A 57,671-nucleotide genomic window follows, 5' to 3' on the forward strand; every position below is an offset into this window, starting at 1 on the left:
CCGACACAGCAGTGCTATGCAGCTGTCTCCAATAGAGTATGAGAAACGCTATTTCCTGAGCTTGGAGAGTGTCTAGGAAACCAGGGGCGATTCAGTCTGACTCCACTGGGAATGTTCATCGACTTCGCGGTGATTGGATGCGAGCCAGATGAAATGGGCATCGGCCCCGTTTTTGCTGTTCCACGACTATTGGCAAGGCATGGACTGACAGTCGCTGACGTGGACCTGTGGGAGCTCAATGAAGCCTTTGCAGTGCAGGTGCTGTATTGCAGAGATCGCCTGGGTATCGATGACTCGAAACTGAATGTCAATGGTGGCTCAATTGCATTGGGTCATCCCTACGGGGCAAGTGGAGCGCGAATGATTGGGCACTTGCTCATCGAAGGGAAGCGTCGCGGTGCTCGCTATGCCGTCGCAACTATGTGTATCGGCGGAGGTCAGGGAGCAGCCGCATTGTTCGAGATTACTTAGGCTGTCATCTGACAATCGCCCTGTTAAGGAAAGCCTAGGATGATGGCACTATGATTGATTTAGAGGTGCGACTACCACGGAGGGGCTACTCGCCAATCTCCATCGGTGTACGTGCGGGCTGCAGTATGGCGCTCTACGAAATGGCTTTCGCACACGACCAGGTCAATAAATGACACGTGCTTTGGCCTGGGACGTAAGGCGCGTTGTCGTCGAAGTCTCATCGAGAACGAAGCAGTTGGCTCACTGGGTCGAACCAGCTCGTTGAGCCGCGACGCGATCACTATGTGCGCGCCCGTTGAAAGCTTGGCAAAATGAGTCCAGAATTAAGGCTATCCCTGTTTCGGGGATGGCTGAAAACGCTGATTTTTCAACGGCTCGCAGGCCCGATGCGAGTCTCGTTTCCCGCTCCAAATTCGATCCTCAGTGCGTCGCTGGGATCACGGAAGAAGAGGCCTTAATGGCCTCTTTTTTTGTGCCTGAAATTTAGCTCTCGCCCTTATTGTCCCGGCTCAGGCTGGCGTTGACCCGCGCCTTCAAAAAATATCTTCAACCATCCTGTATCAGGTTCCAAACCCGATGGGTGCGCGTGTTCCATGCAGTGTTTGCGACATCTTTGTTCGTGCAAAGCCTAAGGACGCTGATCAGGCCCACAACCCAAACACCACCAACACCGCCACGCCAAGCCCGACCGCAACCGAACAACCGCCCAGCGACAACGCCGCCCGACCTTGCCGATACCAGCCATCATGGCCAAGCTGCCGAGCCGGTGCGAGCAACCTGCGCCAACGCAATTCCGTCTCGTGAAACGCCTGCAAGTTCGCCTGGTCCGCATCCAGCCAGCGGCGGAAGTCGATACGCTCGCACGCGGTCACCTGTGGGCTTTGCAAACGCACGTACCATTGCCCGGCAACACTCGCCAGCACATCCCGGCGCGAGCGGCCGACCTGCAGGGCTTGGTCCATGTTCCGCTCGACAATGGCCAAGGGTAGGTCAAGGCGGGCAGCGATGGCGGCGAAGTCCAATTGGTCGAGGCGGTTGAGCAGGAACACTTGCTGTACGCGCCGTGGCAGCCGCTTCAGGGCATGCAGCAGGGCGTCGTCGGCATGGTGTTCGGCAACAGCGGTTGGGTGCTCAAGGGGCAGCAGCAGACGGGCCATGGACAGCTCCTTGCTCTAAATGGGGAGGGATGGGGGCATCTTCCTTGATGCGTGATCAGCGTAGGATAAACGAGAATGATTCGCAAGTGCTGATTCCGCAAAGTTTTGTAACGAGCGTTCACGCCCTGAAACACCTTTGCTATCATGCGCGCCATCACGATCTTCATTAGCCTGAAGAGCCAAAAAAAAGACCCGGCAAAAAGCCGGGTCAAAAACCGTGATTAGCCTGATGAGGAGATAATCTGAGAGCGACCTAAGCTTTCAGGTTATCCAGCAGATCTCGCGATCAGCTGAGTGCAATAATAATCGTTATCATTTGCCAGTCAAATGAATTTTTATCAATCCGGTAAAAAAGTTTTACCGTCGCGCTTCCTTGTCCCGGCAATCGGGGCCTTTGCCGTTACCCGGCCATCACGTTTTCTCCCTTCTTTTTCCTACAAACCCCGCTCCCCGGTGTGTTTGTGCTCCAGCAGTGCGCGGGCCATATCCATCATGTGCATCAGGGCGAAGGTCAGTTCGCGTTGGCTGCCGTGCTGGTGGCTGGCGGTTTCCTGTGCGGTGGCGGCGGCGCAGCGCAGCAGGGCGATGGCGTGTTCCTGCGCCTGGTCGCCGGTTACGCCTTCGTGCAGTGTCCAGATCTTGTTGTCCAGGCTGGGGCGTGGCGGGTTGGGGTTGAGGTAGTAATCGAGGGCGCGGCGGGCGGCTTCGCTGTCGAGATCTGTTTCGTCGTTTTTCGATGGTTTCATCCTGATACCTGCTAGAGCCAGTAAGGAAAGGGGTCAGACCGATACTAATACCTATAGTATTTTTGTGCTTTGATATAAATAATACTGAATGTTTATTGAGCGCTAGAGGGCAGTCCGTATCGTGCCAGCGATGAATATGGATAAATGGATTGCCCTCGTCCGTGACCGGATGGAGGAGCTAGGGCTCACCCAAGAGCAGCTTGCCGAGCGCGTTGGCGTGTCTCAGGGCAGCGTCGGGCATTGGGTGAACAAGCGGCGTCAGCCGAAAATCGAGTCGATGAACCGTACGTTCGTCGAGATCGGCATGCCTCACTACAACGTCAGTTTGCAGCTGCGCATCCAGGGGCAGGTTGGCGAGGAGCGCGGCGTTTATGAGATGGATGACGATGATGATGAGCTGGACCTCATGCAATACATCGTGTGTTTCCGCTATCCGGTGCTGGGGTGGAGCGAGTTAGGGGCAGCAGAGACTGAAGAGCCTGGGGTATTCGAGCAGACCGACTACCTGGCGCAGGGCAAGGCGTTCTGGCTGACCGTGGAAAACGATGCCATGAGCGCCGTGAGTGGTCGCAGTGTGCCGCAGGGTATGCGGATGTTGGTAGACCCTGGAATAGAGGCGGAGCCGGGGCGTCTGGTGATCGCTCGTCAACCGGGCAAACCGGCGATTTTCCGTGAGCTGGCCGAGGAAGGTGGTGAGCGGTACCTTAAAGCATTGAACAGCAACTACCCGGCACTGCTTTGCGAAGAGGGTTGCGAGGTTTTGGGAGTAGTCGTGCGAGTGCATGGCGTCTTCTAGCACGTCGGGGCTGCTGCGCAGCCCTATCCGACCGGTCCGACGCCTCGGCAAGGCCGCTCCCACAGGGATGGCGCAAATTATGGAACTGCGGTACCCCGCTCATGGAAGACTGGAACGCATTTCTCAAGCGCTACAAGCGCGAACATAACCTCAGCCAACTCAAGCTGGCCGAACGCCTGGGCATGACTCAAGGCGGTGTGGGGCATTGGCTGCGTGGTACGCGGCGGCCGACGCTGGAGACCATCAACGAAAAGCTTGAGATGTTAGGGCTGGTGTTTCTGCAGGCCCGGGTCATGGTGGTTGAGCGTGACGTCGTGACTGATGCGCCAGGGCGCAATGCCAGCTTTCGTTTCCCGGTGCTGGCTTGGGCTGACTTGCAGGGGCCATTGCCTGAAACGAGCAAGTCTTTTGAGCAGACGGACTACATGCCTGCCGGCAATGCGTTCTGGCTGGCCGTAGAAAACGACGCGATGAATGCGGCCAGTGGAAAGAGCGTGCCCGAGGGCATGCGGGTGCTGGTGGATGCCGGCCTGCTGGCAGAGCCAGGTAGGCTTGTAATTGCACGGCAACCGGGGCGGTCGGCAGTGTTGCGGCAGTTGGTCGAGGAGGGCGGCGACAAGATGCTCAAGCCGCTGAATACGCGCTACCCGACGGTTTTGTGTGAGGATGGCTGTGAGTTTCTGGGCGTGGTCGTGCGGATGCATGCGGCCTTATAAATTGCCGGGGCTGCTGCGCAGCCCAATCGCGACACAAGGCCGTTCCCACAGGGAACGCGTGAGTCCGAGGACTGCGCGGTACCTGTGGGAGCGGCCGTGGCCGCGAACACCGGCGTAGCCGCTGCCATGCACCGCGTCGCTTGCTTCGCGGGCATGCCCGCTCCCACAGAGATTGCGCAAGCTTTCAGATTTTCAATTGGGCACAGGGCCGCAAAGCGGCCCTAATGGCCTTACTCCACCAGTTCGACCAGCACCGTCCCTTCGCTGACCATGTCCCCTTCCAGGCAGAACAACGCCTTCACCGTCCCGGCATGCGGCGCGCGAATGCTGTGTTCCATCTTCATCGCCTCAAGCACCACCAGCGCCGTGCCTGTTTCAACCACCTGCCCAGGTTCGACCAGCACCCGCACGATGCTGCCGTTCATGGGCGCGCCCAGGCCGCCTTGATGGCTGTGGCTGGCCTCCGCCTTGGCAATCGGGTCGAAGGCTTCGATCGCATGCATCTCGCCGTCCCACTGCAGGTACAGCGTGCCACCCCGGCGAATGGCCAAGTGCTGGGTGCGCACCCCATCCTGGTCATGCACCAACTGCTCGCCAAGCAACTGCCAGGTAGAAGCAGCGCTGCGCTCCAAGGCAACCGCCTGATCCTGACTACCACTCACCAAATGCAGGCTTGCGCGTGCGGGCAAGCCCAGGCGCAGGCCGTTGCGCTCCCCCCATGGCGAATCACGGTCATCTTCCCGCTGCTGCCCGGCCTGGCCTTGCAGCCACGCCTCGGCTGCCGCCTCCCAGAAGGCTGCAGGCAACGCCTGTGGCGCTGGCAGCAAAACGTCCTGGTGGCGTGGAATAAAGCCAGTATCCAGCTCCGCCGCCGCAAACGCCGGGTGCGCCAGAATGCGCCGCAGGAAGGCAATGTTGGTCTTCAACCCGCCAATGGCAAACTCATCAAGCATGGCCAGCAAACGCAGGCGCGCCTGCTCGCGGTCTTCGCCCCAGGCAATCAGCTTGCCCAGCATCGGGTCGTAGAAGGGCGACACCACATCGCCTTCGCTGACACCGCTGTCCACTCGACGGCCTTCGCCGGCAGCGGACTCACGGTACAACGTCAGCCTGCCGGTCGCCGGCAGGAATTCGTTGGCCGGGTCTTCGGCATACAAACGCACCTCAATGGCATGGCCGACCAGCGGCACCTGCTCTTGGGTGATCGGCAGCGCTTCACCACAGGCCACGCGAATCTGCCAGGCCACCAGGTCAAGGCCGGTAATGGCTTCGGTGACCGGGTGCTCCACTTGCAAGCGGGTGTTCATCTCCATGAAGAAGAACTCGCCGCGCGCATCGAGCAGGAATTCCACGGTGCCGGCGCCCACATAACCGATGGCCTGGGCCGCGCGTACCGCCGCCTCACCCATGGCCCGGCGCAGTTCTGGTGACAGGCCAGGGGCAGGCGCCTCTTCGACCACTTTTTGATGGCGACGCTGGATCGAGCAGTCGCGCTCGTTGAGGTATAGGCAATTGCCGTGCTGGTCGGCGAATACCTGGATCTCCACGTGCCGCGGCTTGAGCACGTATTTTTCCACCAGCATGCGCGCATCGCCGAACGACGACTGTGCCTCACGCTGGGCCGAGGCCAGGGCGTCGGCCAGTTGGCTTTCTTCCTCGACCACTTTCATGCCCTTGCCGCCGCCGCCGGCGCTGGCCTTGAGCAGCACCGGGTAGCCGATGCGTTCGGCGGCGGCGCGGAAGGTGTCCAGGTCCTGGGCTTCGCCGTGGTAGCCCGGCACCAGTGGCACCCCGGCAGCTTCCATCAGTGCCTTGGCCGCCGACTTGCTGCCCATGGCGTCGATAGCGCTGGCCGGCGGGCCAAGGAAGATCAGCCCGGCCTGTTCGATGGCGCGGGCAAAGCCGGCGTTCTCGGACAGGAAGCCATAGCCTGGGTGGATGGCCTGGGCGCCGCTGGCCTTGGCGGCGGCCAGCAACTTGTCGACCAGCAGGTAGCTGTCGGCAGCCTTGGTGCCGCCGAGGTCAACGCGGATATCGGCCTCGCGGCTGTGCCGGGCGTCACGGTCGGTGGCGCTGTGCACGGCAACGGTGGTCAGGCCCATGGCCTTGGCGGTGCGCATCACCCGGCAGGCGATTTCGCCACGGTTGGCGACCAGCAGGGTGGTCAAAGTGGGGCGGCTCATGGGCGCGGCTCCTTCTTGTCATCGGTTTGCCAGGCAGGGCGGCGTTTTTCCAGAAAGGCGCGCAGGCCTTCTTGGCCTTCGGCGCTGACGCGGATACGGGCGATGGTGTTTTCGCAGTAGCGGCGCAGGGCCGGGCTGAGTTCGCCATCGTCCACTTCGCGCAGCAGGTCCTTGGTGGCCCGCAGCGCCTGCGGGCTGTTGTGCAGCAGGTTGCTTATCCAGGCTTCGACCTGGGCGTCCAGTTCGCTGGCCGGGTACACCTCGGCCAGCAGGCCCAGCTCTCGCGCCCGCTCGCCGCTGAAGCGTTCGGCGGTGAGGGCATAGCGGCGCGCTGCACGCTCGCCAATGGCCTTGACCACGAACGGACTGATGACGGCCGGGGCCAGGCCGATGCGCACTTCCGACAGGCACAGCTGGGCGTCTTCGGCGCCTATGGCCATATCGCAGCAACTGATCAGGCCCAGCGCACCGCCAAAGGCCGCACCTTGCACCACGGCCAGGGTGGGCGTCTTGAGGCGGTGCAGGGCGTACATCAGCTCGCCCAGCTCGTGGGCGTCATCCAAATTGGTGTTGAAGTCCAGCTGCGCCGACTGCTGCATCCAGGCCAGGTCGGCGCCGGCGCTGAAGTGCCGGCCACGGCCACGCAGCAGCACAAAACGCAGGCCTGAATCTTCGGCCAACTGGTCGATGGCGACGATCAGCTCGCGGATCATCAGTGCGTTGAAAGCGTTGTTCTTATCCTCGCGGCTTAGCCACAGGGTGGCGAAGCCGCGTGGGTCGCGGATCACTTCGAGGGTGCTGAAATCGCTCATGGGTCACATCCGGAAAATGCCGAAGCGGCTCTGTTCGATCGGGGCGTTCAGCGCGGCGGACAACGCCAGGCCGAGCACGTCGCGGGTCTGCGCCGGGTCGATGACACCGTCGTCCCACAGGCGGGCGCTGGAGTAGTAGGGGTGGCCTTGGTGCTCGTACTGGTCAAGAATCGGCTGCTTGAGCTTGGCTTCGTCCTCGGCACTGAAGGCCTGGCCGCTGCGTTCGCTCTGCTCGCGCTTGACCTGGGCCAGCACGCCAGCCGCTTGTTCAGCCCCCATCACGCCAATGCGTGCGTTGGGCCACATCCACAGGAAGCGAGGGTCGTAGGCGCGGCCACACATCCCATAGTTGCCGGCACCAAAGCTGCCGCCGATGATCACCGTGAACTTCGGCACCTGGGCACAGGCCACGGCGGTCACCAGTTTGGCGCCGTGCTTGGCGATGCCGCCTTCTTCGTACTTTTTACCGACCATGAAGCCGGTAATATTCTGTAGGAACAGCAGCGGGATGCCACGCTGGCAGGCCAGCTCGATAAAGTGCGCGCCTTTTTGCGCCGCTTCGGCGAACAGGATGCCGTTGTTGGCCAAAATCGCCACCGGGTAGCCGTGCAGGTGGGCGAAGCCACACACCAGGGTGGTGCCGAACAGCGCCTTGAACTCATCGAACACCGAGCCGTCGACCAGGCGCGCGATCACCTCGCGCACATCGAACGGTTGCTTGGCATCGGCTGGCACCACGCCGTACAGCTCGTCGGCGGCATACAGCGGCGCCACTGGGGCCAGGCGCTGCAGCTTGCCCAGCTTGTGCCAGTTGAGGTTGGCCACGCTGCGCCGGGCGATGGCCAGGGCGTGTTCGTCGTTGTCGGCATAGTGGTCGGCCACGCCGCTGGTGCGGCAGTGCACGTCGGCGCCGCCGAGGTCCTCGGCGCTCACCACTTCACCGGTGGCGGCTTTTACCAAGGGCGGGCCGGCGAGGAAGATGGTCGCCTGCTGGCGCACCATGATCGCTTCGTCTGCCATCGCCGGCACGTAGGCGCCGCCAGCGGTGCACGACCCCATCACCACGGCAATCTGTGGAATGCCTTGCGCGCTCATGTTGGCCTGGTTGAAGAAGATCCGCCCGAAGTGCTCGCGGTCGGGGAACACTTCGTCCTGGCGCGGCAGGTTGGCGCCGCCCGAGTCTACCAGGTAGATGCACGGCAAGCGGTTCTGCAGGGCGATGGTTTGCGCACGCAGGTGCTTCTTCACCGTCAGCGGGTAGTACGAACCGCCCTTTACCGTGGCGTCGTTGGCCACGATCATGCATTCCACGCCTTCGACGCGGCCGATGCCGGCGATCACGCCCGCAGCCGGTACGTCTTCGCCGTATACCTCATGGGCGGCCAGCTGGCCGATCTCAAGGAATGGCGAGCCCGGGTCCAGCAGGCGGTCGATGCGCTCGCGCGGCAACAGCTTGCCCCGCGAGGTGTGCCGCTCCTGGGCCTTGGGCCCGCCGCCCTGGGCGACCTGGGCGAGCAGGCCACGCAGGGCCTGGACCTGTTCGAGCATGGCCGCGCTGTTGCCGGCGAACTCCGCCGAACGCGGGTTGATCTGGGTGTGCAAGGTAGCCATGTGCGCCCGTCCCCTTATGCTCAGCGGGTTTCGTTGAACAGTTCGCGGCCAATCAGCATCCGGCGGATTTCGCTGGTGCCGGCACCGATTTCGTACAGCTTGGCGTCGCGCAGCAAGCGGCCAGCCGGGAATTCGTTGATATAGCCGTTGCCACCGAGAATCTGGATCGCCTCCAGGGCCATTTGCGTGGCGCGTTCGGCTGTGTACAGGATCACACCGGCGGCGTCCTTGCGGGTGGTTTCTGCACGGTCGCAGGCCTGGGCCACGGCATACAGGTAGGCACGGCTGGCGTTGAGCTGGGTGTACATGTCGGCGATCTTGCCCTGAATCAGCTGGAACTCACCGATACTCTGGCCGAACTGCTTGCGGTAGTGGATGTACGGCACCACCAGGTCCATGCAGCTTTGCATGATGCCGGTCGGGCCGCCGGACAGCACCACCCGTTCGTAGTCCAGGCCGCTCATCAGTACGCGCACGCCGCCATTGAGCTGGCCGAGGATGTTTTCCTCCGGCACCTCGACGTCATCGAAGAACAGCTCGCAGGTGTTGGAGCCGCGCATGCCCAGCTTGTCGAACTTGTTGCTGCGGCTGAAGCCTTTCCAGTCACGCTCGACGATGAACGCGGTAATGCCGTGGGCGCCCTTGTCCAGGTCGGTCTTGGCGTAGATTACGTAGGTGTTGGCGTCGGGGCCGTTGGTGATCCAGGTCTTGCTGCCGTTGAGCACGTAGCGGTCGCCGCGCTTTTCGGCGCGCAGTTTCATCGACACCACGTCGGAGCCGGCGTTGGGTTCGCTCATGGCCAGGGCGCCAATGTGTTCGCCACTGATCAGCTTGGGCAGGTACTTGAGCTTCTGCTCGTGGGTACCGTTGCGGTTGATCTGGTTGACGCAGAGGTTGGAGTGGGCGCCGTAGGAGAGGGCCACCGAGGCCGAGCCACGGCTGATTTCTTCCATCGACACCACGTGGGCCAGGTAGCCCAGGCCGGCGCCGCCGTATTCTTCCGACACGGTGATGCCCAGCAGGCCCATGTCACCGAACTTGCGCCACATGTCGGCGGGGAACAGGTTGTCATGGTCGATTTGCGCGGCGCGCGGGGCCAGTTCGGCGGCAACGAAGGTGCGGACCTGGTCGCGGAGCATGTCGATGGTTTCGCCCAGGGCGAAGTTCAGGGTGGGGTAATGCATGCTGGGGCACCTTGTTGTTCTTGAAATTGGGTTACACCGTAGCTCAGGGGTTTCTCTGGGGAGTGGCCGGGCTTTTGTGGGAGCGGGCTTGTCCCGCGAATGCGTAAGCAGGGTCACCGTCATTGCCTGACAAATCGCATTCGCGGGACAAGCCCGCTCCCACAAAAAACCGCCCCTCACACCAGCTTCCACAAATAGCATGGGTGTCGTTCATCACCTTTACGTTAACGTAAACCTGCCCGCGAGCACTGTCAATAAACTCGTCACCTTTACGTAAACGTAAATCTGCGCCAGAGTATTCCCGCTTGCTTCAGTCGTGCCCAGAACAACCACAAGAAGGGACACCCATGAGTCAACCGAGCTATACCCGCGGTCGCCAGGACCAACCCCTATTGACCCAGACCATCGGCCAGGCTTTCGACGCCACCGTGGCCCGCTGCGCCGAGGGCGAGGCCCTCGTATCGCGCCACCAAGGCTTGCGCTACAGTTGGCGGCAGCTGGCCGTACAGGTTGAAGTGCATGCCCGCGCGCTGATGGCGCTGGGTGTGATTACTGGCGACCGGGTCGGCATCTGGTCACCCAACTGCGCCCAGTGGTGCATCCTGCAGCTGGCCAGCGCCAAGGTCGGCGCGATCCTGGTCAACATCAACCCGGCCTACCGCGTGGGCGAGCTGGAGTACGTGCTGCGCCAGTCCGGCTGCCGTTGGCTGGTGTGTGCCGATGCCTTCAAAACGTCCGATTACCACGCCATGGTCCAGGAGCTGGTACCGGAGCTGGCCGGTGCCACTGCGGGTGAACTGGCCAGCCAAAGCCTGCCGGACCTGCGCGGTGTGATCAGCCTGTCTGCCAACCCGCCGGCCGGCTTCCTGCCCTGGCAAGTGCTGGCTGAGCGGGCAGGGCAGACCACCACCGAGGCCTACCTTGTCCGCCAGCGTAGCCTGCAGTTCGACCAGCCGGTGAACATCCAGTACACCTCCGGCACCACCGGCGCGCCCAAGGGCGCCACGCTCAGCCACTACAACATCCTCAATAACGGCTTCATGGTCGGCGAAAGCTTGGGCCTTAGCGAGCGCGACCGCATGGTGATCCCGGTGCCGCTGTACCATTGCTTCGGCATGGTCATGGCCAACCTCGGCTGCATCACTCACGGCAGCACCATGGTCTACCCCAACGACGCCTTCGACGCAGAACTCACCCTGCGCGCCGTGGCCGAAGAGCGCGCCAGCATCCTTTATGGCGTACCGACCATGTTCATCGCCATGCTCGACCACCCGTCGCGTGCGCACATGGACCTGTCGACCCTGCGCAGCGGCATTATGGCTGGCGCCACCTGCCCGATCGAGGTGATGCGCCGGGTCATTGGCCAGATGCACATGGCCGAAGTGCAGATTGCCTACGGCATGACCGAAACCAGCCCTGTTTCGCTACAGACCGGCCCCGACGACGACCTGGAGCTGCGCGTGACCACCGTCGGCCGTACCCAGCCGCAGCTGGAGAACAAGCTGGTGGACGCCGACGGCTGCATCGTCCCGCGCGGCGAGATAGGCGAGCTGTGCACCCGCGGCTACAGCGTGATGCTCGGCTACTGGGACAACCCGCAGGCTACCGCGCAAGCCATCGATCCGGCCGGCTGGATGCATTCAGGCGACCTGGCGGTGATGGACGAGCACGGCCATGTGCGCATTGTCGGGCGCAACAAGGACATGATCATTCGCGGCGGCGAGAACATTTACCCGCGTGAACTGGAAGAGTTCTTCTACACCCACCCGGCAGTGGCGGATGCGCAGGTGATCGGCATTCCGTGCAGCCGCTACGGTGAAGAGATTGTCGCTTGGATCAAGTTGCATCCTGGGCACAGTGCCACGGTCGAGGAGTTGCAGGGCTGGTGCAAGGCACGCATTGCGCACTTCAAGGTGCCGCGGCATATCCGCTTTGTCGACGAATACCCAATGACCGTGACTGGCAAGGTGCAGAAGTTTCGCATGCGTGAAATCAGTGTGGCGGAGATTTCGGCTGTTTCTGCGGGTTGATGTGCTGGGTCATCCGGCCCTTTCGCGGGTAAACCCGCTCCTACAAAGATCGCGCTGCAATCAAGGCCAGCGCGGTCCTTGTAGGAGCGGGTTTACCCGCGAAGCGGCCAAAGGCACGGCCTTAATTCCTTGACTTGAAATTATTTATATATCTGGCTATGCGTTGGTGGCGCGAGATCAGTTTTCCGGAGGTTTCGGCTTTTTCTGCTAGACGATGTGGTGGAGCATCTGGCCCTTTCGAGGCGTCAAACCGCCGCTAAGAGGCCAGTGTGGCCAGCTGTACTCTAAGCTTGAGCAGTATTACCCCGCCGATTCCAAGTAACGCGAGTAACGCTGCACCAGTTCCCGCAGTGTATTGCTGCCCCTCATTGCATCGCCCGGGGTCTCTCCGTGTTCCGCATACTCGCTGTTGATAGCATCCAGCGCCCAGTTGACCTTTTCCGGCCCCATTTCTGCCACTGAGCTATTCAGTTTCTCATCTTTCAAATAGTCCTCGTTGACGCCGGCTTCTTTCAGCTTTTCAAACACGTACTTCTTGCGTCGATTTGTACGAAGTCATCAGTCATGGTGGGAGCCTCCCAGAAGTTAAGAGGTCTCAGTTTCGGAGTGGGTGGGCAGAGGCACAACTGGCATTTTTGCCAGGTCAATGCGCGGGCAGGGTGGTGTTCCGAGGCAATTTCAATAGCACTGCATAGTCCGCCAGCCAGCTCGCCAACGGTCCGGTAGTCGCGTCTCAAACGGATGCGGTGATCTAACTCCAGCACCATCAGCGCGTACTCGCATTTGTCTTTGTCCAGATGTGCCAACGGCATGCCCATGGACGGATCGACAATTCCCGCATGTTGTAGGGCATCGAACACATACCGCAAATATTTCTCTTTCTCCCGCCAAATTGCGATATCCACCATAAATGAGTGCTCCGGTATGTTCGGGAGCGCTCAGCATCGTTTTAGTCCGGCACATGCGCTACTGGCAAAAATATCAGGTACCGGGCATGCGCTAGGGCATTCGGCGTCTTCGCGGCGGTTCGACGCCTCGATAAACCCGCGCCTACAAAGACCGCGCAGCATTCAAAGTCGGCGCGGTCCTTGTGGGACCGGGCTAACCCGCGAAGAGGCCAGCCCTGCCAGCACACAATCCTGGTCTACCCTTAACCCTTCACCGGTGGCTCCTGACTCGGCGGGTCGCCCACCGTGGGCGGCATGGTCGGCTTGATTGGCAGCTCGTCCGGCTCTTCTTCCGGGACCGGCGGCGGCAAGCTCGGGTCGTCGATGTTCGGATCGGGGGTTTCCGGTGGGATAGGAATGTTCATGGCCAGACCTCGCGTGGGTAAATGAAGAGGTGCTGCAGGCTTCGACCGCCGGTACCTGCTATTCGCTCAAATTTTTTGAACCCCCACGCGCGCGCGCGGCTCTGAACCCTTACCGCCACCAGCCCAAGGGAGCAAGGCCTGATGTCTCTTAACGAGCCCTTCGAAAGCGTGCCCATGGCCAATGACCACCCGGATCAGGCCATCAGCCTGGCGCAAGCCTTGCTGGCCCCGCGTATCGCAATCGAGGCCACCCAGCCGGTGCTCGACGGTGGGGCCTTTGCCGCCAAGGCCATCAGCAACCAGCCGGTGGCGGTCAGCAGCAAAGTGTTCACCGACGGCCATGATCGCATGGCGGTGGTGCTGAACTGGCGTCAGGCCGGCAGCCGGCGCGTCCACTGCGTGCCCATGACCTCGCCCGGTAACGACCTCTGGCTTGGCGAATTCACGCCGACCGAAATCGGCCCCCACCTGTTCAGTATCGAGGCCTGGGTCGACCCGTATGCCACCTACTGCTATGACTTGGAAAAGAAATTCCAGGCTGGGGTGGAGATCAAGCTGGAGCTTGAGGAGGGCCGTTTGCTGTTGGGCAAAGGCATCCAGCTCAGCGATGGCCCATTGCGCGAACAGCTGCAGGCGCTCGCGGATCGCTTGCTCTCGCTGTCGGTAGCGGATCAGGTTGCCTTGCTGCTCGGCGCCGAGGCCACGCGCCTGATGAGCGAGGCCGAGCACCGCAGCTATCTGACCCGCAGTATCGAATACCCGTTGGATGTAGACCGCCCCGCGGCGCAGTTCGCCAGCTGGTACGAGCTCTTTCCGCGCTCCATCACCGACGACCCCGAACGCCATGGCACTTTCAACGACGTACACCAACGGCTGCCGATGATCCGTGACATGGGCTTCGATGTGCTGTATTTCCCGCCCATCCACCCGATCGGCAAACAGCACCGCAAAGGCCGCAATAACGCCCTGCAGGCCCAGCCCGGTGACCCAGGCAGCCCCTACGCGATCGGTAGCGCAGAAGGGGGCCACGACGCCATTCACCCGCAACTGGGCAGCCGCGAAGATTTTCGCCGGCTGGTCTCTGCCGCCGCCCAGCACGGCCTCGAAATCGCCCTGGATTTCGCCATCCAGTGTTCGCAAGACCACCCCTGGTTGACCGAGCACCCGGGCTGGTTCAGCTGGCGCCCCGACGGCACCATCCGTTATGCCGAGAACCCGCCGAAAAAATATCAGGACATCGTCAACGTCGACTTCTACGCCCCCGATGCCGTGCCCAGCCTGTGGCTGGCCCTGCGCGACGTGGTGGTCGGCTGGGTGGAGGAGGGCGTGAAAACCTTCCGCGTCGACAACCCACACACCAAGCCGCTGCCGTTCTGGCAATGGCTGATTGCCAATGTACGTAGCCAATACCCTGACGTGCTGTTCCTTGCCGAAGCCTTCACCAAACCGGCAATGATGGCGCGGCTGGGCAAGGTCGGTTATGCGCAGAGCTACACCTACTTCACCTGGCGCAACACCAAGCAGGAGCTGCGCGAGTATTTCGAACAGCTCAACCAGCCGCCATGGAGCCAATGCTACCGGCCGAATTTCTTTGTCAACACCCCCGACATCAATCCCTTCTTCCTGCAACATTCCGGCCGCGCCGGCTTCCTGATCCGTGCCGCGCTGGCCACCATGGGGTCGGGCCTGTGGGGCATGTATTCCGGTTTCGAGCTGTGCGAGGCAGCGGGCTTGCCGGGCAAGGAAGAGTACCTGGACTCAGAAAAGTACGAGATTCGCCCGCGAGACTTCACCCAGCCGGGCAACATCATTGCCGAGATCGCGCAACTCAACCGCATCCGCCGGCAGAATCCGGCGCTACAGACGCACCTGGGCGTGGCGTTCTTCAACTGCTGGAACGACAACATCCTGTACTTCGCCAAGCGCACACCCGAGCGCGACAACTACATCCTCATCGCCGTCAGCCTTGACCCACACAATGCGCAGGAAGCGCATTTCGAGTTGCCGCTGTGGGAATTAGGCCTGGATGACGACGCCGAGACCCATGGTGAGGACCTGATGAACGGCCACCGCTGGTCGTGGTACGGCAAGACCCAGTTCATGCGCATCGAGCCCTGGCACCAGCCGTTCGGTATCTGGCGTATCGAGAAGGCCGGGTAACAACAGTGCCCAGCCCTTCTCCTGTGGGAGCGGACATGCCCGCGAACACCGGCAAAGCCGGTGCCATACGCCGCGGTGCCTGCTTCGCGGGCATGCCCGCTCCCACAGGGATTGTGTCAAGTCAGTTGCTTCTGCATCGGCCCACAGCAACCTGGAAATGAAAGGAGTCACCCATGGCCAAGCGTTCCCGCCCGGCAGCCTTCATCGACGACCCGCTGTGGTACAAGGACGCCGTCATCTACCAGCTGCACATCAAGTCGTTCTTCGATTCGAACAACGACGGCATCGGCGACTTTGCCGGCCTGATCAGCAAGCTCGACTACATCGCCGAGCTGGGCGTCAACACCTTGTGGCTGCTGCCGTTCTACCCTTCGCCACGCCGCGACGATGGCTACGACATCGCCGAATACAAGGCCGTGCACCCCGACTACGGCAGCATGGCCGATGCCCGCCGTTTCATCACCGAGGCGCACAAGCGCGGCCTGCGGGTAATCACCGAGCTGGTCATCAACCATACCAGCGACCAGCACCCGTGGTTCCAGCGTGCCCGCCACGCCAAACGCGGCAGCAAGGCCCGCGACTTTTACGTGTGGTCGGATGATGACCAGAAATACGACGGCACACGCATCATCTTCCTCGACACCGAAAAGTCCAACTGGACCTGGGACCCCGTCGCCGGCCAGTACTTCTGGCACCGTTTCTACTCGCACCAGCCCGACCTCAACTTCGACAACCCGCAGGTACTCAAGGCGGTGATCGGGGTGATGCGCTTCTGGCTCGACCTGGGTGTCGACGGCCTGCGCCTGGACGCCATTCCTTACCTGATAGAGCGCGACGGCACCAACAACGAAAACCTCGCCGAAACCCACGAAGTGCTCAAGGCGATACGTGCCGAAATCGACGCCAACTACCCCGACCGCATGCTGCTCGCCGAAGCCAACCAGTGGCCGGAGGACACCCGCCCGTACTTCGGCGAAGGTGATGGCGACGAATGCCACATGGCCTTCCACTTCCCGCTGATGCCGCGCATGTACATGGCCCTGGCCATGGAGGACCGTTTCCCGATCACCGATATCCTGCGCCAGACCCCGGAAATCCCCGCCAATTGCCAGTGGGCGATCTTCCTGCGTAACCACGATGAGCTGACCCTGGAAATGGTCACCGACCGCGAGCGCGACTACCTGTGGAACTACTACGCCGAAGACCGCCGCGCGCGCATCAACCTTGGGATTCGCCGGCGCCTGGCACCCCTGTTGCAGCGTGACCGCAGGCGTATCGAACTGCTCACCAGCCTGCTGCTGTCGATGCCCGGCACACCCACCCTGTACTACGGCGACGAGCTGGGCATGGGCGACAACATCTACCTTGGCGACCGCGATGGCGTGCGCACACCCATGCAGTGGTCGCCGGACCGCAACGGCGGTTTCTCCCGCGCCGACCCGCAGCGCCTGGTGCTGCCGCCGATCATGGACCCGCTGTACGGCTACCAGACGGTCAACGTCGAAGCACAAAGCCACGACCCGCACTCATTGCTGAACTGGACCCGGCGCATGCTGGCGGTGCGCAAGCAGCAGAAGGCCTTTGGCCGCGGCACTTTGCGCACCCTCACACCCAGCAACCGGCGCATCCTCGCCTACATCCGCGAGTACACCGATGCCGACGGCAATACCGAGGTCATCCTGTGCGTGGCCAACGTCTCCCGCGCCGCCCAGGCTGCCGAACTGGAATTGTCACAATTCGCCGACAAAGTACCGGTGGAGATGCTCGGCGGCAGCGCCTTTCCGCCCATCGGCCAGCTGCCGTTCCTGCTGACCTTGCCACCCTATGCTTTCTACTGGTTCCTGCTGGCCAGTCGCGACCGCATGCCCAGCTGGCACATCCAGGCCACCGAGGGGTTACCCGAATTGACTACGCTAGTACTGCGCAAGCGCATGGAAGAACTGTTGCAAGCCCCGGCAAGCGATACCCTGCAAGGCACCATCCTGCCGCAGTACCTGCCCAAGCGCCGCTGGTTTGCCGGCAAGGAAGCGCCGATCGACGCCGTGCGGCTTTGCTACGGTGTGCGTTTCGGCACCGCTACCACGCCGGTATTGCTGGGCGAAATCGAAGTACTCAGCGACGGCACGGCCAGCCGTTACCAGTTGCCGTTCGGCCTGCTGCCCGAAGAGCAGATCAACACCGCGCTGCCACAGCAACTGGCCCTGTCGCGGGTGCGCCGTGCCCATCAGGTCGGCCTGATAACCGACGCTTTCGTGCTGGAGCCCTTCATCCGCGCCGTGCTGCGCGCCTGCCAGGATGGCCTGCGCCTGCCGTGTGGCAATGGCGAGGGTGAACTGCACTTCGAAAGCACGCAGGCGCTGGCCAGCCTGGGGCTGAACGAAGAAAGCGAAGTGCGCTACCTCAGCGCCGAGCAGTCCAACAGCTCGGTGGTGATTGGCGACCGCGTAGTGCTCAAGCTGATCCGCCGGGTCAACCCAGGTATTCACCCGGAACTGGAAATGAGCGCCTACCTGACAGCTGCGGGGTTTGCCAATATTTCGCCACTGCTGGCCTGGGTCAGCCGGGTGGACGAGCAGGCGGCACCGCATTTGTTGATGATCGCCCAGGGTTACCTGAGCAACCAGGGCGATGCCTGGGCCTGGACCCAGAACACGCTGGAACGGGCCATTCGCGACCAGATGGAGCCGTCCAGCCAGGAGGGCGAGCCACACACCGACGCCCTGGCCGAACTCACCGGCTTTGCTGCCTTGCTCGGCCAGCGCCTGGGCGAGATGCACCTGCTGCTGGCTGCGCCAACCGATGACGAGGCTTTCCAGCCACGCCCAAGCGACGCACAGGACAGCCAGCGCTGGCATGCACAGATCAGCGCCGAGCTGACCCATGCCCTCCACCTGCTGGCCCAGCACCGCGACAGCCTCGACCGTGACAGCCAGGCGCTGGTCGACGACCTGCAACAACAGCGTGACGGCCTGGCCCAGCACATCAGCCAGCTGACCGAGCAGGCCCAGGGCGGCTTGTTGATGCGCGTGCATGGCGACCTGCACCTGGGCCAGGTGCTGGTGGTGCAGGGCGATGCCTACCTGATCGATTTCGAAGGCGAACCGTCCCGGCCGCTGCAAGAGCGCCGGGCAAAACACAGCCCGTACAAGGATGTCAGCGGCGTGCTGCGATCCTTCGACTATGCTGCTGCGATGATCTTGCGCAGCGCGTCTGCGGTGGACCTTTCCGACCCGGCGCGGCAAGCCCGGCAACGGGTCGCCCGGCAGTACCTGCACCAGTCGCGGCATGCCTTTGTCGAAGCCTATGGCCTGGCCACCGCCGCCATGCCCCACGCCTGGCAGCAGGCCGAAGGCGAGCGTGCCGCACTGGAGTTGTTCTGCCTGGAAAAGGCCGCCTACGAAATTACATACGAAGCCGAAAACCGTCCGAGTTGGCTGGCCGTGCCTTTGCATGGCCTGCATGGACTGATCAGTACTTGGGGAGAGTCAGAATGAACGTTACAACGCGTGAAAACGGCGGCCTTCGGCAACGGGACCTTGACGCCCTGGCCCGCGCCGAGCACGCCGACCCATTTGCGGTGCTGGGCCCCCATGGCGATGGCGCAGGCGGCCAGATCGTCCGCGCCTTCCTGCCCAATGCCCTGAATGTGCGCATTCTGGCGCGGCATGACGGGCGCGTCCTCGCCGAAATGGAGCAGGGCAGCCTGCCCGGTTTGTTCAGCGCGCACCTTGATGAGGCACACCCCTACCAGTTGCAGATCGGCTGGGCCGGTGGTGAGCAGATCACTGAAGACCCCTACAGCTTTGGCCCGCAACTGGGCGACATGGACCTGTACCTGTTCGCCGAGGGCAACCACCGTGACCTGTCCGGGCGCTTTGGTGCGCAGCCGATGCAGGTCGATGGCGTTGACGGCGTGTGTTTCTCGGTGTGGGCACCGAACGCCAAGCGGGTCTCGGTGGTGGGCGACTTCAACAATTGGGACGGCCGCCGCCACCCGATGCGCTTGCGCCACAGCGCCGGGGTATGGGAGCTGTTCATTCCGCGGCTGGGCGTGGGTGAAACCTACAAGTACGAAGTGCTCGGCAAGGACGGCATTCTGCCCCTGAAGGCCGACCCGCTGGCCCGTGCCACCGAACTGCCACCAAGCACCGCGTCCAAGGTGGCCGGTGAGCTCAGCCATGCCTGGCAAGACCACGACTGGATGGCGCAACGCGCGCAGCGCCATGCCTACAGCGCGCCACTGTCGATCTACGAGCTGCACCCCGGTTCGTGGCGTTGCGAGCTGGATGAAGCGGGCGAAGTCGGGCGCTACTACAACTGGCGCGAGCTGGCCGAACGCCTGGTGCCCTATGTGCAGGAGCTGGGCTTTACGCATATCGAGCTGCTGCCGATCATGGAGCACCCGTTCGGTGGCTCCTGGGGCTACCAGCCGCTATCGATGTTCGCCCCCACCTCGCGCTACGGCAGTGCCGAGGACTTCGCCGCTTTCATCGATGCCTGCCACCAGGGCGGCATTGGCGTGCTGCTGGACTGGGTACCGGCGCATTTCCCCACTGACGAACATGGCCTGGCTCGCTTCGACGGCACGGCACTGTACGAATACGACAACCCCTTGGAAGGCTACCACCAGGACTGGAACACGCTGATCTACAACCTCGGCCGCAACGAGGTGCGCGGCTTCATGATGGCCTCGGCATTGCACTGGCTCAAGCATTTCCACATCGACGGCCTGCGTGTCGATGCGGTGGCTTCAATGTTGTACCGCGACTATTCGCGCAAGGCCGGCGAATGGGTGCCCAACCGCCACGGCGGGCGCGAGAACCTCGAAGCCATCGACTTCATCCGCCACCTCAATGGCGTAGCTGCCGTCGAGGCTCCCGGGGCGCTGATCATCGCCGAAGAATCCACCGCCTGGCCCGGCGTCAGCCAGCCAACCCAGCAGGGCGGGCTGGGCTTTGCCTACAAGTGGAACATGGGCTGGATGCACGACACCCTGCACTACATCCAGAACGACCCGGTGCACCGCACCTTCCACCATAACGAGATGAGCTTCGGGTTGATCTATGCCTACTCCGAGCATTTCATCCTGCCCATCTCCCACGACGAAGTGGTGCACGGCAAGCACTCGCTGATCGACAAGATGCCCGGTGACCGCTGGCAGAAGTTCGCCAACCTGCGCGCCTACCTCACGTTCATGTGGGCGCACCCAGGCAAGAAGCTGCTGTTCATGGGCTGTGAGTTCGGCCAATGGCGTGAGTGGAACCACGACAGCGAGCTGGACTGGTACCTGTTGCAGTACCCCGAGCACCAGGGCGTGCAGCGCCTGGTCGGCGACCTCAACCGCCTGTACCGCGAAGTGCCGGCGCTGCACGAGCAGGACTGCCAGCCCCAAGGCTTCCAGTGGCTGATCGGGGACGATGCGCAAAACAGCGTGTATGCCTGGCTGCGCTGGAGCAGCGGTGGCGAGCCGGTGCTGGTGGTGGCCAACTTCACCCCGGTACCGCGCGAGGGCTATCGCATTGGTGTGCCGTTTGGTGAGCGCTGGCAGGAGCTGTTGAACAGCGATGCCGAACTGTATGCCGGGTCGAATGTCGGCAACCTTGGGGTGGTGGAGAGTGACGAGCAGGCCAGCCATGGCCAGCCATTGTCACTGGCGCTGAACCTGCCGCCGCTTGGGGTGTTGATCATGAAACCAGCCTGATCTTTTGCCTGTACCGGCCTATTCGCGGGTAAACCCGCTCCTACAGGGACCGCACAAGGTCTGAATCCTGTGCGGTCGTTGTAGGAGCGGGTTCACCCGCGAATAGGCCGACCCTGCCTACCAGCGCATCCGCACCCCAAGGCTACCAATCAGCCCATTCAAATCATTGTCATCCACATCACTGCTGTAATCGGCACTCACAAACAAGGCCACCGAAGGTGTCACCCGCGCCACCAGCCCCAGGCCCAGTTCCACCGTGGTCGAATACCGCGAGCTGGAGATCTTGTCGACCTGGTCGAGCTTCACCTCATCGGCGTTGCTGAAGTCATACCACACGTTGGTTCGCACATACGGTTCGATCGGCATGCCGCGCACCTCATAACGCCCGGACAACTTGGCGCCGACCCGGCCACTCCAGCTCGGCTGGCTGTCAAACGCCTGCAAGGTTTCTTCCTGGACCCGGCTGCCAGGGAAGAACTGCTGGTTGATCAATTGCGCCTGTGGCTCGATCACCCAGCTGCCACCCAGCTTGATGGGAATGCCACCTTCGAGGGAGAAGGTCATTGCGTGACCGCTGTCGTCCAGCCGCTGGCCGCTCTCGCCGCGGCCATCGACGTCGATGCGCGAGCCCATGGCCACGGCATCCAGGTGCCAACCCTGTTCATGGGTCATGCTCCAGTACACCCCCAGGCTTTCACCACTCAGGTTCACCGCATTGCGCTGCTTGTCGCCCAGCAGCGGGCGCATGCCGTTGAAGCTGCTTTGCAGGTTGTTGTGCCCGACGAAAATCCCCGCACGGTGCACATTGCCCGCAGCGGTTTCACGCACGAACAGGTCCGGGCCGATCATCAACTGCTGGCTGGGTGCTTCAAGCTGGTCTGGCGGCTGTGCACCGTTGCGTGTGCCGGCAGGAAAGAACTGCGCCCACTGGCTGGCAGTCAGGTCGGGTACTGCCTGCCCGTGGCGCTCGCTCATCCTTTGCGAAAAGGCATCCAGGGTGGCGATGTTCAAAGCACTGGCACTGACCGGGTCCAGCGATAGCTGGGGCACTACCGTCTGCTGCAGAAAGCCCGGCGAAGCGGGGTCGCCCTGCAGTTCGAACGCGAAAGTTTCCACCGGGGTTGCCAGAAGCAGCGACGTGGAAACCGCGTGGAAAAGACGGTCGAAGCGCAGCGGGCCCGAGGTGTTTTTCATGGCGGATCTCCTTTGTTTTTGTGGGGTACAGCCCATGGACTGGCCTGTTGTCACGAGCTGTACGGCAAAAACAGAGGGCGACGCAAACCAGCACGCCGGCTTTCGCAAACGCGCACAAAGGCGCGAGCTAGAGGCCCGGCACGAGATCTTTACGACTAGGTAATGTTCAGCTAAGGAGAGGTAGCCGCTTGCGTCAAGAAAGCGTGAAGGAACTGTTCATGTTCCGTGGTCCGGCTCAATCCGTTGATTTTCCTAGTAAACAAGTAGGGTATATCGGGGTTCGCTATTTGCCGCGCTGCGGCTATGAAGAATGATTGCTAGAGCCGCACTTCAACCGCCAGTGGCAGGTGATCTGAAAGGTGCGACCAAGGTTTGTGCCCCAGAATCCGCGGCCCCTGGCTTTCGGCATTGCGCAGGTAGATACGGTCCAGGCGCAGCAGCGGCAGGCGGGCAGGGTAGGTGCGGGCGAGGTGGCCGTGGTGCCGCTCGAAGGCCTCGTGCAAGTCACTCTGCAAACCGAGGGTACGGTTGCCGTGAGCCTTCCAGTCGTTGAAGTCACCGGCAATGATCACCGGGGCATCGGGGGGGAGGGAATCGAGCAGTTTGCGCAGCAGTTGCAGCTGTTGCTGGCGGTGGCTTTCCAGCAGTGACAGGTGCACACACACCGCATGCACCGGACCTTGCCCGGGTACATCGAGAATGCAGTGCAGCAGGCCGCGGCGCTCCGGCCCGGTGATCGACACATCGAGGTTGCGGTGTTCAATGATCGGGTACTTGGACAGCAGCGCGTTGCCGTGATGGCCGTCGGGGTAGACCGCGTTGCGCCCGTAGGCGAAATCGCTCCACATGCTGTCGGCAAGAAATTCGTACTGCGAGGTCTGCGGCCAGCCGGGGTAGCGTGCGGCGTGGCGGTCGTGGCTGCCGAGCACCTCCTGGAGGAAGACGATGTCGGCCTGGGTACTGCGCACCGCCTCGCGCAGCTCCGGCAGGATGAAGCGCCGGTTGAAGGCGGTGAAGCCCTTGTGGGTATTCACCGTCAGTACCCGCAGCCGCTTCACGGCCGGGGCCTGGTTGACGCTGGCGAAACCTTTACTACCGGCTTCGGGGTTCACGGTTACTCCTCGATCATACAGTTGGCGCAGATCTGTGTAGGAGCGGCCTTGTGTCGCGATCGGGCCGCATAGCGGCCCCAGCTATTTCTGCTGTGGCTGAAAACCCGGAGCCGCTGCGCGGCCCGATCGCGACACAAGGCCGCTCCTACAAAGGACTCGCGTCAGGCATTCAGGTTCACTCTTCGTCCCGCTGCAACACCATCAGCAACATCGACCGCCCCTTCACCTCGAAGGTACTGTCGAACTGCAGGTGCTGCCCCTTGCGCAGCTCCGGCCGGTCGGTATCCACCAGGCAACTCCAGTAATCGCCTTCAGGCACGCTTGGCAACTTGAACGGCACGATGTCGTGGTGCGCGTTGACGATCAGCAGTACCGTGGCCTCGGCGCCCGGACGGGCGATACCGCTTTCCTGCGCGCGGCCGTCGATCAGCATGCCCAGGCAGCGCCCATGGGGGTCTTCCCATTGCTCTACGCTCATCTCGTTACCGTCGGGCGCCAGCCAGGTCACGTCCTTGACCCCGATCGCCTCATTGTAGTCGCCCACCAAAAAGCGCGAACGGCGCAGCACCGGGTAGGTCAGGCGCAGGCGGGTCAGGCGCTTGACGAACTTCAGCAGCTCCTGGCCTTCGTCGTCGAGCTCCCAGTTCACCCAGCCAATTTCGCTGTCCTGGCAATAGGCATTGTTGTTGCCATGCTGGGTGCGGCTGAACTCGTCACCGGCAACGATCATCGGGGTACCCTGGGCAAACAACAGCGTAGCGAAGTAGTTGCGCATCTGCCGCATGCGCAGGGCATTGATCCCGGGGTCCTCGGTCGGGCCTTCAACGCCGCAGTTCCACGACAGGTTGTTATCGGTACCGTCCTGGTTGTTCTCTTCATTGTCCTCGTTGTGCTTGTCGTTGTACGAAACCAGGTCGCGCAAGGTAAAGCCGTCGTGGGCCGTAATGAAGTTCACCGACGAGTAGGGCCGCCGGCCGCGGTTGTTGAACATATCGCCCGAGGCCGTCATGCGCGCAGCAAAGTCGGCCAGCTGGCCTTCGTCGCCTTTCCAGAATGCCCGCATCGTGTCTCGGAAACGGTCGTTCCACTCCGCCCAGCCTGGCGCGAAATTGCCGACCTGATAGCCGCCGGGGCCACAGTCCCAAGGCTCGGCGATCAGCTTGACCTGACGCAGCAGCGGGTCTTGCCGGCAGGCAACCAGGAAGCTGTGCCGCTCGCTGTAGCCTTCGTGGTAGCGGCCGAGAATGGTCGCCAGGTCGAAGCGGAAACCGTCCACATGCATCTCCCCGGCCCAATAGCGCAGCGAGTCGGTGACCAGTTGCAGGACGCAGGGGTGGCTGAGGTCGAGCGTGTTGCCAGTGCCTGAATCGTTGATGTAGTAGCGTTTTTCATCGGGCATCAGGCGGTAGTACGAGGCGTTGTCGATGCCGCGCATGGACAGCGTCGGGCCGCGCTCGTTGCCCTCGGCGGTGTGGTTGTACACCACGTCAAGGATCACCTCCAGGCCCGCATCGTGCAGGTGCGCGACCATTTCCTTGAACTCGGCGATCTTGCCACTGGCCAGGTAGCGCGGGTGCGGGGCAAAGAACGCAATGCTGTTGTAGCCCCAATAGTTATTCAAACCTTTGTCCAGCAGGTGCTGGTCGTTGACGAAGGCGTGGATCGGCAACAGCTCGATGCTGGACACGCCAAGGTCCTTGATGTGTTTGAGCAACTCGTCATTGGCCAGGCCGGCGAAGGTACCGCGCAGGTTCTCCGGCACGGCCGGGTGGCGCATGCTGATGCCCCGGGCATGGGCTTCGTAGATGATGGTCTGCTCCCACGGTATCTGTACCCGCTCATCGCGGCCCCAAGTGAACGCCGGGTCGATTACTTTGCACTTGGGCACAAACGGCGCGCTGTCGCGCTCGTCGAACGACAGGTCGCCGTCGGGGTGGCCGATGGTGTAGCCAAACAAGGCTTCGGACCACTTCAGCTCGCCCACCAGTTGTTTGGCATAGGGGTCGATCAGCAATTTGTTGGGGTTGAAGCGGTGGCCGTTTTCCGGCTCGTACGGGCCGTATACGCGGTAGCCGTAAATCAGCCCGGGGTGCGCGTCCGGCAAGTAGCCGTGGTAGATCTCATCGGTGTATTCCGGCAGCTCGATGCGTTCCAGTTCCTTTTCACCGCTTGGGTCGAACAGGCACAGCTCGACCTTGGTGGCATTGGCCGAAAACAGGGCGAAGTTCACGCCCAGGCCGTCCCAGGTGGCGCCGAGGGGAAAGGGCAGGCCTTCGCGAATGCGCGATGGTGCTACAGAACGGGTTTTCTTTGGGGTGCGCGGGCTCATGACGATCCTCGAATGGCCGGGTGCAGGGAATGGAAGTGGCGCTTGCATGTGCCGGCCTCTTCGCGGGTGAACCCGCTCCTACAAGCACGCACAGGCGCTAGGCTGACGCTTGGCCTGTAGGAGCGGGTTCACCCGCGAAAGGGCCCGGGCAGGCTCATCCAGCAGTAGGCTTCTTAACCGCCCGTGGCTTTTTCGCAGCAGCTGGCTTAACGCCCGGCAATGCAGCCACCTTGGGCTCGGCTGGCGCCTTCGGCGCGGCTGCGGTTTTCGGCGCAGGCGCGGCTTTAGGCTTAGCCGCTGCCTTGGCCTTGCCTGCGGGCTTGGACTTGGCCTCTGGCGCCAGAGCCTCAGCCTCGGCTAGCTTGCGCGCCATGTCCCAATGGCGCTCTTCTTCACCCTCCGGCTTACCCTCCGACTCCCAGATCTGGTAGGCAAATTCGCGTACTCGTTTTTCATCGACACTCATCACGACGCTCCTGAATGCTAGGCATGTTCGATCAACAGGTTGACTGGGAACTCCGACAACACGGTGCTCAACATCAACTCTCTAACAGGGCTGACAACGGCCCCGCCAAAAAGTCCAGTCGAAGTGGCAGGCGACAAGGCAAACGGCAGGCTTACGCGGGTATCGTCCCAGTTCTGCGCCGGGATCAGGGGTGTCGCTGCGGTACCCAGCAGGGTACTGGCCAGGCGTGGCGCAATAATGACGGCACGCTCGCTGTCGCCCAGGCGGGCAAACGCCACAACCTTGTCGGCATGGCGACCCTGTACGCTCAGCGGCAGGTAAGCGCCGCGGCGGAACAGCTCGGCATGCGCCTGGCGGCAATCCAGCACGCGGGCGATCAAGGCTTGCTTGATGCGGCCGTCCGGCCAGTGAGCCAACAGCTCGGCCAGTGGCGTGGCGTCATCCAGCGTCCTGCGCCTGCAAGCGTAGTCGACAGCGCGGCGGTTGTCCGGGTCGACCAAGCTGAAGTCCCAGTATTCGTTACCTTGATACAAATCGGGCACACCGGGCACGGTCATCCGCAGCAAGGCCTGCACCAGCCCGTTCAGTGCGCCAGGGCAGGCCAGCAGGTGCGCTGCCTCGCCTACCGACTTGCGCAGTTGCAGGTTTTCAGGGGCCAGCAGCAAGCCGCTCAGGTAGCCGGCACAGGACCTTTCATAAGCCTCGTTGGGCGCATTCCAGCTGCTGCGCAGCTTGGCTTCGCGCAGGGCCTTCTGTTGCCATTGTCCCAGCCGATCGGCGTACTGGCGCAAGCCCTGCTCATCGTGCACGTCCAACCCCAGTGGCCAGCTGCCCAGCAGCGTCTGTAACAGCATCAGTTCGTCGCCCGGGCTGGGCGCCTGGCCATCATCCAGATGCTCGCGCAGCGGTTCGGCCAGTTCGCGCCAGTGCTCCATGCGGCTGGCCAGCCACGGGCCGCGCTCACTGAGCACGGCCAGGCGCGCGCGCGTGTCTTCGCCACGCTTGTGGTCATGGGTAGCGGTGGCCAGCAAGTTGTCCGGGAAGTCACGCGCGCGCCGCTGCGCTTCGTTGTGGAAGGCTTCCAGCGGGGCGCTGAAGCGCTCGGCCTCGAAGCCGACGTCATTGCGTGACAGCAAGCGGGCGCTGCGGTAGAAGGCGGTGTCCTCCACGGCCTTGGCCGCGCTGGGGGCGGTTAATTGCTGGAAGCGCACGCAGGCATGGCGCAATTGTTTGCGCGCCCGACCCGGCGGCAGGTGGCGCCAGGCGTGGCCACCCAGCCACTGTTCCATTTGTGCCAACAGCGGCCAGTCGGCCTCGGCGAGGTCTTGCCGTGCGTTGGTCAACGCCTGCTGGAAGAAGCGTTCGTCCTGCGCCGGGCGGCCGCAGGCGTTGAAGTAGGTGCGGTACACCGGGTAATGCGCGACCAGCGCCTGCAACGCCCGGCGGATCGCGCCGAGCGTCAGGTCGCGGGTCATCAGGTCGTTGCGCGCCACCTGCAGCAGCGCCTGGGCTACCGACTCGCAGTCACCGGCCAGGCTGGCGTTGAGCACCAGATGCCGAGCCAGGCGCACTTCCTCGGGGAAGTCCGGGCGTTCGCTGATAGCGCCCCACAGCTCGGTGAGTGGCGCTTCACCGGCCGGGTCGTGCTGCAGCAGCGATACCTGGTTCATGAACTCGTAGCCGGTGGTGCCATCGGTCAGCCAGTCACGGTGCAGGTGCTCGTTGGCGCCGAGGATCTTTTCCACGTAGATCGGGAAGTGCTCCAGCGCGGTATTCAGCGGGCGCCGTGCCAACAGGCTGTCGACCCGACGACGCAGTTTGCGGCAGTAGCCGCGCGGGTCGGCCAGGCCATCGATATGGTCGATACGCAGGCCATCCACCAAGCCACGTTCGATCAGCTCGAACAGCTTGGCATGGGTGGCTTCGAACACCACCGAACGTTCCACCCGCAGGCCACCCAGTTCATTGATGTCGAAGAAGCGCCGCCAGTTGATATCGTCGGCGGCGGTACGCCAACTTGCCAAGCGGTAGGTTTGACGCTCCAGCAGCAAGTGCAGGCGCTTGAAGCCGCTCTCGCTGCGGCTGTCGAAGGCCAGCAGGGCCGATTCGAGGTCGCCGCCTTCGCGCACCAGGCGGGCCAGTTCGGCGTGCAGTGGCGACGCGTCGGCCAGCGGCGAGGCTGAAGTGTTCAACGCGGTGAAATGTTCGGCCAAGGCCTGCAGGGCAGGTTCGGGGCTCAGGGCGAGTACCCAGCCGTAGTCGCCCGGGCAGATCGGGAAGCGGTGCTCGTAATGCGCCACCTGCAGCACGCCGTGTTGCGGGTCGAACTGCAGCGGCAGCTCGCCGTTTTTCAGGGCCACGCCGTAATCGCTACCGAGGAACGGCAGCAGCAACTGGCCCGCGAGCAGCGGGTCGCTGGAATGCCACTGAATATCGAAAAACTCCGCATAGGGGCTGCGCCGGCCCCAAGCCAGCAGGCTCTGCCACCACGGGTTGTCGGCGCCGCCCACGGCCATGTGGTTGGAGACAGTATCGAGGATCAGCCCCATGCCGTGCTGGCGCAAGGCGGCAACCAGCCGTTCCAGCGCAGCCTCGCCGCCGAGTTCCGGGTTGACCTGGGTCGGGTCGACCACGTCGTAGCCATGCCGTGAACCGGCGCGGGCCTTGAGGATCGGCGAGGCATACAGGTGGCTGATGCCCAGCTGGGCAAAGTAAGGTACCAGCGGCACAGCCTGATCAAGGGTGAAGTCGCTGTGAAATTGCAGGCGCAGGGTGGAGGTCAGCGGTTTCATCGGTCACGCTCCCACGCTTGCTCGCGGGCCTGGGCCAGCACTTCCAGCCGGCGCGCGGCATCCTGGTCATCCAGCAGCTCGCGCACCGGCTGGGCAAAGCGCCGGCGCCAGTTGGGGTGGCCTTCAGTGGTGCCTGGCAGGTTAGGTTGTTCGTCCAGGCCAAGCAGGTCTTCCAGCGGGACCAGCACCAGCGGAGCGCGGGTGTGGCCGACATAGCGAATGGCGGCGTCGATCACGTCGTCGTTGTCCTTGAGAGCGCCATAGTTGGCGGCAAGTGTGCGGCGCAGGCCGGCATGTTCTTTTTGCCGGTCATGGCGCCAATGCAGTTCGGTGGCCGCATCGATCAGTTGCAGGCGGTGGCTCCAGTCAATGTCGCGGTTTTCAAGCCAGCCGGCCAACGGCGCCAGGTCGTGGGTGCCGGTGGTGGCGAGGGCGTCGTCCGGCCAGTCCAGGATTGGCGTGAAATTGCCGGGTGAGGCCTGCTCGAAGGGCAATACCCGCATGCCCAGCACATGTTTTTTGCCCAGGGCCTCACGCAAGCCTTCTGGTACGGTGCCCAGGTCCTCGCCGAGGATGATCGCGCCGTGGCGTACCGACTCCAGCGCCAGCAGGCGCAGCAAGTCCTCCAGCGGGTAATACAGGTAGGCGCCTTCGCTGGGCTTGGCGCCCTGCGGGATCAGCCACAAGCGGCGCAGGCCCATCACATGGTCGATGCGCAGGCCGCCGGCGTGCGCCAGGTTGGCTCGCAGCATTTCGATGAAGGCGCGGTAACCATTGCGCTTGAGGCCTTCCGGCGAAAAACCGCAAATACCCCAGTCCTGGCCCGAGCGGTTGAGTATGTCGGGAGGAGCGCCTACGGTGAGGTTGGCCAGCAATTCATCCTGGCGGCTCCAGGCTTGGCTCCCGGCACCGTCGGCGCCGACTGCCAGGTCGGCGATCAGGCCTACCGCCATGCCGCTGCCGCGCGCCGCCTCCTGGGCGCGTTGCAGGCTGCGTTCGGTCAGCCACTGGCAGAAGGCATGAAACTCCACACGCGCCGGGTAGCTGGCGGCGATGCTCTGCACTTCACCATGGTAGGGGTCGCGCCATGCCTCAGGCCAGCTGCGCCAGTCGGCGCCCAAGCCCCGATCGACCGCTTCAGCTTGCAAAACCTCAAAGCGGCAATGGTGCTCCAGTGCCTCGCCGGCGGCCTCGCAGAAACTCTCGAAGTCGCTGCGCAGCGGGTGCTCGCCCTGGCTGAAATCCTTGTACAGCGCCTGCAACAGTCGCTGACGGGCTTCGGCGGCGCGCGGCCAGTCCACCAGCGGCTCCTGCTCTAGCGCTTCCAATGCCTGTTCCAGGCCGCAAGCCTCAACCGCCATGCGCACTGCGCGCTCACCGAGGATGGCAGCGGGGCTGGCGTACAGGGCATTGAGCAACAGCCTGCTCGAGGGTGAATACGGGCTGTAGTGCTGCTGGTCGTAGGCCGAGAGCGCGTGGATCGGACTGATGGCCAGCGCATCGGCCCCACGTTCGGCGGCAGCACGGGCCAGCCCTTCAAGGGCCAGGCAGTCGCCATAGCCGCCATCGCCCGGTCGCCTCAGGCTGTAAAGCTGCGCTGAAATCCCCCAGCAACGTGCCGGTGCCTCGCTGACCAGGTCGTGCAGCGCCACGCAGCCAGCCGGTGCCACGGCAAGGGTGAATTCATGGTCTTGCACCAGCAGTCGGTGATAGCCGACCGGCAACTGGCCTGGCAATCGTCCTTGTGCGTCCAGTTGCAGCTGCAGCTGCGCGCCGTCTTCCAGCTGGCAGTCCACCCGGGCATGGCCTGCGAAATAGTGACCGAGGGCAAGCGGCTGGCCTGCGTCCGCCGTCAGCAAAGGTGGAACATGCAGGGCGTCATCACTGTGCGCGAGGCTGGTCAGGCTATCGCGGACCTGGGCATCGTCCTCGGCTGCATGGCCGAGCGCCTGCAGCACCTGACGCAGCACCTCATCGCTGACCTGCTGTGGCCGATTGTTGGCGTCGATCCAGTCGCGCGCCAACCCGGCCCGCTCGGCAAGCTGGTGTAGCAGGGCTTCGCTCATGGCGCCTCCTGGCGGGTGGGCAGCAAGCTGACCACGCAGCTATAGGGGGAAAGGGTCGAGTCGGGGTGGGCGTTGTCGCTGCTGTCGAACAGCCGCAGCGCCGTTTCAGGCAAGGCAACGGGCTGCGCCTGGTGGGCCAGGTTGAGGTCGATGCGCAGGGTGCTGCCATCGCCGAGGCGCCAGCGAGCGCTTAGCGCCTTGTCGCCGAGTACCTCGGCCCCCAGTGCGCGACTGCCGGGCAAGCGTGGGACCAACTGCTTGTGCCTGATTGCCAGCAGTTGTTGATACAGCCCGTGCCAGCCGGCCAGCACATCGTGCCCGTCCGGCCGGGAGGTGTCGAAAGTTTGCCGGGCGTTGGGGTCGGGTATGCGTTCGCGCTGGTCGGGGTCGGCAAACGCCGCGAAATGGGCGAACTCCCCTCGGCGGCCTTCGCGAACCGCATCGGCCAGTTCGTCATGGAAATCGGTGAAGAACAGGAACGGCGCGCGGCTGCCGTCGTCATCGCCCATGAACAGCAGTGGAATCATCGGGCTGAGTAACAGCAACCCGGTGGCTGCTCGCAATGCTGCGGGTGGGCACAGCCGAGACAGGCGTTCGCCGAGCGCCCGGTTACCGATCTGGTCATGGTTCTGCAGAAACAGTACGAACGCGCTGGGCGCAAGGTGCCCGCTGGGCTCGCCGCGGGGTTGGCCGTGTCGGTTGGCTTCGCCCTGGAACACGAAGCCTTCACCCAGGCAGCGGGCCAATTTGTCGATCGGCTTGTGCTTGTAGTCTTCGTAGTAGCCCTCGGTTTCGCCGGTCAGCAGCACGTGCAAGGCATTGTGGCCGTCATCGTTCCATTGGGCATTGAAGCCCTGTTCCAGCAAGAACGCCTGGTTGTGTTCGTTTTCCAGCACCAGCCACACCTGCCGGCCAGGTTCGACTGCGGCACGCACGCGTTGCGCCAGCTCGACCAGGAAGTCGGGCTGGTCGATGGCGTGCACCGCGTCCAGGCGCAGGCCATCGAAGCGGTAGTCGCACACCCACATCAAGGCGTTCTGGATGAAGTATTCGCGAACCTCCGGGCGTCGGAAATCAATGGCCGCGCCCCAGGGCGTCTGGCGGTCTTCGCGGAAAAACGGGCTGGCGTACTGATGAAGGAAATTGCCGTCCGGGCCGAAATGGTTGTATACCACGTCGAGCATCACCATCAGGCCATGGCCGTGGGCCTGATCAATCAGGCTGCACAGTTGGTGTGGGCTGCCATAGGTATGCTGTGCAGCGAACGGCAGCACCCCGTCATAGCCCCAGTTGCGTTCGCCGGGGAACTGGCCGACCGGCATCAGCTCGATAGCGGTCACCCCGGTGCCGGATAGCCGCGACAACTGGCCGGCCACACCTTGGTAGCCACCCAGCACGCCAACGTGCATTTCCTGTATCACCGCCTCGTGCCAAGGTCGCCCCTGCCAGGGGTGTTGCCAGTGGTAGCCGGCAACATCCACGATTTGGCTCGGCCCGTGCACCCCTTCAGGTTGATAGCGCGACGCGGGGTCTGCCACCTGAAGCTGTCCGTCGATGCGGTAGTGGTAGTTGTCACCTGCCTGCGCCGGGGCGATCCCGGTGAACCAGCCGTCTTTCTCCGGCAGCAACTCGATGGCCGGCTGCTGCTCCAGTACCACGCTCACGCTGCGCGCATCCGGTGCCCAGAGGGCGAAGCGCGCCGACGTGGCGTCTATCAAATGTGCGCCATGCCTGTGCATCTTCGACCTCGCGTTCAGTAATGGGCCAGATGAGCCTGCTTCACCAGGTCCTCGTACAGGCGTGCATAGGGTTCCACTGCCTGGCACCAGTTGAATGGCTGGGTCATCGACAGGCAACGCATGGCGTTGAGCAGGTCCTTTTTCTGGTAGATGTAGAAGGCACGGCTCAGGGCTTCGCGGTAACTTTCGACGGTCGATTCATCGAACAGGAAGCCGGTAACACCGTTTTCGATGGTGTCGGCAAGCCCGCCGGTGTTACGCGCCACCGGCAGTGAGCCGAAGCGCTGGGCGTACATCTGGCTCAGCCCGCACGGCTCGTAGCGCGATGGCATCAGCAGGAAATCGCTGCCGGCGAACATGCGCCGAGCGTCAGTTTCGTTGAAGCCGATGCGCACGCCAATGCGGCCAGGGTGGCGCAGCGCCAGGTCGCGCATGGCCTGTTCTTCTTCCGGTTCGCCACGGCCAATGATGGCGATCTGGCCGCCTTGCTCGACAATGTAGTCGGCTACGCCAAGCGTCAGGTCCAGGCCCTTCTGGTAGACCAGGCGCGACACCACGGCAAACAGCGGCCCTTCGCTTGGCTCGAGCTTGAACAGCTCGCGGACTTCGCTGGCGTTACGCGCCTTGCCTTCCCAGTCATTGATGCTGAAGTTGTGCTGCAGGTGTTTGTCGGTGGCCGAGTCCCAGCTTTCGTCGATGCCGTTGGGAATGCCGCCGAGCAGGCCTTGCTGAGCTTTGCTGGCCAGGAAACCGTCAAGGCCACAACCGAATTCGGGGGTGGTGATTTCCTGGGCATAGGTGGCGCTGACGGTGGTGATGTGGCTGGAATAGGCAAGGCCGGCCTTGAGGAACGACAGCTTGCCGTAGAACTCCATGCCTTCCTGCTGCATGGCATGGTCCGGGATCGCCAGCTCTGGGCTGCAGCCGCGGCTGTACACCCCCTGGTAGGCCAGGTTGTGGATGGTGAACAGGGTCGGCGTACTCAGTCCGCGCCAGTGCATGTAGGCAGGCGCCAACCCGGCAGGCCAGTCATGGGCGTGCACCAGTTCAGGCTTCCAGTGAATCATGCCCTCACCGGCGGCGATTTCCGCAGCAGCGAGGCCCAGGCGGGCGAAGCGAATGTGGTTGTCGGGCCAGTCGCGGCCGTTGTCGGCGGCATAGGGAGTGCCAGCGCGCTGATACAACTCGGGACAGATCAGCACATAGATGACCAGGCCATCGGGCAAGTCCATGCGGCCGATCTTGCACGGTGGCAACGCAGCGTGCCCACCCAGCTCGCCAACAATGTGAATCGGGTTGTCGCTTTCTACCACCTGCGGGTAGCCCGGTATCAGCACGCGAACATCGTGCAAGTGCGCCAAGGCGCGGGGCAGGGCGGCAGACACGTCGCCCAGGCCGCCGGTTTTGACCAGGTCGGCGATTTCCGAGGTGACGAACAGGATCTTGCGCTTGTTGGGGTTGTGCTGGCGCTGCGCGCCGGGTGCCTTGCCTGCCGGGGCGAAATCCGGGGTGACCGGCTCGCGGGTGTCCGAGGTGAAGGTGTTAACGTGAGGCTCGACAGCGGCACTGATCATACTTCTCTCCGTCCCTATGCTTGCTTGGCCGGGTGCTGGCACCCGTGGCTCTATCTCGTGTGAGTTCTCTCGACTGCTGAATGTTGCGTAGTGCATTCCATGCCCCTGAGTCGTGCGCACAGGCACAGCGCGTTCGGCATTCCGGCCAAAGGCGATTGGACTGGTTGGGGTGGGTGGGCCTGGCAAAGGTCTGTCCCCTGCGTTTGGCCTACTTAGTTCCTGACCTGCCCGCTTTCCTGAAAGTTCGACTTATTTTCGTCACTCTTCCGATGAGCAAATGGCGGGCCGAAAACCGAGTGTAGGAGAGAAAGAGATAAAAAGGTGACCCACTGGTCACAATTGTTATGGCGCGGAATAGACGCAAACGTTGTCGTCTGTGACCGGATGTAAACAGGCTTGGCGAGGGTGTTATGCGGGTGCGCCAAATTGTGGCCGAGGTGGGCTTTTGCACCAAATTGATGCCTGAGGGCGGTGTTTGCTTCTTCGCGGGTAAACCCGCTCCTACAGGAAGGGTGTAGGCCTCAGGTGCGACACGGACGTCGTAGGAGCGGGTTCACCCGCGAATAGGCCGGACCTGAAAAAGCAGAACCAGAAAATGAGCAAGGTGGGAGCCTTACAACTCCCACCGCGGGAGGTAGAGATCAGAGACTGACAGCTTTCTCGCCATCACGCTGTTGCGCCAGCAACAGGTTCAACTGCGCAACCTGCTGGCGCAGCTGGTCACGTTCGTCCTTCAGTTTACGCAGCTCATCACGGCGCACGGAGACATAGAGGGTCTGGGTTGGAGTTGCAGGCATCAAGGTACCCATAAGCACACCTCGCGGTTTTGGCTGGTGACAAGTCAAAGCGTAGACGCTTCACGCGGGGCGCATTTTGAATTCTTTCACAGGCCTTGGGAACTTTTTTGTTTATCGTGGTCTTGCCGTTCGTCGCTGAACCCTCGGCCGGCATGCTGGACTAATCTGAAAAGCTGCACTGTGTTGTCATCCATTTCGAAAGGGGAGCATTGGCTCATGCAACTGGGAATCGTCGGGCTGGGCCGCATGGGCGGCAATATCGCAAGGCGCCTGATGCGCGCCGGCCATCGCACCGTGGTGCACGACCGCAACCGCGAGGCCATTACCGGCCTGGAAGGCGAGGGCGCCCAAGGCGCGCACGACCTCGGTGCATTGATTCAAAAGCTCAAAGCACCCCGCGCGGTGTGGGTGATGCTGCCGGCCGGTGAGGCCACCGAACAGACCATCGCCCAGTTGGCCGAACTGCTGGAGCCGGGCGATGCGATCATCGACGGGGGCAACACCTTCTACAAGGACGACATGCGCCGCGCCGCCGACCTGGCCAAGCGCGGCCTGCACTACCTGGACGTTGGCACCTCCGGCGGCGTGTGGGGCCTGGACCGTGGCTACTGCATGATGATTGGTGGCGAAAAAGACGTGTTCGAACGCCTGGAGCCGCTGTTCAAGGCGCTGGCCCCCGGCGTGGGCGACATTCCGCGTACCCACGGGCTTAGCGGCGAGCACCAACGCGCCGAACATGGCTACATTCATGCCGGCCCACCCGGTGCCGGGCACTACGTGAAAATGGTCCACAACGGCATCGAATACGGCCTGATGCAGGCCTACGCCGAAGGCTTCGACCTGCTGCGCAGCAAGGGCGGCAACGAGCTGCCGGAAGACCAGCGCTTCGACCTCAACGTGGCTGAAATTGCCGAAGTGTGGCGGCGTGGCAGCGTGGTTACCTCGTGGCTGCTCGACCTTACTGCCGACGCGCTGGTGGCCGACCCGCAGCTGACGCAGTTCAGCGGCTCGGTGTCCGACAGTGGCGAAGGCCGCTGGACCATCGACGCCGCCGTCGAGCAGGCCGTGCCGGTGCCGGTACTGTCCAGCGCACTGTTCGCGCGCTTCCGCTCGCGCCAGCAGCAAGGCACCTATGGTGACAAGATTCTCTCGGCCATGCGCCTGGGCTTCGGTGGCCATGTCGAGAAGAAAGCCGAATGACTAAACAGACCATTCCTGCTGCACCGCCGTGTACCCTGTTCCTGTTCGGCGCCAATGGCGACCTGGTCAAGCGCCTGCTGATGCCGGCGCTGTACAACCTCAGCCGTGACGGGTTGCTCGACCGTAACCTGCGGATCGTCGGCGTCGATCACAACCCGGCCAGTGCCGAGGATTTTGCCGAGCGCCTGCACGCGTTCATGGCCGAACGCGACAAGGGCGGCGAGGGCGCTGCCAAGTGCCTGGATGAAAAGCTATGGGCGCGCCTGGCCAAGCGCCTGGATTACCAGACCGGCGACTTCCTTGACCCGGCTACCTATGCAGCCATCGCCAAGCGCATCGACAAGACCAGCCATGGCAATGCCATCTTCTATCTGGCCACCTCACCGCGCTTCTTCCCGGAAGTGGCGCAGCGCCTGGGTGAAGCCGGCTTGCTGGACGAGTCCGCCGGCGGCTTTCGCCGGGTAGTGGTCGAGAAACCGTTCGGCACCGACCTGGCCAGCGCCGAGGCGCTCAACGCCTGCCTGCTGAAGGTGATGGGCGAGCGGCAGATCTACCGCATCGACCATTACCTGGGCAAGGAAACGGTGCAGAACATTCTGGTCAGCCGCTTCTCCAACGGGCTGTTCGAATCGTTCTGGAACAACCACTACATCGATCACGTGCAGATCACCGCTGCGGAAACCGTGGGCGTCGAGACCCGTGGCGGGTTCTACGACGGTACCGGCGCCCTGCGCGACATGGTGCCTAACCACCTGTTCCAGTTGCTGGCGATGGTGGCCATGGAGCCACCGGCGGCATTTGGTGCCGATGCCGTGCGGGGCGAAAAGGCCAAGGTAGTCGGCGCCATCCGCCCCTGGTCGGCCAAGATGGCCCTGAAAAACTCGGTGCGTGGCCAGTACAGCGCCGGCAAGCAGGGGCGCAAGCAGCTGCCGGGCTACCGCCAGGAGGCCAACGTCGCGCCAGACAGCCAGACTGAGACCTACGTGGCGCTGAAGGTGATGATCGATAACTGGCGCTGGGCCGGCGTGCCGTTCTACCTGCGTACCGGCAAGCGCATGAGCGTGCGCGACACCGAAATTGCCATCTGCTTCAAGCCCGCGCCGTATGCGCAGTTTCGCGAGTCGGAGCTGGAGCGGCCCAAGCCCAATTACCTGAAAATCCAGATCCAGCCCAACGAAGGCATGTGGTTCGACCTGCAGGCCAAACGGCCCGGGCCGGAGCTGGTGATGGAGAATGTCGAGTTGGGCTTTGCCTACAAGGACTTCTTCAAGATGACCCCGGCGACTGGCTACGAGACGCTGATCTACGACTGCCTGACCGGTGACCAGACCCTGTTCCAGCGGGCCGACAACATCGAGAACGGCTGGCGTGCGGTGCAGCCGTTCCTTGATGCCTGGGCCCAGGGTGGAGAAGTGCATGAGTACCCGGCCGGTGAAGACGGGCCCGAGGCTGGCAACGAACTGCTGACCCGGGACAAGCGCGAGTGGCACCGGTTGGGGTGACAGGTTTGTAAGCCTGTACCGGCCCTTTCGCGGCTAAAGCCGCTCCTACAGGTGTTGGAGATCCCTGTAGGAGCGGCTTTAGCCGCGAAAGGGCCCGCCCAGGCAACCACACAAAGGAGACCCAATGCCCGCCCACATAGAAGACTACGCCCTGCTCGGCAACTGCCGCAGCGCCGCCTTGGTCGGCCGCGACGGCTCCCTCGACTGGCTGTGCCTGCCACGCTTCGACGCCCCCGCAGTTTTCGCTGCCCTGCTGGGTAACGAAGAAAACGGCCGCTGGCGCCTGGCCCCCTGCGACCCGGTCGAGCACTGCAGCCGCCAGTACCTAAGCGATACCCTGGTACTGGAAACCACCTGGGTTACCGCCACTGGCCGCGCCAGGGTGCTCGACTTCATGCCACTGGGCGAAGTTAACTCAGTGGTCCGCATCATCGAGGGTCTCACTGGCGAAACCAATTTCGAAATGGACCTGGTCATGCGCTTCGATTACGGCCGCAGCGTGCCGTGGGTTGAACGCCTGGAGCCGCTGACTCTCAGCGCCGTGGCCGGCCCCGACCGGCTGATCCTCAGCAGCACGGTGGCCCTGCATGCCCGCGACCACCACAGCGTCGCGCGCTTTCGCGTCGCTGCTGGCCAGCGCCAGGTGTTCAGCCTGCGCCATCAGCCCTCGCACCTGCCAGTTCAGCCTGACAGTGATGTGAACGCTGCCTTGGCAAGCACCATCGACCAATGGCAAGCATTCGCGGCGCGCTGCCCCGAGGTTGGCCCGTACACGGCCTTGGTGCGTCGCTCGCTGCTTACCCTCAAGGCCATGACCTACGCCCCCACCGGGGGCATCGTCGCCGCTGTCACCACCTCGCTGCCCGAGCGTGTCGGTGGCGAACGCAACTGGGATTACCGCTTCTGCTGGCTGCGCGACGCCACCATGACCCTGCTGGCGTTCATGAACCTGGGCTACTTCGACGAAGCCCAGGCCTGGCGCGAATGGCTGCTGCGCTCGGTGGCCGGCAACCCTGAACAGATGCAGATCATGTACGGCCTGGCCGGCGAGCGTGACCTGCAGGAATACACCCTGCCATGGTTGGCCGGTTACGAGCACTCGCAGCCGGTGCGGGTGGGCAATGCCGCGTCGGCGCAGACGCAGCTGGACATTTACGGCGAACTGGCCGACGCCATGGCCCAGGCGATCAAGGGCGGCTTGCCGCGCCACCCGCGCAGCGCAGCCATTTCCCGTTTGATCCTGCCCTACGTCGAGCGCATCTGGCGTGAGCCGGATGAAGGTATCTGGGAAGTGCGCGGCGGCCGCCAGCAGTTCGTGCATTCCAAGGTCATGGCCTGGGTGGCGTTCGACCGTGCCGCCGGGCTGGCCGACACCACCGAAGAAGGCCGCGAGCAGGGGCAGCACTATCGCCAGGTGGCTGACGAGATCCGCCGCGAAGTGTGCGAACACGGCCTGGACAGCAGCGGCCAGTTCTTCGTCCAGGCCTATGGCTCGCGTGAGATGGACGCCAGCCTGTTGCAGATCGCCCTGACCGGTTTCCTGCCAGCAGAGGACCCGCGCTTTTTGCGCACGCTGGAGCAGATCGAACAGCGCCTGCTGAAAAACGGCCTGCTGCTGCGCTACGACAGCGACAGTTGCAGCGACGGCCTGACGCCGGGCGAGGGCACCTTCCTGGTGTGTTCGTTCTGGCTGGCCGACGTTTATGTGTTGCTGGGGCGCCAGGAAGAAGCGCAGGCCTTGTACGAACGCCTGACCGGCCTGTGCAACGACCTCGGCCTGCTGGCTGAACAATACGACCCGGCCGGCAAGCGCATGCTCGGCAACTACCCCCAGGCGTTCAGCCATATCGGCATCATCAATACCGCGCTGAACCTGTACCGCGCCCAGTGCCCGGTGCGTGACCGGGCGAGTTGCGGATAAGGCAAGCGCGGCCCCCTGTAGGAGCGGCCTTGTATCGCGATCGGGCCGCGGAGCGGCCCCAAATTTTCAGCTTCGCCGCTGAACTTGCTGGGGCCGCTCCGCGGCCCGATCGCGACACAAGGCCGCTCCTACAGGGATTGCACCCGCTTCGAGCAAGCGGAGTAGACTAGCCCAAACACCATTCGGCACGGAGCACACATGGGTATTCGCGGTACAGATCGGCAGATCGACAACATCGAGTTCAATGTCAGCGACATCGCACGCAGCAAGGCCTTCTATGGCAGTGTGTTCGGTTGGGCCTTCACCGACTATGGGCCAACCTATACCGAATTCAGCGATGGCCGCCTGACGGGCGGTTTTACCACGGGCGAGCCGGTGCGCCCGGGTGGGCCACTGGTGATCCTGTACGCCGACGACCTCGACGCCACGCAGCAGCGGGTCGAAGCGGCCGGGGCGAAGATCAGCCGGGCGACCTTTGCCTTTCCTGGCGGCCGGCGCTTCCATTTCATCGACCCGGACGGTTATGAACTGGCGGTGTGGACGGCCCAAGCCTGATGGCCAACCACAAGATCGAAATCCGCCGGCGCAATATCGAGAAGATTCTGCAGGCGGCAGAAAAGGTGTTTGCCGAGAAAGGCTACGGTGCCACCTCGATGGGCGATATCGCCGAGCAGGCCGAGTTACCGCGGTCCAACCTGCATTACTACTTCAGCACCAAGGACGACTTGTTCCGCGCGGTGCTGCAAGACCTGCTGGATGTGTGGAAGCAGGACGCACTGTGCTTCGAGAACTTCGAAGACCCACGCGTGGTACTGACCAGCTATATCCGGGCGAAGATGGGCCATTCGCGTTCGCGACCGCTGGGCTCGAAGATCTGGGCCGAAGAGATGCTGCACGGGGCGCCGGTGCTGGGGGTGAGCCTGGATGAAAGCCTGGTGCCCTGGGCCAAGTTGAAGGAAACCAAGATCCGCCGTTGGGTGGAGGAAGGGCGCATCTTGCCGGTGGAGCCGTCGGCGCTGCTGTACATGATCTGGGCGTCGACCCAGCACTACGCCGACTTTGGTTATCAGGTGCAGTTGCTCAATGGGGGTGAGGTGCTTTCGGACATGGCTTTTGAAAGTGCGGTGCAGACGGTGACCAGCGTGATCTTGCGGGGGATTGGGCTGGAGCCCTGAGCCAGCGAGCGATTGGGGCCGCTGTGCGGCCCTTCGCGGGTGAACCCGCTCCTACAGGGGAAACGATAACCCTTGTAGGAGCGGGTTCACCCGCGAAGGGCTGCGAAGCAGCCCCAATTGCATCAACTGGCCTCGCGATAGGGGTTGCGCGGATCCTGCGTCCAGTTCAAATAAGGCTTGCCGGTATCCTGCGCCTGCATGTCGATACAGTTCTCCACCGGGCAGGTGATCTGGCACAGGTTACAGCCCACGCATTCCTCCTCGATCACGCTGTACACATGCGTGCCATCCGCCTTCAGGGTGCTGGCAATGGCCTGGTGCGAGGTGTCCTCACAGGCAATGTGGCAGCGCCCGCAACCAATGCACGCCGCCTGGTCGATGTGCGCCACCGATTTGTAGTTGATGTCCAGGTACTTCCAGTCGGTGGTATGCCCCACCGCCTGCCCGCGGAACGCCTCGATGTTGTGGTGCCCGTGCTGGTCCATCCAGCGCGCCAGGCCGTCCTGCATGTCCTCGATTATGCGAAAGCCATGCAGCATCGCGGCTGTGCACACCTGCACCGCGCCACTGCCCAGCGCCATGAACTCCGCCGCATCGCGCCAGTTGCCGATACCGCCAATGCCGCAAATTGGCAGGCCACGGGTGTCCGGGTCGCGGGCAATTTCCGCGACCATGTTCAGGGCAATCGGCTTTACCGCCGAGCCGCAGTAACCGCCATGGGTGCTCTGGTCGCCAACGATGGGGTGGGCCACCATGCGGTCCAGGTCGACGCTGGTGATCGAGTTGATGGTGTTGATCAACGACACCGCATCAGCCCCGCCCCGATGCGCGGCGCGCGCCGATTGGCGGATGTCGGTGATGTTCGGCGTCAGCTTGACGATCACCGGCAGCGAGCAATACGTCTTGCACCAGCGGGTGACCATTTCCACGTACTCCGGCACCTGGCCGACCGCCGCCCCCATGCCGCGCTCCGGCATGCCGTGCGGGCAGCCGAAGTTCAGCTCGATGCCATCGGCCCCGGTAGCTTCCACCAGCGGCAAGATGAACTTCCATGATTGCTCCTCACACGGCACCATCAGCGACACGATCAAGGCGCGGTCAGGCCAATCCTTTTTCACTTGGGTGATTTCGCGCAGGTTGATTTCCAGCGAGCGGTCGGTGATCAGTTCGATGTTGTTGATGCCCTGTACCTGGCGGTTGGCGCCATAGTGCGCCGAGTAGCGCGACGACACGTTGACCGCCGCCGGGTCTTCGCCCAGGGTCTTCCAGACCACGCCACCCCAGCCGGCCTCGAAGGCGCGGACCACGTTGTAGGCTTTGTCGGTAGGCGGTGCGGAGGCCAGCCAGAACGGGTTGGGAGCCTTGATACCGGCGAACACGATAGACAAGTCGGCCATTTACGCTGCCTCCACGTTGAGCATGAGTTGGGCATGGATGGCTTCGGCAGCCAGCTTGCCGTGTTGCACGGCCTGGACGGTGAGGTCCTGGCCCAGCGCGGTGCAGTCGCCGCCGGCATACACGCCGGGCAGGCTGGTCTGCAGGCTTGCATCGACGCGGATGCGTTCACCCTCGCGGGCCAGTTGTGCGGCCACCGGGTCGGCGAGGCTGGCATCATCGAAGCGCTGGCCGATGGCCTTGAAGATGGCGTCTGCGGCTAGCTCGAAGGTTTCGCCAGTGTCACGCAGGCGGCCGTCGGCCAGCTCGGTGCGGGCAAAGCGCATGCCGCGTACCTTGCCGGTGTCATCCAGCAGCACGGCATCGGGGCGCGCCCAGGTGTGCAGGCGTACCTGGTTGGCCTTGGCGATGTCCTGCTCGTGGCCGGTGGCGCCCATGTCAGCGTGGCCACGGCGGTACACCAGGTTGACGTCGCGGGCACCCAGGCGGCTCATTTGCACGGCCATGTCGATGGCGGTGTTGCCAGCGCCAATCACCAGGCAGCGGTCGGCCAGCGGCAGCTGGCTGAGGTCATCGGCCTGGCGCAGTTCGCGGATGTACTCGGTGGCGGCGAGCAGGCCGGGGGCTTCTTCATCCGGCAGGCCCAGCTGGCGCACGGCGTTCAGGCCAAGGCCGAGGAACACCGCGTCGTACTGGTCACGCAACTCGCCCAGGCTGAGGTTGCCACCCAGGCGCTGGCCATGGCGAACCTCGATGCCGCCGATGCCGAGCAGGAATTCCACCTCACGCTGGGCATAATCGTCGACCAGCTTGTAGCGGGCGATGCCGTATTCATTGAGGCCGCCGGCTTTTTCGCTGGCCTCGAACACCACCACGTCATGCCCATGCATGGCCAGGCGGTGGGCGCAGGACAACCCGGCAGGGCCGGCGCCGACTACGGCAATGCGCTTGCCGGTAGCGGGTGAGCGCTTGAACGGGTGCTCGCTGAAGTGCGCGTTGTCCAAGGCGTAGCGCTGCAACTGGCCGATCAGCACCGGTGCGCACTCCTGCGCGTTGTTGCGCACGCAGGCTTGCTGGCAAAGGATTTCGGTAGGGCAGACACGGGCGCAGCTGCCGCCGAGGATGTTGGCCGAGAGAATGCGTTCGGCGGCGCCTTGCAGGTTCTCGTCGCTGATGCGGTGGATGAATGACGGGATGTCGATTTCGCTGGGGCACGCGTTGACGCAGGGGGCGTCATAGCAATACAGGCAGCGTGCGCTTTCCACGGCAGCCTGGCGCGCGGTGAGGGGTGGGGCCAGGTCGCTGAAGCGCTCGGCCAACTGGTCGGCGCCGGCCCGGGGGCGCGGCAAATGGTTCAGGGCGTCGATCACGGTTGTAGCCTCTCTATTTTTTATGGTGCAGGCGACAGGTGTTGCGGGGGATTGGGGCCGCTGTGCGGCCCATCGCGACGCAAGGCCGCTCCTACAAGGGACCGCGCATTCCTGTAGGAGCGGCCTTGTGTCGCGATGGGCTGCGCAGCAGCCCCAATGGCTTCAGCGCTGAACGGGCGTCGGTCGCTGCAGGTCGGCCCGACGCCCCAGCACCTCATACACCGACGGATACGCCGGCCGCTCCACATAGCGCCCCGCGCCGGCCTCGGCGCGCAGGTCGCCATCGGCCCATAGCACCTTGCCCTGGCTGATGGTGTGGCTAGGCACGCCACGCACGGTGCGGCCTTCGAAGATGTTGAAGTCCACCCGCTGGTGGTGGGTCTGGGCCGAAATAGTGCGCGTGCCCTGAGGGTCCCACAGCACCAGGTCGGCATCGGCGCCGACACGAATGGCGCCCTTGCGCGGGAACAGGTTGAAGATCTTCGCCGTGTTGGTCGACGTCAGCGCGACGAACTCGTGCATCGACAGGCGTCCGCTGTTCACCCCGGCATCCCACAGCACCGCCATGCGGTCCTCGATGCCGGCGGTGCCGTTGGGGATACGGCTGAAGTCATCGCGGCCCATGGCTTTCTGCTCGGCGCAGAAGCAGCAGTGGTCGGTGGCGGTGGTGTGCAGGTTGCCCGACTGCAGGCCGCGCCACAACGCTTCCTGGTGCTCGCGCGGGCGGAACGGCGGGCTCATCACGTAGCCTGCCGCGGTAGCCCAGTCCGGGTCACGGTAGACGCTGTCGTCCAGCAGCAGGTGGCCTGGCAGGACTTCGCCGTACACCGGCTGGCCCTTGGCCCGCGCATAGGTGATTTCATCCAGTGCTTCGCGGCTGGAAATGTGCACGACATACAGCGGCGTACCAATGGTTTCGGCGATGCGGATGGCGCGGCTGGCGGCTTCACCTTCCACTTGCGAGGGGCGCGAAAGGGGGTGCGCCTCTGGCCCGGTCAGGCCCTGGGCCAGCAGTTTCTTTTGCAGGTGGTACACCAGCTCGCCATTCTCGGCGTGCACGGTAGGCACCGCACCCAGTTGCAGGCAGCGCTCGAAGCTGGCCACCAGGGTGTCGTCGGCGGCCATGATCGCGTTCTTGTAGGCCATGAAGTGCTTGAAGCTGTTCACCCCATGCTTGGCCACCAGCTCGCCCATCTCTTCGGCAACCTGCTCGCTCCACCAGGTGATGGCAACGTGAAAGCCGTAGTCGCTGGCGCTTTTTTGTGCCCAGCCACGCCAGGTATGAAACGCCTCCAGCAACGACTGCTGCGGGTTGGGGATGACGAAGTCGATGATCGACGTGGTGCCGCCGGCCAGGCCTGCCGCAGTGCCGCTGAAGAAGTCTTCGCTGGCCACGGTGCCCATGAATGGCAACTGCATATGGGTGTGCGGGTCGATGCCGCCGGGCATCAGGTACTGGCCGCTGCCGTCGAGGATCTCGCAGTCGGTAGGCGGTTCCAGGTTCGGCCCAATGGCTCGGATCAGGCCATCGGCACACAGGACATCGGCGGGGTAACTCTCTTCGTGGGTAACCACGGTGGCGCCACGGATCAACAGGGACATGCCGTTTTCCTCGCAGGCTGACCGGTCTCATGGCCGGTTCTTGGAATTGTCTGGTGTTAGGGCGGGCAGGGCGGTTAATCCTGTCAGGCCTGACAAGATTCGAGGCTAGATGCTGATCTGGAATTCAGCAAGAAAATTTCCTATTAATTTTGTGGATTTTTAACATATTGATTTTAAATGATTAATTTTTATTGGCCCGTTGAATACGGGGCTTTCAGGATTTTTGACTAACTTGACAAGATAAAAATTTGGTCAAGATTTCTAAGCACCGTTACGCGTGTGTACTCCGGCCATCGAATTAGCCCGATGAGCAAACAACTACAAAAAAGTCTGGAGAAAGGCCCATGCAACAGAGCAGATCGGAAGTGGTCGAGCAGGCTGGCCTGTTCGAGCTGGCCGAGGGCAGCGATGTCCTTGACAGCCCGCGCTACAACCATGACATCGCACCGACCAAGGTGCACCAGCGCACCTGGAACAAATGGCACATCACAGCCCTGTGGGTGGGCATGTCCATCTGCGTCCCCACCTACACCCTCGGCGGCGTGCTCACCGCCTACTTCGGCCTCAGCGTCGGCGAGGCGCTGCTGGCGATTCTGCTGGCCAACGTGATCGTGCTCATCCCGCTTACCCTCAACGCCTTTCCCGGCACCAAGTACGGCATCCCGTTCCCGGTGCTGCTGCGTTCGTCGTTCGGCATCCTCGGTTCCAACGTGCCGTGCCTGATCCGCGCGGTGGTCGCCTGTGGCTGGTTCGGTATCCAGACCCTGTTCGGTGGTTTGGCCATTCACCTGTTCCTGGGGTCGGTGTTCGATGGCTGGAAGGCCCTGGGCGGTACCGGCGAGGTGATCGGCTTCATGGTCTTCTGGTGCCTGAACCTGTGGGTGGTGTTGCGCGGTGCCGAGTCGATCAAGTGGCTGGAAACGCTGTCGGCCCCGCTGCTGGTGGCGGTGGGCGTGGGCCTGCTGTTCTGGGCCTTGCCGCACATGTCGATGACCGAGTTGCTGGCGCAGCCGCCCAAGCGCCCGGAAGGCGCCAGCGTGGTCAGCTACTTCTGCGCCGGGCTCACGGCCATGGTCGGTTTCTGGGCCACGCTGTCGCTGAACATTCCCGACTTCAGCCGCTACGCGCGCAGCCAGAAGGACCAGATTCTCGGGCAGATCTTCGGCCTGCCACTGACCATGTTCCTGTTCGCCTCGCTGGGTGTGGTGCTGACCGCGGCCTCGGCCTCGCTGGTGGGCGAGACCGTGTCCGACCCGGTCAGCCTGATCGGCAGGATCCACAGCCCGTTCTGGGTGGCCCTGGCCATGGCGCTGATCGTGATCGCCACACTGTCGACCAACACCGCGGCGAACATCGTGTCGCCCACCAACGACTTCCAGAACATCGCCCCACGCCTGATCGGTCGCAGCCGCGCGGTGTGGCTGACCGGCTTCATCGGCCTGGCGCTGATGGGCCATGAGTTGCTGAAGAAGCTGGGCTGGATCGTTTCCGACCTGAGCCTGGAAAGCGTGTATTCCAACTGGCTGCTGGGTTATTCCAGCCTGCTTGGGCCGATTGCCGGGATCATGGTGGTGGACTACTTCCTGATCCGCCGGCAACAACTGGACCTGGCCGGCCTGTACCGCGACGACGTTTACCCGGCGTGGAACTGGCCTGGGTTCGCCGCCTTCGCCTTGCCGGTGGGGTTGACCGTGATGGCGATCGGCAACAGCAGTTTCAGCTGGTTCTATGACTACGGCTGGTTCACCGGCTCGCTGCTGGGCGGGGCGTTGTACTACGTGTTCGCCGGGTTTGCGGCACGCAGCCCGGCGCGGCTGGCCAAGCCCTTGCCCTGACACCGCGCTGGCTTCTTCGCGGGTAAACCCGCTCCTACAAAGATCGCGGGCTGCGCAGACCCTTGTAGGAGCGGGTTTACCCGCGAAGAGGCCCGCACAGACAACAAAAAGCCTGAAGGAGAAACCCATGACCCCAGTCCAAGACATCCTGAAGACCACCGCTCACCACATCGACAGCGCCCGCCTGTGGCAATCGCTGATGGACCTGGCCCGCCTCGGCGCCACGGCCAAGGGCGGTGTCTGCCGCCTGGCCCTGACCGACCTCGACCGCCAGGCCCGCGACCTGTTCGTGCAGTGGTGCGAGGCTGCAGGCTGCACGGTCAGCATCGACGCCGTCGGCAACATCTTCGCCCGCCGCCCCGGGCGCAACCCCAAGCTGACACCGGTAATGACCGGCAGCCATATCGACACCCAGCCCACCGGCGGCAAGTTCGATGGCTGCTTCGGCGTAATGGCAGGGCTGGAGGTGATCCGTACCCTCAACGACCTGGGTGTGGAAACAGAGGCACCGCTGGAGGTGGTGGTGTGGACCAACGAAGAAGGCTCGCGCTTTGCCCCGTGCATGATGGGTTCGGGGGTGTTCGCCGGCAAATTCACCCTGGCAGAGACCTTGGCCAAACGCGATGCCCAGGGTGTCAGTGTTGGCGATGCGCTGAACGCCATCGGCTACGCCGGCGCGCGTGCGGTGCTGGGCCACCCGGTGGGGGCGTATTTCGAAGCCCATATCGAGCAAGGGCCGATACTTGAAGACCAGGCCAAGACCATCGGCGTCGTCCTGGGTGCCCTCGGCCAGAAATGGTTCGACCTGACCTTGCGCGGCGTCGAAGCCCATGCCGGCCCGACGCCCATGCACCTGCGCAAGGATGCCCTGGTCGGCGCAGCCGCCGTGGTCGAGGCGGTCAACCGCACCGCCCTCGGCCACCAGCCGCATGCCTGCGGCACGGTGGGTTGCCTGCAGGCGTACCCAGGCTCGCGCAACGTGATCCCGGGCGAAGTGCGCATGACCCTGGACTTTCGCCACCTTGAGGGCGAACAGTTGAATGCGATGATTGCCGAGGTGCGCACGGTAATCGAAGCGACCTGTGCCAAGCATGGCCTGAGCCACGAACTGGTGCCCACCGCCGACTTCCCGGCGCTGTACTTTGACAAAGGCTGTGTCAATGCCGTGCGCGAGTCGGCCACGGCGCTGGGTTTGCCGCACATGGACATTGTCAGCGGGGCCGGGCATGACGCGATCTTCCTGGCAGAGCTCGGGCCGGCGGGAATGATTTTCGTGCCCTGCGAGAACGGCATCAGCCACAACGAGATCGAGAACGCCACGCCTGACGACCTGGGGGCGGGTTGTGCGGTGTTGCTGCGGGCGATGCTGGCCGCGTCGGAAGCGATTGCCAGCGGGCGCTTGGCGGCATAGTGGAAAGGAGGGTTGTGGAGCGCTTCGCGGGTACTCGCCACTGCATCTTCATCGCCTGTGACATCGAGCGCCGCCCGCGCGGCGCTTCGCGGGGCAAGCCCGCTCCCACATCTGTTTCGGGCCAGTTATTCCTGCTTCCTCCGCACTCGCACCCTGGGTGCATGGCTGCAGATTGCAGAAAAGCACAAGCGACACCTTGAATACTGAGGGGAACAAACAAGGCGGACAGCGGTGGCCTCACAGGAGTGACTGGCCCGAAACAGATGTGGGAGCGGGCTTGCCCCGCGAAGCGCCGCGCGGGCGGCGCTCGATGTCACAGGCGATGAAGATGTTGTGGCGAGCAGCCCGAAGCTCCACGATTCATCCCGCCAGTTCAAGACAGCCATCGCGCCCAATGTGATAGCGCTGCAGGTCCTGCGCCAGCACCAGCTGCCCGCTGTAGTGGGCCAGCGCTTCCGCGCGCACATCATTGATGCTCGGGCTGCGCCGTGGGTCGCTCTGGTAGCGGGCGCTGAAGTGTGTCAGCACCAGGTTGCGCACGCCAGCCGCCTCGGCAAAGCACGCCACCGCTGCGGCAGTGCTGTGGCCAAAGGTGACCCCGGTACGCTCGACCACCGCCTGGGTGAAGGTGGCTTCATGCACCAGTACATCGGCACCCTTGGCTGCGTCGGCCAACAGCTCGGGGTTGTCGTTGTCGCCGCACACGATCACCCGCCGTGGCGGGCGCGAAGCGCGCAGGTAGTCGTTGCCGTTCAGTAACTGCCCGTCGTGTTCTACGGTCAGGCCTTTGGCCAGCTCGCCCCACAGCGGGCCACGCGGGATGCCTTCGGCTTCCAGGCGCGGGATGTCCAGGCGCGGTTCCGGGTTGAGCTCGGTAAACACAAAGCCCACGCTGGGTACCCGGTGCGACAACTGCACCGCAGTCACTTGCAATGCCTGATTGCTCCACTCGACCAGGTCTTCCACGGCCAGCAAGCGCAGCTCGAACGGCAGGAACGTGTCGCTGGCCACCAGCCCTAGGCGTAGCCAGTCATGCAGCGCGGCGGGCAGGACAACGTCCAGCGGCTGTGTTCGCCCGTTCATGCCGGCGCTGGCCAGCAGGCCGGGCAGGCCGAAGCAATGGTCGCCGTGCACGTGGGTGATAAAGATCGCCTGCAGGTCGCGGATCGACAGGGGCGTGTGCAGCAATTGATGCTGGGTACCTTCGCCGCAATCGACCAGGTACCAGTGGCTGCCACTGGCTTCGATCACCGCAGTGGCGCTGACGTTGCGTGCCTTGGTTGGCACCCCGGCAGAGGTGCCGAGGAACAGCAGGTCCATGTTCAGGCTCCTTGTTTCAGCCTAACAGCGCCAGGTCGCGCAGCAATGCCTGCAGCCCTGCGGCACCAGCGGGATGGAACACGCACAGGGCAAGATAACGGATACGGGGGGCTTGCAGTGGCGCGGTACTCACGGTCTCGTTCCTTCGAGGCGATAAACGGCGCACACCTTAGCCTGAATGCCGCAAACCGTCGATGGCCCGCTACTCGGCCTGGCGCCAGATCAGCTTGCTGGTGTCATAGCCCTGTTCGCGGGCAATCGTCAGCAGCTGTTCGCGTTGCTGGTCGGTGACCGCAGGCGTGCGCGAAAGCAGCCACAGGTACTCGCGGTTGGGGTGGCCGACGAGCGCCACGCGGTAGTCCTTGTCGTGATAAAGCACCCAGTACTCGCCTTTGGTCAGGTCGGGGGCCAGGCGGCTGAACCAGTTGTCGAAGCGCACCCACAGCTTGTCGGTGCTGCCCGGTTGCTGGGCCTCTGCGATGCCTTTGGCTTCATTCCACTGACCGTCCTTTTCCTGGCAGCGGTTGGTCACGTCGATACGGCCATCCGCGCGCAGGCCATAGTGCGCCTCGGACTGCACGCAGTTGCGCTGGAAGAACATCGGCAACCGCGCCAGTTCATACCAGGTGCCCTGGTAGCGTTGCAGGTCGACCTGCTGCGTGCGCGGCGGCGCCGGGTGATCGTTGCCTGCGCAGCCGAGCAGGGCCAGGGTCATGCAGGAAAGCAGCAGTGTGGTGCGCAGCGCCATGGTCGACCTCCTTGAAGCGGATAGGGGCTTGCCTGAGCTTTGATACCGGCGCGGGGCAAAAGTCGTATGCGGTTGAGATGGGTTCGAGGTTTGGATGTGCATGCCTTGCGGATGATGTCGCCTGTGAGATCGAGCGCCGCCCGCGCGGCGCTCGATCTCACAGGCGCTGAAAATGTTTCGGTGAACACCTGCGGCGCTCGATCACAACCAGTAAGTCACCGCCCACCACCCCAACCCACCCATCACAACGGTATAAGGCAACGCCATCCACACCATCCGCCCATACGACAGCCGAATCAGCGGCGCAATCGCTGAGGTCAGCAGGAATAGGAATGCCGCCTGCCCATTCGGGGTCGCCACGCTAGGCAGGTTGGTACCGGTGTTGATCGCCACCGCCAGCGTCTCGAAGTGCTCGCGGCTCATGCCACCATTGAGAAACGCCTGTTTCACCTCGGTGATATAGATGGTGGCGACAAACACGTTGTCACTGATCGCCGACAGCAAGCCATTGGCCAGGTACAACATGCCCGGCTGTTGATCAGCCGGCAGCGTCAGCACCCAGCTGATCAACGGGCTGAACAGCTGCTGCTGGTGAATCACCGCCACCACGGCAAAGAACACCACCAGCAACGAGGTGAACGGCATGGCGTCCTGGAAAGCGCGGCCCAGGCGGTGTTCGTCGGTGATGCCGGTGAACGCGGTGATCAGTACAATCACCATCAGGCCGATCAGGCCAACCTCGGCCACATGCAGCCCCAGGCATACGATCAGGATCAGTGCGGCCAAGCCTTGCACCCACAGCGCGACGCGCTGGGCCTGGGTACGCGCGGCGTCGTCCTCGGCGGCATAGGCAGCCAGCACCTGGCGCACCGGCTCAGGCATCAGCGTGCCGTAGCCAAACATGCGCAGCTTCTCCAGCAACACACAGGTCAGCAGGCCGGCGCCGAGCACCGGCAGCGATACCGGTGCCACCTTGAAGAAGAAGTCGGCGAAATGCCAACCCATCTCATGGCCGATCAGCAGGTTTTGCGGCTCGCCCACCAGCGTACACACACCGCCCAAGGCAGTACCCACCGCGCCATGCATCAGCAGGCTGCGCAGGAAGGCGCGGAACTGGTCCAGGTCGTCACGGTGCAACGGAGCGATCTGCTGGTCGCTGTCCAGTGCGCTGTCCTCGCGTGGGTTGGCCCCGGACGCAACGCGGTGGTACACCGCATAGAAGCCGACCGCCGCGCTGATGATCACCGCCGTCACGGTCAGCGCGTCAAGAAACGCCGAAAGAAACGCCGACAGCACGCAAAACAGCAGCGACAGCATGGCTTTCGAGCGCACGCCGAGCAAAATGCGCGAGAACAGGAACAGCAGCAGTTCCTTCATGAAATGGATGCCGGCCACCATGAACATCAGCAGCAGAAGCACCGGAAAGTTGTGCTGTAACTCTTCGTACAGCGCCTGTGGCGTGGTCATCTGCAATAACAGGGCTTCGACCAGCAATAGCCCACCGGGCATCAGCGGGTAGCACTTCAGTGCCATGCCCAGGGTGAAGATGAACTCGATCACCAGCGCCCAACCGGCCGCAACCGGGCCGACGGTTACCAGCAGCAGCGGGTTGAGTACCAGGAACAGGCAGATGACAGCCTTGTACCAAAGCGGCGACTGGCCCAGGAATCCGTGGGCGAGGGCGCCGGGCAGGGAGCGCGACATGAATATGTATCCTTATGATTCAGCGATGGCGCACGTTGCCGGATCGGCACGCCTTAGGCAAGGCGCGCAGTCCCGTTTTTGGCACAAGTACGGTCATTGGCCTGGGTTACCATCCGCGCTATGAACCCTTCACCCGCAGGAGTGCAGCCCGTGACCGAGTACAGCGCGTTCAAGGTCGAATTGACCGACAGCATCGCCCACGTTCAGATCAACCGCCCGGAGAAGGTCAACGCGATGAACGCGGCCTTCTGGGAAGAGATCGTCGACATCTTCCAGTGGATCGACGACACCGATGCCGTGCGTGCGGTGGTGATCAGCGGTGCCGGCAAGCACTTCTCTGCCGGCATCGACCTGATGATGCTGGCTTCGCTAGCCGGCCAAATGGGCAAGGATGTGGGCCGCAACGCGCGTTTCCTGCGCAAGACCATCCAGCGCCTGCAGGCCTCGTTCAATGCCGTCGACAACTGCCGCAAGCCGGTCCTGGCTGCGGTGCAGGGCTATTGCATCGGTGGCGCCATCGACCTGATCTCGGCGTGCGACATGCGCTACTGCAGCAGTGACGCACAATTCTCGATCAAGGAAATCGACATGGGCATGGCCGCCGATGTCGGCACACTGCAACGTTTGCCACGTATCATCGGCGACGGCATGATGCGTGAGCTGGCCTTCACCGGGCGCAATGCAGCGGCTGACGAGGCGTTGCGCATCGGCCTGGTCAACCGGGTCTATGATGACCAGGCTGCGCTGATGGATGGGGTCTTTGCCATCGCCCGCGAGATTGCGGCAAAATCGCCGATCGCCGTGGCCGGCACCAAGGAAATGCTCAGCTACATGCGCGACCATCGCATCGACGATGGCCTGGACTACATCGCCACCTGGAACGCCGCGATGCTGCAGTCCGAAGACCTGCGCGTGGCCGTGGCGGCGCACATGAGCAAACAGAAACCGTCGTTCGCCGACTGATCGGGCCGGGGGACGCGCAGTCAAGGAACCCCCGACATGTCAGCACGCTGGACTACCGCAGTACTCGACCCGCAGATCACCGGGGGGCTGGCCGTGGCGCGCAGCCCGGAAGGGTTCCTGGTGGACGCCAACGGCGCGCTGTTCCCCCGCGACTGGCTCAAGCGCCAGGACCTCGACGTGCTGTGTGAGCACGGCATCGGCCACTTCGACGGCCAGCCGGTGTTCCTGCTGGAGCTGCGCAGCGCCACTGACGTGCCAGGCTGCAGCTGGCGCGGGTTACGCGCGTTCATGCTTGAAGGCGACTTCGACCTCTACAAGGTGCTGGGCTACGCCGCGCAAATTGGCACCTGGGCCCGTGAGCACCGCTTCTGCGGTAGCTGCGGCCAGGCGATGACGCAAATCCGCTGGGAGCGGGCGATGTACTGCCAGCCCTGCGACCTTCGCAGCTACCCGCGCATCTCGCCGAGCATGATCGTGCTGGTGACCCGTGGCGACGAAATCCTGCTGGCACGCTCGCCACGCTTCGTCACCGGGGTGTACAGCACCCTGGCAGGCTTTGCCGAGCCGGGCGAGTCGGCCGAGGACTGCCTGGTGCGCGAAGTGCGTGAAGAAGTGGCGGTGGAGGTGCAGAACATCCAGTACGTCGGCAGCCAGTGCTGGCCGTTCCCGCATTCGATGATGCTCGGCTTCCATGCGGAGTACGCGGGTGGCGAGATCGTCATGCAGCCGGATGAGATCGAGGACGCCCAGTGGTTCAGCGTTCACGACCTGCCACCGCTGCCGGCCGGGCGGTCGATTGCCCGGTATCTGATCGACCTTTATGTCGCCAGGCGCTTAGGGTTGGCCGAACCAGTGTTGCCACGCTAGGCGTACGGTCAACGCCAGCACCACGGTGATGAACACCGGGCGGATGAACTTGCTGCCGCCGCTGATCGCCGTGCGTGCGCCGAAGAAGGCGCCGACCATTACCGACAGGCCCATGCACAGGCCGACGATGTAGTCCACTTGCCCGGAAATGATGAACACCGTCAGCGCCGCGATGTTGCTGACAAAGTTCATGCTGCGCGCCACGCCGCTGGCGCGGACCAGGTCGATGGGGTACAGCAGCAAGGTGCTGACCGTCCAGAACGCGCCTGTACCTGGGCCGGCCACGCCGTCATAGAAGCCCAGGGTGAAACCTTGCGGCACCTGCCACTTTTTCTTGATCGGCGCGTCGGCATCCAGCGGTGCCTTGGGCGTACCGCCGAACAGCAGGTAGATGCCACAGGCGAAGACGATCACCGGCAGCATCTTGTTCAGCCATTCGGCGGGCATGTAGTGGGCGATGACCGCGCCGATCAAGGCCCCGGCCAAGGTGGCGAACAACGCCGGGCGCCACTGTGCCGGGTGAAACAGCTTGCGCTTGTAATAGGTGAAACCGGCGGTGGCCGAACCGAAGGTGGAACTGAGCTTGTTGGTGCCCAGTACCAGGTGCGGCGGCATGCCGGCGGTTAGCAGGGCCGGCGTGGTAAGCAGGCCGCCACCACCGGCGATGGCATCGATGAAGCCGGCGACGAAGGCGACCAGGGCCAGGATCAGCAGGGTTAGGGGTTCTACGGTGAGTTCGAGGGGCATGGGAGGCTTCAGGCAGTGTGTTCGCAGCTCAACCTGCTGCGGTTTGGGCGCTATATTAATGCCTTTAGGCTACGGCTGTCAGTGGCTCAATTGCCAGAGTGTGTGATTCGAATTTCTTGGTTTTACTGTTTTCTGGTCAATTTGTTTGCTGCTGTTGGAGAAGTCGAAGAATACGAGGTGAACGATGTGCCAGGTAGCGGTTCTTGAACTGCAGGGTAAGACGGCAAGATACTCTCCAGATTTTTTTCATTTTTTGCCACTATCCACTCCAGAGATTGGCGGCTTTCACGTTCAAAAAGGTCGATGATTCGATCGTATGCAAGATCGCCTGTGGTATCGATGTAAACTTCGCCCTTGTTCAACGAGCGCTCAAGGACGCCCAGGGCTTTGCCTGTGTCTGAAATATACTTAAGTTCTTTTGGGTTTGTGCTTTGGTTGGCGAGAGTTCGATATCTTTCCAATGCTGGATGTTCCTTTATCGCAGCGAGCGCCAGATCACGGCGCTGCATTACTGATTTACCCTTGAGTTTCGAATTAAGCCATGTGATCGGGCCGTGACCCGATGGGTCGTGATAGTTTAGCGGGTCTCCACTGCAATAAGCATAGGTGTTATGCCCACCCCTTCCGAACGGGCTTTCACTGTCAGGTGAGTGGAATCTCATTAACGCAGGGTTGTAATTACGGTAGCCATTACCCAGGAAGTAGCAGTGGGTAAGATTGTCATGCCGCTGGCCTGTGAATGCTAAAAGAGCGTCGGCGGATTGGAGTCTGTCAGTTTGGCCGTAAACGGTATAGATAAGGCTGATTGTGCGGTCGTGATAAATGCTGTTTAAGATGGATGATTGTGCATCTGTGATCAATAGTGGTGTTTCGATGGATTGTTCGTTTGTGCGTAGTTCTGCAAAAGTTGTGCTCAAGTTTGAGAATGCCGTAACGGACTGATCGCTGCCAATGGCTGAGGACAGATGGCCATTCTTGTAGAATAAACGCTGCTTACTGTTCTTTGGCATGGTTAGCCTGCTGGTGAGGGAAGTGATTGACTGGGACTAAACTCGGGCAAAACGGGCAGGCACGCAACTGGCAAATATGCCAGTTGCATATGGGTCCAAGATAAATGTGTTGCCTATGCCGGCCCTTTCGCGGGTGAACCCGCTCCTACAGGTTATATGCACATCTGAAGACTTGTGCGGTCCCTGTAGGAGCGGGTTTACCCGCGAAGAGGACGGTTCAGGCGATCACATCAGCTGCGGATAAACGCCAGCAAATCCGCGTTGATCACATCGGCATGGGTGGTCGGCATGCCATGCGGGTAGCCTTTGTAGGTCTTCAGCGTGCCATTGGGCAGCAGCTTGGCCGACAGCACCCCTGCGTTTTCATACGGCACAATCTGGTCATCGTCGCCGTGCATCACCAGTACCGGTGGCTGGATGCCTTTCAGGTCCTCGGTAAAGTCGGTCTGGGAAAATGCCACGATGCCATCGTAATGGGCCTTGGCACTGCCGATCATGCCCTGGCGCCACCAGTTGCCGATGATGCCTTCGCTGGCTTCGACACCGGGGCGGTTGTAGCCGTAGAAAGGCCCTGCCGGCACATCGCGGTAGAACTGCGCACGGTTGCTGGCGACCTGGGCCTGGAAACCGTCGAACACCGACTTGGGCAAGCCGCCGGGGTTGCCGGGTGTTTGCACCATCAACGGCGGCACGGCGGCGATCAGCACTGCCTTGGCCACCTTGTCGCCAGGGTGCCGGGCCATGTAGCGCACCACCTCGCCACCGCCAGTCGAGTGGCCGACATGCACGGCGCCCTGGATACCCAGGTGTGCGACCACAGCGGCCACGTCGTCGGCGTAGTGGTCCATGTCGTGGCCGTCCCATACCTGGCTGGAGCGGCCATGGCCACGGCGGTCGTGGGCGATTACGCGGTAACCGTGGGCCAAGAAGAACAGCATCTGCGCGTCCCAGTCATCGGCACTGAGTGGCCAGCCGTGGTGGAAGTGGATCACCGGTGCATCGCGGGGGCCCCAGTCCTTGTAGAAGATCTGTACGCCGTCCTTCGTGGTTACATAGCTCATGGTCGTGTCTCCTGGGTGCAGGAAGCGAAGGGAGCTATTGAGAATAGAGGGTTTTGGCTTGGCACTGGACATTGTGATGGTCCAGGCCTGCGCGGTCCCTTGTAGGAGCGGCCTTGTGTCGCGAAAGGGGGGGCGTAGCGCCCCCAAATTTTCAGCTTCGCCGCAGATATTGCCGGGGCCGCTTTGCGGCCCTTTCGCGACACAAGGCCGCTCCTACAAGGGACCGCGTCAACCGATCAGACGCGGTCGCGCATGCGGTACCAGGCTTTCGCGGCTGCCTCCAGCGGCGCGGCCAGCAGGTCGCCGCCGGGGAAGCGGCCGTTGTCGATGCCTTGATACAACGTCAGCAGGTCATCGTCTCCGAGAATGGCATCGCTCACCGCCCGCGCCGCTGCCAGGGTAGGCAGCACGCCGTGGCCGGAGAAACCCTGCAGCCAGTAGCGCTGGCCTTCACGGCCAACATCCGGGGTGCGCTGCAGGCTGCAGTCGATATGGCCGCCCCACGCGTAGTCGATTGCCACCCCGGCCAGTTGCGGGAACACGCGCTCCAGGAAGGGGCGGGTGGCGCTGGCGACGTCTTTGGGAATACCGCCCAGGTAGGTGCAGCCACCGCCAAACAGCAGGCGATGGTCCGGGGTAAGGCGGAAGTAGTCGGGTACGAACTGGTTGTCGATCACGCAACTGTTGCGCGGCAGCAGCGAGCGGGCGAAATCGGCCTGCAGCGGCGCGGTGGCTACCTGGTAGGAGCCGACCGGCAACAGGCGCCGTGACAGGTTACGGTCGAGGCGGTCGATGTAGGCGTTGCAGGCCAGTACCAGCACCTGGCAGCGTACTTCGCCACGTTCAGTGCGGGCGATATAGCCGTCGCCAGCCTGTTGATAGCTGAGTACCT

The 57,671-nt window shown here is 63.0% G+C and carries 43 protein-coding genes and 1 pseudogene (1 of these 44 running past the window's edge); 16 read left to right on the forward strand and 28 right to left on the reverse strand.

Annotated features, from left to right (window positions below; translation table 11 throughout):
- Nucleotides 1–93 precede the first annotated feature (93 nt).
- Nucleotides 94–471 (forward strand): annotated as a pseudogene (locus ACIP02_RS21585) (acetyl-CoA C-acyltransferase); the annotation flags it as partial.
- Nucleotides 472–1,112: 641 nt separating this feature from the next.
- Here the strand turns inward: ACIP02_RS21585 and ACIP02_RS21590 are convergent.
- Together ACIP02_RS21590 and ACIP02_RS21595 are read right to left on the reverse strand one after the other, a co-directional pair.
- The gene (locus tag ACIP02_RS21590; RefSeq protein WP_400620315.1) at nt 1,113–1,628 is read right to left on the reverse strand and encodes a DUF4880 domain-containing protein; all 516 of its coding nucleotides are present in this window, start codon (nt 1,626–1,628) and stop codon (nt 1,113–1,115) included.
- 434 nt (nt 1,629–2,062) lie between these two features.
- Nucleotides 2,063–2,374: a DUF6124 family protein gene (locus tag ACIP02_RS21595; protein ID WP_400620318.1), complete on the reverse strand. Its 312-nt coding sequence runs from the start codon at nt 2,372–2,374 to the stop codon at nt 2,063–2,065.
- A gap of 130 nt (nt 2,375–2,504) precedes the next feature.
- Between ACIP02_RS21595 and ACIP02_RS21600 the strand changes: the two genes are divergently transcribed.
- Both ACIP02_RS21600 and ACIP02_RS21605 read left to right on the forward strand, forming a co-directional pair.
- Nucleotides 2,505–3,170, forward strand: coding sequence for a LexA family protein (locus ACIP02_RS21600; RefSeq protein ID WP_400620321.1), 666 nt, complete (start codon nt 2,505–2,507; stop codon nt 3,168–3,170).
- A 101-nt stretch (nt 3,171–3,271) separates the two neighbouring features.
- Nucleotides 3,272–3,886, forward strand: coding sequence for a LexA family protein (locus ACIP02_RS21605; protein WP_400620324.1), 615 nt, complete (start codon nt 3,272–3,274; stop codon nt 3,884–3,886).
- A gap of 230 nt (nt 3,887–4,116) precedes the next feature.
- Here ACIP02_RS21605 and ACIP02_RS21610 read toward each other — a convergent pair whose 3' ends face one another.
- The 4 genes from ACIP02_RS21610 to ACIP02_RS21625 are packed head-to-tail and all read right to left on the reverse strand — an operon-like array spanning nt 4,117 to nt 9,676.
- A complete protein-coding gene (locus tag ACIP02_RS21610; protein WP_400620327.1) occupies nt 4,117–6,069 on the reverse strand; it encodes an acetyl/propionyl/methylcrotonyl-CoA carboxylase subunit alpha in 1,953 nt (650 codons plus the stop codon).
- Nucleotides 6,066–6,881, reverse strand: a complete 816-nt coding sequence (locus ACIP02_RS21615; protein WP_400620330.1) for a gamma-carboxygeranoyl-CoA hydratase — start codon at nt 6,879–6,881, stop codon at nt 6,066–6,068. Before ACIP02_RS21615 ends, ACIP02_RS21610 begins: the two co-directional genes overlap by 4 nt.
- A gap of 3 nt (nt 6,882–6,884) precedes the next feature.
- The gene (locus ACIP02_RS21620; RefSeq protein ID WP_400620333.1) at nt 6,885–8,492 is read right to left on the reverse strand and encodes a carboxyl transferase domain-containing protein; all 1,608 of its coding nucleotides are present in this window, start codon (nt 8,490–8,492) and stop codon (nt 6,885–6,887) included.
- A gap of 20 nt (nt 8,493–8,512) precedes the next feature.
- Nucleotides 8,513–9,676 (reverse strand): isovaleryl-CoA dehydrogenase, encoded by a 1,164-nt coding sequence (locus ACIP02_RS21625; RefSeq protein ID WP_400620336.1) that lies wholly within the window; start codon nt 9,674–9,676, stop codon nt 8,513–8,515.
- 347 nt (nt 9,677–10,023) lie between these two features.
- Between ACIP02_RS21625 and ACIP02_RS21630 the strand changes: the two genes are divergently transcribed.
- Nucleotides 10,024–11,706, forward strand: coding sequence for an AMP-binding protein (locus tag ACIP02_RS21630; RefSeq protein ID WP_400620339.1), 1,683 nt, complete (start codon nt 10,024–10,026; stop codon nt 11,704–11,706).
- A gap of 300 nt (nt 11,707–12,006) precedes the next feature.
- On the opposite strand, the gene ACIP02_RS21635 is transcribed toward ACIP02_RS21630, so the two are convergent.
- From ACIP02_RS21635 to ACIP02_RS21645, 3 genes are all read right to left on the reverse strand, one after another.
- Nucleotides 12,007–12,234 carry a hypothetical protein gene (locus ACIP02_RS21635; RefSeq protein ID WP_400620342.1) on the reverse strand — a complete coding sequence of 76 codons (228 nt, stop codon included), beginning with the start codon at nt 12,232–12,234 and terminating at the stop codon, nt 12,007–12,009.
- A complete protein-coding gene (locus ACIP02_RS21640; RefSeq protein WP_400620344.1) occupies nt 12,219–12,614 on the reverse strand; it encodes a hypothetical protein in 396 nt (131 codons plus the stop codon). The genes ACIP02_RS21635 and ACIP02_RS21640 overlap by 16 nt, the downstream gene beginning before the upstream one ends.
- A gap of 242 nt (nt 12,615–12,856) precedes the next feature.
- Nucleotides 12,857–13,018, reverse strand: a complete 162-nt coding sequence (locus ACIP02_RS21645; protein ID WP_400620347.1) for a hypothetical protein — start codon at nt 13,016–13,018, stop codon at nt 12,857–12,859.
- A gap of 141 nt (nt 13,019–13,159) precedes the next feature.
- On the opposite strand from ACIP02_RS21645, the gene ACIP02_RS21650 reads away from it, so the two are divergent.
- The 3 genes from ACIP02_RS21650 (at nt 13,160) to glgB (ending at nt 20,879) form a co-directional block, all read left to right on the forward strand.
- Nucleotides 13,160–15,178: an alpha-1,4-glucan--maltose-1-phosphate maltosyltransferase gene (locus tag ACIP02_RS21650; RefSeq protein ID WP_400620349.1), complete on the forward strand. Its 2,019-nt coding sequence runs from the start codon at nt 13,160–13,162 to the stop codon at nt 15,176–15,178.
- A 173-nt stretch (nt 15,179–15,351) separates the two neighbouring features.
- Entirely contained in the window at nt 15,352–18,672 is a 3,321-nt protein-coding gene (treS, locus tag ACIP02_RS21655) for a maltose alpha-D-glucosyltransferase (RefSeq protein ID WP_400620351.1), read from the forward strand.
- The gene (gene glgB, locus ACIP02_RS21660) at nt 18,669–20,879 is read left to right on the forward strand and encodes a 1,4-alpha-glucan branching protein GlgB (RefSeq protein WP_400620354.1); all 2,211 of its coding nucleotides are present in this window, start codon (nt 18,669–18,671) and stop codon (nt 20,877–20,879) included. The genes treS and glgB overlap by 4 nt, the downstream gene beginning before the upstream one ends.
- Before the next feature lie 117 nt (nt 20,880–20,996).
- On the opposite strand, the gene ACIP02_RS21665 is transcribed toward glgB, so the two are convergent.
- The 9 genes from ACIP02_RS21665 to ACIP02_RS21705 form a co-directional block, all read right to left on the reverse strand.
- The gene (locus tag ACIP02_RS21665; protein WP_400620357.1) at nt 20,997–22,073 is read right to left on the reverse strand and encodes an autotransporter domain-containing protein; all 1,077 of its coding nucleotides are present in this window, start codon (nt 22,071–22,073) and stop codon (nt 20,997–20,999) included.
- Between the two features lie 317 nt (nt 22,074–22,390).
- Nucleotides 22,391–23,185: an endonuclease/exonuclease/phosphatase family protein gene (locus ACIP02_RS21670; protein ID WP_400620359.1), complete on the reverse strand. Its 795-nt coding sequence runs from the start codon at nt 23,183–23,185 to the stop codon at nt 22,391–22,393.
- Nucleotides 23,186–23,360: 175 nt separating this feature from the next.
- Nucleotides 23,361–25,514: a glycogen debranching protein GlgX gene (gene glgX, locus ACIP02_RS21675; protein WP_400620362.1), complete on the reverse strand. Its 2,154-nt coding sequence runs from the start codon at nt 25,512–25,514 to the stop codon at nt 23,361–23,363.
- 154 nt (nt 25,515–25,668) lie between these two features.
- Nucleotides 25,669–25,983 carry a DUF2934 domain-containing protein gene (locus ACIP02_RS21680; RefSeq protein ID WP_400620365.1) on the reverse strand — a complete coding sequence of 105 codons (315 nt, stop codon included), beginning with the start codon at nt 25,981–25,983 and terminating at the stop codon, nt 25,669–25,671.
- Between the two features lie 14 nt (nt 25,984–25,997).
- The gene (locus ACIP02_RS21685; protein ID WP_400620368.1) at nt 25,998–28,772 is read right to left on the reverse strand and encodes a malto-oligosyltrehalose synthase; all 2,775 of its coding nucleotides are present in this window, start codon (nt 28,770–28,772) and stop codon (nt 25,998–26,000) included.
- Entirely contained in the window at nt 28,769–30,838 is a 2,070-nt protein-coding gene (gene malQ, locus ACIP02_RS21690) for a 4-alpha-glucanotransferase (RefSeq protein ID WP_400620370.1), read from the reverse strand. The genes ACIP02_RS21685 and malQ overlap by 4 nt, the downstream gene beginning before the upstream one ends.
- Complete coding sequence (gene treZ / locus ACIP02_RS21695) at nt 30,835–32,577, reverse strand: malto-oligosyltrehalose trehalohydrolase (protein ID WP_400620373.1); 1,743 nt, start codon at nt 32,575–32,577, stop codon at nt 30,835–30,837. The genes malQ and treZ overlap by 4 nt, the downstream gene beginning before the upstream one ends.
- A gap of 14 nt (nt 32,578–32,591) precedes the next feature.
- The gene (gene glgA / locus ACIP02_RS21700) at nt 32,592–34,151 is read right to left on the reverse strand and encodes a glycogen synthase GlgA (RefSeq protein WP_400620376.1); all 1,560 of its coding nucleotides are present in this window, start codon (nt 34,149–34,151) and stop codon (nt 32,592–32,594) included.
- 641 nt (nt 34,152–34,792) lie between these two features.
- Nucleotides 34,793–34,960 carry a DUF6026 family protein gene (locus tag ACIP02_RS21705; RefSeq protein WP_016488155.1) on the reverse strand — a complete coding sequence of 56 codons (168 nt, stop codon included), beginning with the start codon at nt 34,958–34,960 and terminating at the stop codon, nt 34,793–34,795.
- Nucleotides 34,961–35,164: 204 nt separating this feature from the next.
- On the opposite strand from ACIP02_RS21705, the gene gnd reads away from it, so the two are divergent.
- The 5 genes from gnd to ACIP02_RS21730 all read left to right on the forward strand — a co-directional run bounded on the left by gnd (nt 35,165) and on the right by ACIP02_RS21730 (nt 40,746).
- Nucleotides 35,165–36,148 (forward strand): phosphogluconate dehydrogenase (NAD(+)-dependent, decarboxylating), encoded by a 984-nt coding sequence (gene gnd, locus ACIP02_RS21710; protein WP_400620379.1) that lies wholly within the window; start codon nt 35,165–35,167, stop codon nt 36,146–36,148.
- Entirely contained in the window at nt 36,145–37,650 is a 1,506-nt protein-coding gene (gene zwf, locus ACIP02_RS21715; RefSeq protein ID WP_400620382.1) for a glucose-6-phosphate dehydrogenase, read from the forward strand. The genes gnd and zwf overlap by 4 nt, the downstream gene beginning before the upstream one ends.
- A 124-nt stretch (nt 37,651–37,774) precedes the next feature.
- Nucleotides 37,775–39,571: a glycoside hydrolase family 15 protein gene (locus ACIP02_RS21720; protein ID WP_400620384.1), complete on the forward strand. Its 1,797-nt coding sequence runs from the start codon at nt 37,775–37,777 to the stop codon at nt 39,569–39,571.
- A 198-nt stretch (nt 39,572–39,769) separates the two neighbouring features.
- Nucleotides 39,770–40,126: a VOC family protein gene (locus ACIP02_RS21725; RefSeq protein ID WP_201199587.1), complete on the forward strand. Its 357-nt coding sequence runs from the start codon at nt 39,770–39,772 to the stop codon at nt 40,124–40,126.
- Nucleotides 40,126–40,746 (forward strand): TetR/AcrR family transcriptional regulator, encoded by a 621-nt coding sequence (locus tag ACIP02_RS21730; protein WP_400620388.1) that lies wholly within the window; start codon nt 40,126–40,128, stop codon nt 40,744–40,746. Before ACIP02_RS21725 ends, ACIP02_RS21730 begins: the two co-directional genes overlap by 1 nt.
- Nucleotides 40,747–40,868: 122 nt before the next feature.
- On the opposite strand, the gene preA is transcribed toward ACIP02_RS21730, so the two are convergent.
- The 3 genes from preA to hydA form a co-directional block, all read right to left on the reverse strand.
- Nucleotides 40,869–42,143, reverse strand: a complete 1,275-nt coding sequence (gene preA / locus ACIP02_RS21735; protein WP_400620390.1) for an NAD-dependent dihydropyrimidine dehydrogenase subunit PreA — start codon at nt 42,141–42,143, stop codon at nt 40,869–40,871.
- Complete coding sequence (locus ACIP02_RS21740) at nt 42,144–43,511, reverse strand: NAD(P)-dependent oxidoreductase (protein ID WP_400620392.1); 1,368 nt, start codon at nt 43,509–43,511, stop codon at nt 42,144–42,146.
- A gap of 162 nt (nt 43,512–43,673) precedes the next feature.
- Nucleotides 43,674–45,113, reverse strand: coding sequence for a dihydropyrimidinase (gene hydA, locus ACIP02_RS21745; protein WP_400620394.1), 1,440 nt, complete (start codon nt 45,111–45,113; stop codon nt 43,674–43,676).
- Nucleotides 45,114–45,457: 344 nt separating this feature from the next.
- Between hydA and ACIP02_RS21750 the strand changes: the two genes are divergently transcribed.
- Nucleotides 45,458–46,948, forward strand: a complete 1,491-nt coding sequence (locus ACIP02_RS21750) for an NCS1 family nucleobase:cation symporter-1 (protein WP_400620396.1) — start codon at nt 45,458–45,460, stop codon at nt 46,946–46,948.
- A 127-nt stretch (nt 46,949–47,075) separates the two neighbouring features.
- Nucleotides 47,076–48,359 carry a Zn-dependent hydrolase gene (locus ACIP02_RS21755; protein ID WP_400620398.1) on the forward strand — a complete coding sequence of 428 codons (1,284 nt, stop codon included), beginning with the start codon at nt 47,076–47,078 and terminating at the stop codon, nt 48,357–48,359.
- A gap of 360 nt (nt 48,360–48,719) precedes the next feature.
- Here the strand turns inward: ACIP02_RS21755 and ACIP02_RS21760 are convergent, their stop codons facing one another.
- From ACIP02_RS21760 to nhaB, 3 genes are all read right to left on the reverse strand, one after another.
- On the reverse strand, nt 48,720–49,679 hold the full coding sequence (locus ACIP02_RS21760) for a ribonuclease Z (protein WP_400620401.1): 960 nt from the start codon (nt 49,677–49,679) through the stop codon (nt 48,720–48,722).
- A 202-nt stretch (nt 49,680–49,881) separates the two neighbouring features.
- Nucleotides 49,882–50,427, reverse strand: a complete 546-nt coding sequence (locus tag ACIP02_RS21765) for a lipocalin family protein (RefSeq protein ID WP_400620404.1) — start codon at nt 50,425–50,427, stop codon at nt 49,882–49,884.
- 201 nt (nt 50,428–50,628) lie between these two features.
- The gene (gene nhaB, locus ACIP02_RS21770; RefSeq protein WP_400620406.1) at nt 50,629–52,131 is read right to left on the reverse strand and encodes a sodium/proton antiporter NhaB; all 1,503 of its coding nucleotides are present in this window, start codon (nt 52,129–52,131) and stop codon (nt 50,629–50,631) included.
- Nucleotides 52,132–52,281: 150 nt separating this feature from the next.
- On the opposite strand from nhaB, the gene ACIP02_RS21775 reads away from it, so the two are divergent.
- Both ACIP02_RS21775 and nudC read left to right on the forward strand, forming a co-directional pair.
- Nucleotides 52,282–53,094: a crotonase/enoyl-CoA hydratase family protein gene (locus ACIP02_RS21775; protein WP_400620409.1), complete on the forward strand. Its 813-nt coding sequence runs from the start codon at nt 52,282–52,284 to the stop codon at nt 53,092–53,094.
- 36 nt (nt 53,095–53,130) lie between these two features.
- On the forward strand, nt 53,131–53,961 hold the full coding sequence (nudC, locus tag ACIP02_RS21780; RefSeq protein ID WP_400620411.1) for an NAD(+) diphosphatase: 831 nt from the start codon (nt 53,131–53,133) through the stop codon (nt 53,959–53,961).
- Here the strand turns inward: nudC and ACIP02_RS21785 are convergent.
- From ACIP02_RS21785 to ACIP02_RS21800, 4 genes are all read right to left on the reverse strand, one after another.
- Entirely contained in the window at nt 53,929–54,708 is a 780-nt protein-coding gene (locus tag ACIP02_RS21785; RefSeq protein ID WP_400620413.1) for a TSUP family transporter, read from the reverse strand. The genes nudC and ACIP02_RS21785 overlap by 33 nt on opposite strands.
- A gap of 122 nt (nt 54,709–54,830) precedes the next feature.
- Nucleotides 54,831–55,718: an RHS repeat-associated core domain-containing protein gene (locus ACIP02_RS21790; protein ID WP_400620416.1), complete on the reverse strand. Its 888-nt coding sequence runs from the start codon at nt 55,716–55,718 to the stop codon at nt 54,831–54,833.
- A gap of 230 nt (nt 55,719–55,948) precedes the next feature.
- Nucleotides 55,949–56,779 carry an alpha/beta fold hydrolase gene (locus ACIP02_RS21795; RefSeq protein WP_400620419.1) on the reverse strand — a complete coding sequence of 277 codons (831 nt, stop codon included), beginning with the start codon at nt 56,777–56,779 and terminating at the stop codon, nt 55,949–55,951.
- Nucleotides 56,780–57,015: 236 nt separating this feature from the next.
- Nucleotides 57,016–57,671 carry the 3' portion of an NAD(P)/FAD-dependent oxidoreductase gene (locus ACIP02_RS21800; protein WP_400620422.1) on the reverse strand. Its footprint extends 634 nt past the window's final position, so the window shows 656 of its 1,290 coding nt (coding positions 635–1,290); its start codon lies beyond the right edge, outside the window — the gene reads right to left on this strand; its stop codon occupies nt 57,016–57,018.

Origin of the sequence: Pseudomonas sp. NPDC089408, assembly GCF_044749445.1 — a bacterium.
GTDB lineage: Bacteria > Pseudomonadota > Gammaproteobacteria > Pseudomonadales > Pseudomonadaceae > Aquipseudomonas.

Coding starts and splice junctions, on each gene's coding strand:
- ACIP02_RS21590 (WP_400620315.1), bottom strand. CDS start 1,628: ATGGCCCGTCTGCTGCTGCCCCTTGAGCACCCAACCGCTGTTGCCGAA.
- ACIP02_RS21595 (WP_400620318.1), bottom strand. CDS start 2,374: ATGAAACCATCGAAAAACGACGAAACAGATCTCGACAGCGAAGCCGCC.
- ACIP02_RS21600 (WP_400620321.1), top strand. CDS start 2,505: ATGAATATGGATAAATGGATTGCCCTCGTCCGTGACCGGATGGAGGAG.
- ACIP02_RS21605 (WP_400620324.1), top strand. CDS start 3,272: ATGGAAGACTGGAACGCATTTCTCAAGCGCTACAAGCGCGAACATAAC.
- ACIP02_RS21610 (WP_400620327.1), bottom strand. CDS start 6,069: ATGAGCCGCCCCACTTTGACCACCCTGCTGGTCGCCAACCGTGGCGAA.
- ACIP02_RS21615 (WP_400620330.1), bottom strand. CDS start 6,881: ATGAGCGATTTCAGCACCCTCGAAGTGATCCGCGACCCACGCGGCTTC.
- ACIP02_RS21620 (WP_400620333.1), bottom strand. CDS start 8,492: ATGGCTACCTTGCACACCCAGATCAACCCGCGTTCGGCGGAGTTCGCC.
- ACIP02_RS21625 (WP_400620336.1), bottom strand. CDS start 9,676: ATGCATTACCCCACCCTGAACTTCGCCCTGGGCGAAACCATCGACATG.
- ACIP02_RS21630 (WP_400620339.1), top strand. CDS start 10,024: ATGAGTCAACCGAGCTATACCCGCGGTCGCCAGGACCAACCCCTATTG.
- ACIP02_RS21640 (WP_400620344.1), bottom strand. CDS start 12,614: ATGGTGGATATCGCAATTTGGCGGGAGAAAGAGAAATATTTGCGGTAT.
- ACIP02_RS21645 (WP_400620347.1), bottom strand. CDS start 13,018: ATGAACATTCCTATCCCACCGGAAACCCCCGATCCGAACATCGACGAC.
- ACIP02_RS21650 (WP_400620349.1), top strand. CDS start 13,160: ATGTCTCTTAACGAGCCCTTCGAAAGCGTGCCCATGGCCAATGACCAC.
- treS (WP_400620351.1), top strand. CDS start 15,352: ATGGCCAAGCGTTCCCGCCCGGCAGCCTTCATCGACGACCCGCTGTGG.
- glgB (WP_400620354.1), top strand. CDS start 18,669: ATGAACGTTACAACGCGTGAAAACGGCGGCCTTCGGCAACGGGACCTT.
- ACIP02_RS21665 (WP_400620357.1), bottom strand. CDS start 22,073: ATGAAAAACACCTCGGGCCCGCTGCGCTTCGACCGTCTTTTCCACGCG.
- glgX (WP_400620362.1), bottom strand. CDS start 25,514: ATGAGCCCGCGCACCCCAAAGAAAACCCGTTCTGTAGCACCATCGCGC.
- ACIP02_RS21685 (WP_400620368.1), bottom strand. CDS start 28,772: ATGAAACCGCTGACCTCCACCCTGCGCCTGCAATTTCACAGCGACTTC.
- malQ (WP_400620370.1), bottom strand. CDS start 30,838: ATGAGCGAAGCCCTGCTACACCAGCTTGCCGAGCGGGCCGGGTTGGCG.
- treZ (WP_400620373.1), bottom strand. CDS start 32,577: ATGCACAGGCATGGCGCACATTTGATAGACGCCACGTCGGCGCGCTTC.
- glgA (WP_400620376.1), bottom strand. CDS start 34,151: ATGATCAGTGCCGCTGTCGAGCCTCACGTTAACACCTTCACCTCGGAC.
- ACIP02_RS21705 (WP_016488155.1), bottom strand. CDS start 34,960: ATGGGTACCTTGATGCCTGCAACTCCAACCCAGACCCTCTATGTCTCC.
- gnd (WP_400620379.1), top strand. CDS start 35,165: ATGCAACTGGGAATCGTCGGGCTGGGCCGCATGGGCGGCAATATCGCA.
- zwf (WP_400620382.1), top strand. CDS start 36,145: ATGACTAAACAGACCATTCCTGCTGCACCGCCGTGTACCCTGTTCCTG.
- ACIP02_RS21720 (WP_400620384.1), top strand. CDS start 37,775: ATGCCCGCCCACATAGAAGACTACGCCCTGCTCGGCAACTGCCGCAGC.
- ACIP02_RS21725 (WP_201199587.1), top strand. CDS start 39,770: ATGGGTATTCGCGGTACAGATCGGCAGATCGACAACATCGAGTTCAAT.
- ACIP02_RS21730 (WP_400620388.1), top strand. CDS start 40,126: ATGGCCAACCACAAGATCGAAATCCGCCGGCGCAATATCGAGAAGATT.
- preA (WP_400620390.1), bottom strand. CDS start 42,143: ATGGCCGACTTGTCTATCGTGTTCGCCGGTATCAAGGCTCCCAACCCG.
- hydA (WP_400620394.1), bottom strand. CDS start 45,113: ATGTCCCTGTTGATCCGTGGCGCCACCGTGGTTACCCACGAAGAGAGT.
- ACIP02_RS21750 (WP_400620396.1), top strand. CDS start 45,458: ATGCAACAGAGCAGATCGGAAGTGGTCGAGCAGGCTGGCCTGTTCGAG.
- ACIP02_RS21755 (WP_400620398.1), top strand. CDS start 47,076: ATGACCCCAGTCCAAGACATCCTGAAGACCACCGCTCACCACATCGAC.
- ACIP02_RS21760 (WP_400620401.1), bottom strand. CDS start 49,679: ATGGACCTGCTGTTCCTCGGCACCTCTGCCGGGGTGCCAACCAAGGCA.
- ACIP02_RS21765 (WP_400620404.1), bottom strand. CDS start 50,427: ATGGCGCTGCGCACCACACTGCTGCTTTCCTGCATGACCCTGGCCCTG.
- nhaB (WP_400620406.1), bottom strand. CDS start 52,131: ATGTCGCGCTCCCTGCCCGGCGCCCTCGCCCACGGATTCCTGGGCCAG.
- nudC (WP_400620411.1), top strand. CDS start 53,131: ATGTCAGCACGCTGGACTACCGCAGTACTCGACCCGCAGATCACCGGG.
- ACIP02_RS21785 (WP_400620413.1), bottom strand. CDS start 54,708: ATGCCCCTCGAACTCACCGTAGAACCCCTAACCCTGCTGATCCTGGCC.
- ACIP02_RS21790 (WP_400620416.1), bottom strand. CDS start 55,718: ATGCCAAAGAACAGTAAGCAGCGTTTATTCTACAAGAATGGCCATCTG.
- ACIP02_RS21795 (WP_400620419.1), bottom strand. CDS start 56,779: ATGAGCTATGTAACCACGAAGGACGGCGTACAGATCTTCTACAAGGAC.